Origin of the sequence: Acidiphilium sp. JA12-A1 (assembly GCF_000724705.2) — a bacterium.
GTDB classification, from domain to species: Bacteria; Pseudomonadota; Alphaproteobacteria; order Acetobacterales; family Acetobacteraceae; genus Acidiphilium; species Acidiphilium multivorum.
In genome coordinates this window covers 1-41,535 of record NZ_JFHO01000070.1, presented here as the reverse complement: position 1 = coordinate 41,535, position 41,535 = coordinate 1, and the positions used below count along the sequence as shown (strand labels likewise).

Below are 41,535 nucleotides of genomic sequence, written 5' to 3'. Positions count from 1 at the left end.
GCCCGTGCCTGACCGCGCCGCGACCCCCCGCCCGCCATCGCCCGATGCGCGGATGCCTGCCCCTGCCCGCTGCTTGGATGACATTGCCGCAACCCTGCGGTATGGCTCTGCGCACAACACGTTTCAGGGATCACGGGCCTTTTCATGACCTCCAGCAACGACATCCGCGCCACCTTCCTCGACTTCTTCGCCCGCAACGGCCACGAGGTGGTGCCCTCCGCACCCCTGGTGCCGCGCAACGACCCGACGCTGATGTTCGTCAATGCCGGCATGGTGCCGTTCAAGAACGTCTTCACCGGCCACGAGCACCGGCCCTATGTCCGCGCCGCCTCCTCGCAGAAATGCGTCCGCGCCGGCGGCAAGCACAACGATCTCGACAATGTCGGCTACACCGCCCGGCACCACACCTTCTTCGAGATGCTCGGCAACTTCTCCTTCGGCGACTATTTCAAGGACGTCGCGATCGAGAACGCCTGGACCCTGCTCACGAAGGATTTCGGCATCCCGAAAGACAAGCTGCTCGTCACCGTCTACCACGAGGACGACGAGGCCGCCTCGCTCTGGAAACGGATCGCCGGATTGCCGGATGAGAAAATCATCAGGATCGCGACGGACGACAATTTCTGGCGCATGGGCGATACCGGCCCCTGCGGCCCCTGCTCGGAAATCTTCTACGATCACGGCCCGTCCATTCCCGGCGGCCCGCCCGGCAGCCCGGACGAGGATGGCGACCGCTTCATCGAGATCTGGAACCTCGTCTTCATGCAGTTCCTCGAGGAGCCGGCCGGCGTGCGCAACCCGCTGCCCCGCCCCTCGATCGACACCGGCATGGGCCTGGAGCGCTTCGCCGCCATCCTCCAGGGCAAGCACGACAACTACGATACCGACACGCTGCGCGCCCTCATCCTCGCCTCGGCCGAGGTCTCCCACACCGATCCCGACGGCGCGCACAAGGTCAGCCACCGCGTCATCGCGGATCATCTCCGCGCCACCTCCTTCCTGATCGCCGATGGCGTGCTGCCCTCGAACGAGGGCCGCGGCTACGTGCTGCGCCGGATCATGCGCCGCGCCATGCGCCACGCCCACCGGCTCGGCATGCGCGAGCCCTTCATCTACCGCCTGGTCCCCGCCCTCACCCGGCAGATGGGCGTCGCCTTCCCCGAACTCCCCCGCGCCGAGGCCCTGATCGTCGAGACGCTGAAACTGGAAGAGCAGAAATTCGCGGTCATGCTCGAACGCGGCCTCTCGCTCCTTGAGGATGAGGTGCAGAAACTCGGCTCGGGCGAGAAACTCCCGGGCGCGGTCGCCTTCAAGCTCTACGACACCTACGGCTTCCCGCTCGACCTGACGGAAGACGCGCTGCGCGAGCAGCATCGCGGCCTCGACCATGAGGGCTTCACCGCGTCGATGGCGGAACAAAAGGCCCGCGCCCGCGCCGCCTGGGCCGGCTCCGGCGATGCCGCGACCGAAACCGTCTGGCTCGACCTGCGCGACCGTCTCGGCGGCACCGAGTTCCTCGGCTACTCGACCGAGGAGAGCGATGCCAGCATCCTCGCCGTGGTGGTGAACGGCGCGCCCGCCGGCCGCGCCGAGGCCGGGCAGGAGGTCGCCCTCATCCTCAACCAGACGCCCTTCTACGCCGAAAGCGGCGGCCAGGTCGGCGATACCGGCACGCTCACCGCCCCCGGCGTCACCATCCGCGTCACCGACACGCAGAAAAAGGCCGGCGATCTCTTCGTCCATTACGGCACGATCGAGGAAGGCGAGATCGCCCCCGGCAACTCCGTCCATGCCGAGGTCGATCACGCCCGCCGCGGCGCCATCCGCGCCCACCATTCGGCGACCCACCTGCTGCACGAGGCGCTGCGCCGCGCCCTCGGCCCGCATGTGACGCAGAAGGGCAGCCTGAACGCGCCGGACCGCCTGCGCTTCGACATCTCCCAGCCCCGCCCGGTGACGGGAGCGGAACTCCGCGCCGTCGAGCGCGAGGTCAACGCCCGCATCCGCGAGAACGCCGCGGTCGAAACAAGGCTCATGACGCCGGACGAGGCGGTCAAGCGCGGCGCGATGGCGCTGTTCGGCGAGAAATACGGCGATGAGGTGCGCGTCGTCTCGATGGGCGCCGGCGATGCCGGCAGGTCGGCCTATTCGATCGAGCTGTGCGGCGGCACCCATGTCGCCCGCACCGGCGATATCGGCGCCTTCCGCATCCTCGCCGAATCAGGCGTCGCCGCCGGCATCCGCCGGATCGAGGCGGTGACCGGCGAAGCCGCCCTCGCCGCCACCGAGGCCGAGACCGACCTGCTGGAAGAGGCCGCCGCCGCGCTCAAGGTCGCCCCCGCCGAACTCCCCGCCCGCATCGCCGCCCTGCTCGAGGAGAAAAAGCGTTTCGAGCGGCAGGTCGCCGAGCTGCAGCGCAAGCTCGCCACCGGCGGCGCCGCGTCCGAGATCGAGGAGGTGGCCGGCATCAAGTTTGCCGCCCGCAATCTCGGCGAGGTCTCGCCGCGCGACCTGAAATCGCTGGCGGATTCCATCCTGAAATCGATGGGCTCGGGCATCGCCGCCCTGGTCTCCACCGCCGAGGGCAAGGCGAGCATCGTCGTCGCCGTCTCGCCGGACCTGACCGACCGCTTCAACGCCGTCACCCTGGTCCGCGCCGCTTCGGAAGCGGTCGGCGGCAAGGGCGGCGGCGGAAGGCCGGACATGGCCCAGGCCGGCGGCCCGGATGGCGGCAAGGCCGACGAGGCGCTCGCCGCGATCCGCGCGTCCCTCGGCGGCTGACCGCCGAGGGGGGAGCAAAAATCAGCCGATCGACATCAGGCTGGCATTGCCTCCCGCCGCCGCGGTGTTGACGCTGATCGACTGCTCCTCGAGGAGGAATTCGAGCGGATAATCCCACTCGGAATGGTCCTCCGCCGGCAGGGCGTGAACCGGCACGATCGGCCCGTCCCGCTCCGCCAGCGCCATCTGCAGCGCGATCAGCGCGTCGCGATGGCCCTCGAACAGCACGGCGCGGAATTCCGCCCGCGCCACCGCATCGGCGGGCGCGATCGCCGGGCGAATCTCCGCCGGCATCCGGGCGATCTCCGCCTCGGCGCCGTCGCAGAGCACCAGCGGCGCATTGCCGGTGGCAAGGCAGGCGGCGACCTGGCGCCACATGCCCGAAAGGCTCGCGGCCCGGCAGAGCACAAGCCCCTTCGGCTTCAGCCGCAGGGTATTCTGCTCGCCCACCGGCCCCGGCAGCTCGGCGTCGCGGAACGCCGAAGCCGCCGCATAGCGCAGCGCCGGCGCGGTCTCGATCCCCTGCTCGCGCATCCAGCCGACCAGCTTCGCGAATGCCGGCGCCGGCTCGCCCTCGCCATGCGGCATCGGCCGCCGCGCCAGCAGCCGGCGCAGGTAGAACGGCCCGCCCGCCTTCGGCCCGGTGCCCGAAAGCCCATGCCCGCCGAAGGGCTGCACGCCGACCACGGCGCCGACGATGTTGCGGTTGACGTAGATGTTGCCGGCCTCGGCCTTGCCCACCGCCTGCGCGATCGTCTCGTCGATCCGGCTGTGCACGCCGAAAGTGAGCGCATAGCCCAGCGCATTCACCGCGGCGACCATCGCATTCCGCTCCTCGCGCCGGTAACGCACCACGTGCAGCACCGGCCCGAACACCTCGCGCTCCAGTGCCGAGGGATGGTCGATCTCGATCATCGTCGGCGCCACGAACCACCCGCCCTCGGTCTCTGGCGGCAGCGCCACCGAGAATACCTTATGCCCCCGCCCTTCCATCGTCTCGACATGGGCGCGGATATTGTCCCGCGCCTCCCGCGTGATCACCGGGCCCACATCGCTCGACAGCCGGTCGGTCGCCCCCACGGCGAGTTCCTCCATCGCCCCGCGCAGCATGGCGAGCAGCGGATCGGCAATGTCGTCCTGCACCAGCAGGATGCGCAGGGCCGAGCAGCGCTGCCCGGCGGAATCGAAGGCCGAGGTCACGATATCGCCCACCGCCTGTTCCAGCAGCGCCGAGGAATCGACCAGCATCGCGTTCTGCCCGCCGGTCTCGGCGATCAGCGGCACCGGCATCCCATCGGCATCGAGGCGCCGGGCGAGCGTGGCCTGGATCAGCCGGGCGACGGCGGTCGAACCGGTGAACACCACGCCGCCGACCCTGGCATCCTCCACCAGCGCGGCACCCGTCCGCCCGTCGCCCGGCAGCAGCTGCAACGCATCCGCCGGCACGCCGGCCTCGTGCATTATCCGCACGCCCTGGGCCGCGATCAGCGGGGTTTCCTCCGCCGGCTTGGCGAGCACCACATTGCCGGCGGCGAGTGCGGCGACCACCTGGCCGGTGAAGATGGCGAGCGGGAAATTCCACGGGCTGATCGCCGCCACCACGCCGAGCGGGCGATGCGTCTCGTTGTCGAACCCATCCTGCAACTGGCCCGCGTAATAGCGCATGAAATCGACCGCCTCGCGCACCTCGCCGATCGCCGCCGGGAGCGACTTGCCGGCCTCGCGCACGATCAGCCCGACCAGCGCGGTCATGCGGTGTTCGAGCAGGTCGGCGGCGCGAAGCAGGATCGCGGCGCGCTCGGCGGCAGGCGTCGCCTGCCAGATCGGCGCCATGGCGGCGGCGCGGGCGAGCGCGGCGCCGACCGCGCCCGCATCCGGCTCGATGACCGTGCCGACGCGGTCGGCGATATTCGCCGGGTTGACCACGGTCCGCCCCGGCGCGGCCGGATCGGCATCCGGCGGGGCGGCGCGCCAGTCCTGTTCGAGGCTTGCCAGCAGGGCCGAGCCGAGCGAGGCGAGGCGCTGCTCGCTGGTGAGATCAAATCCGGCGGAATTGCGCCGCGTGCCCAGAATCGCGCCCGGCAGCGCGATCTTCGGATGCGGCGCGCCGAGCGGCTCGATCTTTCTCGCGGCGGCGACCGGGTCCTCGATCAGCGCCTCGACCGGCACGCGGCGATCGGCGAGGCGGTTGACGAAGGAGGTGTTGGCGCCATTCTCCAGCAACCGGCGGACGAGATAGGCGAGCAGCGTCTCATGGGTGCCGACCGGCGCGTAGATCCGGCAGGGCCGGTCGAGCTTCTGCGGGCCGACGACTTCCTCGTAGAGCGGCTCGCCCATGCCGTGCAGGCACTGGAACTCGTAGTCCCCCACCTCGAAGGCGGGTCCGGCCAGGGCGTGGATGCTCGCCAGCGTCAGCGCGTTATGCGTCGCGAATTGCGGGAAGATCTCGGTGCGCGCCGCCAGCATCGCCCGCGCGCAGGCGAGATAGGACAGGTCGGTGTGGATCTTGCGGGTGAAGACCGGGAAACCTTCCAGCCCGTCGAGCTGGGCGCGCTTGATCTCGCTGTCCCAATACGCGCCCTTGACCAGCCGGACCATCAGCCGGTGGCGGCTGCGGCGGGCGAGGTCGATCAGGAACTCGATCACCGATCGCGCGCGCTTCTGGTAGGCCTGCACCACGAAGCCGATGCCGTTCCAGCCGGCGAGGCCCGGCTCGAAGCAGAGGCCTTCCAGCAGGTCGAGCGAGAGGTCGAGCCGGTCGGCTTCCTCGGCGTCGATATTGATGCCGATATCGTAGCGGCGGGCGAGCAGGGCCAGCGCCTTGAGCCGCGGCGCCAGCTCCTCCATCACCCGCGCGCGCTGGGCGCGGCAGTAGCGCGGATGCAGCGCCGAGAGCTTCACCGAAATGCCGGGGCCGCGATAGATCCCCTTGCCGCCCGCGGCGGCGCCGATCGCGTGGATCGCCTGTTCGTAGTCGCGGTAGTAGCGCGCGGCATCGGCGGCGGTGAGCGCGGCCTCGCCCAGCATGTCGTAGGAATAGGCGAAGCCCTTCGCCTCGCGCTTGCGGGCATTGGCCAACGCCTCGCCGATGGTCCGGCCCATGACGAACTGCTCGCCCATCAGCCGCATCGCGATGTTCACGCCGCGGCGGACCACCGGCTCGCCGCCGCGGGCGAGCAGCCGGGTCAGCGCCGAGGACAGGCCGGCCTCGCTCGCGGTGGCGTTCAGCCTGCCGGTGAGCAGCAGCCCCCAGGTGGCGGCGTTGATGAAGACCGACTTGTTGCCGCCGAGATGGCTCTGCCAGTCGCCGGCGCCGATCTTGTCGCGGATCAGCGCGTCGCGCGTGGCGGCGTCGGGGATGCGGAGCAGCGCCTCGGCGAGGCACATCAGCGCGATGCCCTCGTGGCTCGACAGCGCGTATTCCTGCAGCAGCGTCTCGACCAGGCCGGCATTGCGGCGGGCGCGCAGCGCGGTGACGAGGCTGGTCGCGGTCGCCCGCGCCTGTTTCGCGGCGGCGGCGGGCAGGGTCGCGCCCTCGATCAGCCCGGCGACGGCGTCGGTCTCCGGGATCCGGTAGGCGGCGGTGATCGCGGCGCGCAGCACGGTCTGCGGCTGCACGTCCTGGACGAATTCGAGGAAGGGCACGGCGGAAGGCGCGTCGTCCTCGGCGGTGGCGGCGGCGTCGAGCGCCTCGCCGCGTTCGAGCCGCTCCAGCCCGGCGAGAATGAGCTGCTTGGCGAGGTGATGCGTCGTCCGCCCCTCGCGTTCGGCCAGGGCGCGGAGCCGGGCGCGGACCTGATCGTCGAGCTTGACCCCCATCGTGCTGACAGCCATCGCCGTTCCTCCTGTTGCGGTTGCACCTGCGATGCGGAGCGGGTTACACCTTTTGTGAGAAAAGGTGCAACCCAATTCGTTGCTGCGGTGCACCCTATGACGGCGGCGGCCAATTCCGCTACAGACGGAGCACCATGACGTTGCAGCGCAGCCAGATCCGCATCGCGGTCAATTTCGCCCTCGACGGTCTGCTGGCCGCGCTGGCGGTGATCGGCGCCTGCTGGCTCGCCGATCCGGCGCATCCGATGCCCTCGCCGGCGGTCCTGCCGCTGGCCGGGTCGGCGGCGATCTGGCTGGTCGGCGTGCCGTTCGGCCTCGCCCGGCAGCACTGGCGCTTCACCGCCCTGCCCGACGCGATCGCGGTGGGGGCGAGTGCGGTGTTCGCCGCGCTGCTGCTCGTGCTGCTGCTCGTCGGCGTCGGCGCCAGGCTTCCCTCGGCGAGTTTTCCGCCGCTGCTGATGATCACGCTCGGCCTCGCGCTGCTGGCGCCGCGCGTGCTCTACCGGATGGCGCGCAGCCGCCGCGAGGTGCTGTCGGACGATGCCGAGACCGCGCTGCTGCTCGGCGATGGCGAGGGCGCGGAACTGTTCCTCGCCGCCCTGTCGCGCGAGAGCCACCAACGCTACCGGGTGATCGGCGTGCTGGCGGGCTCGGCGCGGGAGACCGGCCGGCGCATCCATAACGTGCCGATCCTCGGCGAGGTGAGCGGGCTGGCGGCGGCGCTCGACCGGCTGGCCGAGGTCGGGCAGATGCCGGCCGTGCTGGTGGTGGCGAGCCGCGAGCTCGTCGGCCCGGCGCTGCGCGAGATCATGGACGAGGCCGAGCGCCGCGGCATCCGCGCCGCCCGCGCGCCGCGGCCGACCACGCTCTCGCCCACCACGCCGGGCGAGCCGGAGACCGCGCTGCGGCCGATCGCCATCGAGGACCTGCTCAACCGCCCGCAGGTCGCGCTCGACCGCGAGGGCATGGCGCGGATGATCCAGGGACGCTGCGTGCTGGTGACCGGCGCCGGCGGGTCGATCGGCTCGGAACTGGCCCGCCAGGTCGCGGGCTTCGGACCGGCGCGGCTGATCCTGCTCGATTCGAGCGAGTTCGCGCTGTGGCGGATCGATCTCGAACTCTCGGAGCAGGTGCCGGGCCTCGCGCGCGCGGCAGTGATCGCCGATGTGCGCGACCGCGCGCGGATCGAGGCGCTCTGCGCCGAATGGCGGCCGGACCTCGTGTTCCACGCGGCGGCGCTGAAGCATGTGCCGATCGTCGAGGCCAATCCGCTGGAGGGCATCGCCACCAACGCGCTCGGCACCCGCAACGTGGCCGATGCCGCCCGCGCCGCCGGCGCCGGGCTGATGGTGCTGATCTCGACCGACAAGGCGGTGAACCCGTCCTCGGTGATGGGCGCGTCGAAGCGGCTGGCGGAGATGTATGCCCAGGGGCTCGACGTCGCGGCGCGGCGGCAGGCGGGGATGCGCATCGTCACCGTGCGGTTCGGCAACGTGCTGGGCTCGACCGGCTCGGTGGTGCCGCTGTTCCGCCGCCAGCTCGCCCGCGGCGGGCCGCTGACGGTAACGCATCCCGACATGCGGCGTTATTTCATGACGGTGCGCGAGGCGGTCTCGCTCGTGCTGCAGGCCGCCGTGGTCGGCCGCTCGGACGCGGCGCTGCCGGTCGCACAAGGCGGGATCTTCGTGCTCGACATGGGCGAGCCGGTGAAGATCGTCGATCTCGCGCGGCAGATGATCCGCCTCGCCGGGCTCAGGCCCGATCTCGACATCCCGATCCGCTTCACCGGGCTCAGGCCGGGAGAAAAGCTGTTCGAGGAGCTGTTCCACGGCGCCGAACGGCCGATCGAGACCGGGTTTCCCGGCCTGCTGATGGCCGCCCCGCGGGTGGCCGACGCCGCCCTGGTCGGCCGGGCCTTCGACGAGCTGGCCGCCCTGATCCAGCGCGGCGAGGCGGCGGCCGCGCTCGCGGCGCTGGCAAGGCTGGTGCCGGAGTTCGGCGCGCAACCCCTCGCCGCGGCGGGCCCGACCGGCTAGAGAACGCCGATGGACACCGATCTTCCCCCGATTCCGTTTCTCGATCTCAAGGCGCAGCAGGCGCGCCTCGGCCCCGGCCTGCGGGCGCGGATCGACGCCGTGCTGGCGCATGGCCAGTTCATCCTCGGCCCCGAAGTCACCGAGCTGGAGCAGCGGCTCGCCGCGTTCTGCGGGGCGGCGCATTGCGTCAGCGTGAGTTCGGGCACCGACGCGCTGCAGATCGCGATGATGGCGGAGGGGATCGGGCCGGGCGATGCCGTGTTCCTGCCGGCCTTCACCTATACCGCGACCGCAGAGGTGCCGCTGCTGCTCGGCGCGACGCCGGTTTTCGTCGATATCGATCCGGCGACGTTCCAGATCGACCCCGCGCATCTGGAGGCGCGGATCGGCGCGGTGCGCGCGGCCGGATTGCTGCGGCCGCGGGCGGTGGTCGGGGTCGATCTGTTCGGGCAGCCCGCGCCCTGGCCGGCGCTGCGCGACATCGCCGCCCGGCACGGGCTGTTCACGCTGGATGACTGCGCGCAGGCCTTCGGCGCCGCACTCGGCGGCGAGCGGCTCGGCCGCGCCGCGGATGCGACGGCGACGAGTTTCTTCCCCTCGAAGCCGCTCGGCGCCTATGGCGATGGCGGCGCGCTGTTCACCGAGAGCGACGAGCGCGCGGCGCTGTATCGCTCGCTGCGCACCCATGGCGAGGGGACGACGCGCTACGACGTGCAGCGGATCGGCATGAACGGGCGGCTGGACACGCTGCAGGCGGCGGTGCTGCTCGCCAAGCTCGACGTGTTCGAGGCGGAGCTGGCGCGGCGGGAGACGATCGCCCGGCGGTATGACGAGGCGCTGGCATCGGTGTTCGCCACCCCCGTCCGCGTGCCGGAGAGTTCGAGCGCCTGGGCGATCTATGCGGTGCTGCTGCGCGATGGCGCGGCGCGCGAGGCGATGCAGGCGCGGCTGCGGGCGCGCGGCGTGCCGAGCGCGGTGTATTACCCGAAGCCGCTGCATCACCAGCCGGCCTATCGCGCCTCGCATGACGGGGCGGCGCTGCCGGTTTCGGAGGATGTGGCGACGCGGATCATGGCGCTGCCGCTGCATCCCGATCTCGACGACGCGCAGGTGGCGCGGGTGATCGAGGCCTGCCTCGAAGGGGCGGCCGATGCCGCGGGGTGACCTGTTCCCCGAGGTCGGCCCGTATCAGACGGGGTATCTGCCGGTCGGCGACGGGCATGTGATCTACTGGGAGCAGGTGGGCAACCCGCGCGGGCGGCCGGTGCTGTTCCTGCATGGCGGGCCGGGCGCCGGCGCGGGCGCGGTGCACCGGCGCTTCTTCGACCCGGCATTCTGGCGCGTGGTGATCTTCGACCAGCGCGGCGCCGGGCGCTCGACGCCGCTGGGCAGCCTCGCGCGCAACACGACGCCGGCGCTGATCGAGGATATCGAGGCGCTGCGCGAGCATCTCGGCATCAGGCAGTTCCTGCTGTTCGGCGGTTCCTGGGGATCGACCCTCGCGCTGGCCTATGCCCAGGCGCATCCGGAGCGGGTGATGGGCATGGTGCTGCGCGGCATTTTCCTCGGCCGGCCGAGCGAGGTGGAATGGTTCCTCGAAGGGATCGCCCGCTTCTTCCCCGATGCGCACGCGGCGCTGGTGAACTTCCTGCCCGAGGCGGAGCGCGGCGATCTGCTGGGGAGCTATTTCCGCCGGCTCTGCGACCCCGATCCGGCCATTCACCTGCCGGCGGCGCAGGCCTGGTCGGTCTATGAGGGATCGTGCTCGACGCTGCTGCCGAGCTACGAGACGGTGAGCGCCTTCGCGCAGGACCGCACCTCGCTCGGGCTCGCGCGGATCGAGGCGTATTACTTCCTCAACAACCTGTTCCTGCCGCCGGACGGGCTGCTGGCCGGGATGGGGCGGCTGGCCGGCGTGCCGGGCGAGATCGTGCAGGGGCGCTATGACATGATCTGCCCGCCGAATTCCGCCTTCGACCTCGCCGACGCCTGGCCCGCCGCGCGGCTGACGGTGGTGCCGGACGCCGGGCACTCGGCGCTGGAGCCGGGCATTCGCGCGGCCCTGCTGGCCGGGCTGGAGCGGATCCGCAACCTGACCTGAATTTGCCTTGCCGGTGGTTTCGTATTTTAAGCGAACGTACCGGTTTCGTGATCACGTCGTGTCCGGTGCGACGGATCGGGCATGGCAGGAGGCTGCGCCCTGAATTCGCCCAAATCGGGCGGAACAACGCGGGACATGACGAGGAGAATGGCAATGGCGCGGGGACGGCGCGCGGTGTTGGGGGCGATGGCCGGGGCGCCTCTGGCGGCGCGGGCGGCGAGCCTGCCGGTGATGCCGGTGGCCATCACGATGGGGACCGGCCAGCCGGGCGGCGGGTTCTCGGTCTATGGCCAGGCCTGGGGACAGCTGGCGCAGAAGGCCGCGCGGATTTCCGTGTCCTACCGCGCATCCGGCGGCAGCGCCGCCAACATCCTGCTGGTGGAGCAGCACGCGGCACAGCTGGGCCTCGCGGTGCTGGCTGTCGCCGAACAGGCCTGGATGGGCCAGGGCGCCTGGACCAGCGGCGTGAAGCTCCAGGGATTCCGCGCCCTGTTTCCGGTCTTTGGCGCGAGCCTGCAGATTTTCGCGCCGGCGCGGAGCGGGTTGCGCCGGCTGCGCGACCTGGACGGCAAGCGGATCGGCGTCGGCCCGGCCGGCGGTGCCGGGGCGGTGCTGGCGGCGGCGGCGCTCACCGCCGCCGGGGTGCGGCCGCAGCTGGCGATCGACGGGCTTTATCACGAGCAGATCGAACTGCTGCAAAAGGGCCGGATCGACGCCTGCGCCTTTTTCGGCGTCACGCCGCTGCCGGCGGTCCGCGCCGCGGCGGCGAGCGGCGGCTACAACCTGATCGGCTTCGAGCGGGGCGAGATCGCGGCGGCGCGGCGGGCGCTGCCCGGCATCGGGCCGACGGTGATCGGCCGCGACGCGCTGCCGCATCTGTCCGCCGCGGTGGCGACGATCGGCTCCGAGGCGATCGCCATCGGTGCGGCGAACCTGCCGGAAGGGCTGGCCCATGCGGTGACGCGGGCGGCGCTGATCCATCGCGCCGCCCTGCTGCGCACCCTGCCCGGCAGCGGGCCGGCGCGGCTGGACGCGGGCTGGATCGACCGCAGTTCGCCGGTGCCCTTCCACCCTGGCGCGGCGGCGGCGCTGCGCGAGGCGGGGCTCGCCGTGCCGGACGCGCTGGTGCGCGGCTGACGCCGCCCGGCGCGGGGCCATTGTCTTGCCGCGCCATGGCGCAGGGCCTAGTGTCCCGACACTGAAGTCCGCCGGGTTTCAGACTCAAGTGGACACTCGTAAAATCAACATATTCGTGACCTGATCGGCGCTGAAATTCACTCCGGATCTCAGCGCGGGACACCAGGGCACGGTATGCGACCACGGACCGGAACCGTTCGATGCGAAGACTGATCATGACCGCGGTCGCCCTGAGCCGCCGCCACGCGCGGGCGGTGATCGCGGCCTATCTGGCCGCGATCGTGCTCGGGCTCGCCTATACGTCGTCCCATCTCGGGATCGACACCAATACCGATCACCTCTTCGCCGCCAGCCTGCCCTGGCGGCAGGAGCAGATGAAGTTCGACCGGGCGTTCCCGCAGTTCCAGAACCTCATCGTCGCGGTTGTGCGCGCCGATGTGCCGGAGACGGCGGACGCGACGGCGAAGGCGCTGGCCGCGAAGGTGGCGGAGGACAAGACCCATTTCCACGATGCCTCGCGCCCCGGAACCGGCAGTTTCTACGACCGCGACGGCCTGCTGCTGCTGCCCGAGACGCAGCTCGCCACATTGCTGAACTCGATCGTCACCGCCCAGCCCTTTCTCGGCCAGCTCTCGGCCGATCCCTCCGCCGCCGGGCTGTTCAAGGCGCTCGACCTGATGGCGGTGGGCGTCGGCGCGGGGCAGGCCAACCTCGCCCCCTACCGCGCCCAGCTCGACACCTTCCGCAAGGCGCTGGCAGCCGCGGCGGCCGGGCATCCCGCGCCGCTCTCGTGGCAGTCGCTGCTGATGCCGGGGGTGGCCGCGGAGCAGGGCAATGTGCGCTTCGTGCTGATCCATCCGGTTCTCGATCACGGCGCGCTGGAGCCGGGCGGGGTGGCGACGGCGGCGCTGCGGCGGATCATCGCCAGGCTGCCGGAGGTGAAGGACGGCTCGGCGCGGATCAGCTACACGGGGCAGATCCCGCTTTCGGACGAGCAGTTCGCCAGCCTGACCCAGGGGATGGTGGCCGGGCTGCTCATCAGCACCGCGCTGATCACGCTCTGGCTGCTGCTGGCGGTGCGGTCGTGGCGGATGATCGTGCCGATCCTCGCCACGCTGCTCGCGGGACTTGCGCTGACGATCAGCTTCGCCGCCCTCGCCATCGGCACGCTGAACCTGATCTCGGTGGCCTTCGCGATCCTGTTCGTCGGCCTCGCGGTCGATTTCGCGATCCAGTTCTGCGTGCGGCTGCGCGACGTGCGCCGCCGGGTGGACGACCCCGCGCTGGCGCTGATCGGCGCCGCCGACGAGGCGGGGGTGCAGATCGCGCTCGCCGCCGGGGCGACGGCCTGCGGCTTTCTCGCCTTCGTGCCGACCAGCTTCGTGGGCGTCGCCGAACTGGGGCTGATCGCCGGGATCGGCATGGTGATCGCCTTCATCTGCACGATCACCTTCCTGCCCGCCCTGCTCGCCTACACGCGGCCGCGCGGCGAGGCGGAGCGGATCGGCTTTCCGCTCGGCGACTGGGGCGACAGCGCGCTGCAGCGGCACGGCCGCCCGGCGCTCGGCATTTTCGCCGCGGTGGCGATCGCCGGCATTCTCGCCGCCGCCACGCTGCAGTTCGACGCCAACCCGCTCGACACCCAGAACCCGAATACGGAGGCGATGCGGACGCTGCATTCGCTGCTCGACAAATCGGTCACGAATCCTTTCTACATCAATGTCCTGGCGAAGAATGTCGAGGATGCGCGGCAGCTTTCGGCGCGGCTTGGCAAGCTCCCCGAGGTCTCGCAGGTGATTTCCGGCGCGACCTTCGTGCCGCAGCACCAGGCGGCCAAGCTCGGCATGATCCGGCAGACGCAGGGCATCCTGGCGCCGAGCCTCGCGGCCGGCACGCCGCCCGCGGTGACGCCGCAGCGCCTGCGCGCGGCGGCGGCGAAGGCAGCGGCGGAGATCGCCGCGGTCGCGGGCAAGCTGCCGAAGGACTCCCCGCTGCTCGGCATCGGCGCCGCGCTGGAGCAGCTGAAATCCGCTCCCGACGCGCGGGTGATGGCGATGAACGCCGCCCTCACCCGTTATCTGCCGGATGCGCTGACGCGGCTGAACCAGGCGCTCTCGGCGCAGGAGATCACGGCGGCGAACCTGCCGCAGTCGGTGAAGCGGGACTGGTTCCTGCCGGGCGGCGAGGTGCGGGTGCAGGTGATTCCGACCGCGGCGGCGCAGAGCTCGGCGGGGTTGTGGCGCTTCGTGCGGGCGGTGGAGACGGTGGTGCCGGTCGCGGCCGGGCCGGCGGCGACCACGGTGGCGACGGCGCAGACCATCCTCGGCGCCTTCCGCGAGGCCGCCGCCCTGGCCGCCGCCGCGATCGGGCTGATCCTGATGCTGTTTCTCCGCTCGGCGCGGGATTCGGCGCTGGTGGTGCTCACCCTGGCGCTGTCGGCCGTTCTCACCGCGCTGTTCGCCCATCTCGCCGGGCTGCAGCTGAACTATGCGAACATCATCGCGCTGCCGCTGCTGCTCGGCGTCGGCGTCTCGTTCAACGTGTATTTCGTGATGAACTGGCGCGACGGGATGAAGCACCTGCTGGGCTCGGCCACGGCGCGGGCCGTGCTGTTCTCGGCGTTGACCACCGGTACCGCCTTCGGCTCGCTCGCCGCCTCGCAGGACCGCGGCACGGCGAGCCTCGGCGCGCTGCTGCTGCTCAGCCTGCTGGCCGTGCTGATCGCCACCTTCGTGTTCCTGCCGGCCCTGCTCTACGTGCTGCCGCGGCGGGAATGAACCTCGAGAAGCGCAGCCTGTCGCTCTCCGGGCACCGGACCAGCGTGGCGCTGGAGCCTGAATTCTGGACGGCGCTGGAGGCGGCGGCGGCGCGGCGCGGCGTGGCGCTGGGCACGCTGGTCGGCGAGGTCGACGCCGCGCGCGACCCGGATCGCCCGCTCGCCTCGGCGCTGCGGGTGTTCGCCCTGACCGGCGCAGGGTAGCGCGGCACCGGTCCTGACCCTATAGTAACCGGCAAAATTGCCAGACTGGAAACGAGACACCATGCCCCAATACCGTTCCCGCACCTCCACCCACGGCCGCAACATGGCGGGCGCCCGCGCGCTGTGGCGCGCGACCGGCATGGGCGATGCGGATTTCGGCAAGCCGATCATTGCCATCGCCAATTCCTTCACCCAGTTCGTGCCGGGCCATGTGCACCTGAAGGATCTCGGCCAGCTCGTCGCCCGCGAGATCGAGGCGGCCGGCGGGGTGGCGAAGGAGTTCAACACCATCGCCGTCGATGACGGCATCGCCATGGGTCATGGCGGCATGCTGTATTCGCTGCCCTCGCGCGAGCTGATCGCCGATGCGGTGGAATACATGGTCAACGCCCATTGCGCCGACGCGCTGGTCTGCATTTCCAACTGCGACAAGATCACGCCGGGCATGCTGATGGCGGCGATGCGGCTGAACATCCCGACCATCTTCGTCTCGGGCGGGCCGATGGAGGCGGGCAAATACATCGCCGATGGCGAGACCAGGGCCGCCGACCTGATCACCGCCATGGTCGTCGCCGCCGACCCGACCAAGACCGACGAGCAGGCCGCGGTGATGGAACGCTCCGCCTGCCCCACCTGCGGCTCGTGCTCGGGCATGTTCACCGCCAATTCGATGAACTGCCTGACCGAGGCGCTCGGCCTCGCCCTGCCGGGCAACGGCTCGCTGCTCGCCACCCATGCCGACCGCAAGCGGCTGTTCGTCGAGGCGGGATGGCAGATCGTCGATCTCGCCCGGCGCTATTACGAGCAGGACGACGAGGGCGTGCTGCCGCGCCGGATCGGCGGGTTCAAGGCGTTCGAGAACGCGATGTCGCTCGATATCGCGATGGGCGGGTCGACCAACACGGTGCTGCACCTGCTGGCCGCGGCACGCGAGGCGGAACTCGACTTCACCATGGCGGACATCGACCGGCTGTCGCGCCGGGTGCCCAATCTCTGCAAGGTCTCGCCCTCGGTCAGCAATGTCCACATGGAGGACGTGCACCGCGCCGGCGGCATCATGGGCATTCTCGGCGCCCTCGACCGCGCCGGGCTGATCCATCGCGACTGCGCCACGGTGCACGAGAAGACGATCGGCGAGGCGATCGACCGCTGGGACGTGATGCGCGGCGGCGAGACGGCGAAGACGCTCTACAGCGCCGCCCCCGGCGGGGTGCGGACGACGGAGGCGTTCAGCCAGAGCCGGCGCTACGAAAGCCTCGATCTCGACCGCGAGAACGGCGTCATCCGCGACGCCGAGCACGCGTTCAGCAAGGATGGCGGGCTCGCCGTGCTGTATGGCAACATCGCGCTCGACGGCGCGATCGTGAAGACGGCTGGCGTCGATGCGTCGATCCTCGTCTTCGAGGGGCCGGCGCGGATCTTCGAAAGCCAGGAGGACGCGGTCGCCGGCATTCTCGGCGACAGGGTGAAGGCGGGCGACGTGGTGCTGATCCGCTACGAGGGGCCGAAAGGCGGGCCGGGGATGCAGGAAATGCTGTATCCGACCTCGTACCTGAAATCGAAGGGCCTTGGGAAATCCTGCGCGCTGATCACCGACGGGCGGTTCTCCGGCGGCACGGCGGGGCTGTCGATCGGGCATATCTCGCCGGAAGCGGCGCAGGGCGGGGCGATCGGGCTGGTCGAGGAGGGCGACATCATCGCCATCGACATCCCGAACCGCAAGCTCGACGTGAAGCTCGACGAGGCGACGCTGGAAGCGCGGCGCGCGGCGATGGAGGCGAAGGGCAAGGCGGCGTGGAAACCGGCCGCGCGCGAGCGCGTGGTCTCCGCCGCGCTGCAGGCCTATGCGGCGCTGACCACGAGTGCGGCCAACGGCGCGGTGCGCGACGTGACGCAGGTGCAGCGCGGGCGCTGAGGATCGTATGGATCAGGCGGCGGCTTCGGCTGCCGCCTGGGTGCGCCGGCGCGGGAGCAGCAGCAGGCAGGCCATGCCGGTGACCATCACCGCGGCGGCCATCCACAGCGCGCCGTCGTAGCTGCCGGTGAGCGCGGCGATATAGCCCGAGACGGCGGGCGCGATGATCTGCGCGGCGCCGAAGCTGATCGTCATCCGCGCCATCGCCTTCGAGGGGTTGCGCGGGTAGAGCCGGCCGATGATCGTCAGCGTCATGCTGGTGATGCCGTTGAACGAACATCCGTAGAGGGCGGCACCGACCAGCGAGAGGGCGACGCCGCGCGTGGTCGCGCCGATTGCGATGCTGAGCGTGAGCAGGGCGAAGGCGGCGAGCAGCGCCCTGATGTCGCCGGTGCGGCGCGCGACGCGGTCCCAGAGCGGAGCGGTCGGGATCGCGCCGAGGCCGACCACGACCCAGACCAGGTTCCCCATGCCGCGCAGCGCCGGCAGATGCGCCACGAGGGCGACGATGAAGGTGGCGCTGACGACATAGCCGACGCCGGCGCAGAAATAGGCGGCGACGAACAGCGCCATCCAGCGGGCGACCGGCGGCGTGTCCGCCAGGGCGGCGGGGCCGGCGGCATCGGCTTGCGGGGGCATCGGCATCCAGATCCAGGCGGGGATCAGGAAGACGATGCCGAACAGGCCGGAGGCGATCCACTCGCCCGCCCAGTTGAGCCGGAAGGCCATCGCCATCGGCAGCAGGCCGGAGACGACGATGCCGAGGCCGAGGCCGCCGAAGGGCACGCCGAGTTCGAGCCGCCTGCCGTGATGGCGCAGCCAGGCGAGCATCAGCCCGGTGCCGAGCAGCAGCGCGCCCACCGCCGTCATTCCGGCGAGGAAGCGCAGCACCGCCCAGGCGACGAGGCTGGTGGTCAGGCCCATCGCCGCCGTGGTGATAACGGCGATGACCAGCAGGGCGCGGTAGAACAGGAAACGGGTGCGCAGGTCGCCGATCGCGGCGATCAGCAGCGTGCCCGTCATGTAGCCGGCGTAGTTGATGGTGGCGAGCCAGCCGCCGCCGGTGACGGAGAGATGCGCCTGCTCCTGCATCACCGGCAGCAGCGGCGTGTAGAGGAAGCGGGCGAGGCCGACGGTGAGGACCATGCTGGCGATGCCCGCCGCCATGACCTTCGCGGCCTCGCGGTCGGTCGCGGTCGTGGCGGTGGGAGGGGCGGCGATCGATGACATGGCAGGCCTCATGACTGACCTGCCATGCTTAGATGAACGGCGCGCAGCCGCCAATCGCCACAGCGTCAGCCCGTGTGGCTGACGCTAATCGACACAACGTCAGCCGGCGTGGCTGACGCCGGCGAGGTGTTCCATCCGTTCCGTATCCGCACCGAGTTCGGCGGCGGAGCCGTCATAGACGACCTCGCCGTCGGAGAGCACATAGGCGCGGTCGGCGAGCTGGAGGGCGAGATGCGCGTTCTGCTCGACCAGCAGGATCGACATCCCCTCGCCTTTCATCCGCCCGATCGTGCGCATGACTTCCTGCACGATGACCGGCGCGAGCCCCTGGGAGGGTTCGTCGAGGATCAGGAACTTGGGGTTGAGCAGCAGCGCGCGGGCGATGGCGAGCATTTCCTGCTCGCCGCCCGAAAGCCGGCCGCCCTTGCTCGTCTTGCGTTCCTCAAGGCGCGGGAAGAGCTTGTAGATCGTCTCGATCGTCCACGGCCCCTTGGTCTCGGGGGGAACGAGCAGGTTCTCGTGCACCGTCATGTGCCCGAAGATCTTGCGGCCCTCGGGAACATAGCCGACGCCGGCATTGGCGATGCGATGGGAAGCCGCCCTGGTCACATCCTTGCCGAAGAGCTTGATGTTGCCATCGCGGGGCGGGGTGAGGCCCATGACGCTGCGCATGGTGGTGGTCTTGCCGGCGCCGTTGCGGCCGAGCAGGGCGATCAGCTCGCCCTGGTTCACCTTCAGCGAGACGCCGTGCAGGATATGGCTCTTGCCGTAATAGGTCTGCAGGCCCTCGGCTTCGAGAACGGCACTCATGCGGCGGTCTCCTCGATGGCGGTTCCGAGATAGGCGCTCTGGACGCGCGGGTTGGCGGAGATTTCCGCCGCGGTGCCCTCGGCGAGGAAGGTGCCGTTGTCGAGCACGGTGATGCGGTCGGCGATGCCGAACACGATCGCCATGTCGTGCTCGACGAACAGCATGGTGATGCCCTGGTCCTTGTTGAGCCGGCGGATCAGGTCGGTCATGTGGTGGGTTTCCTCATCCCCCATGCCGGCGGTCGGCTCGTCGAGCAGGAGCAGGCGCGGATGGCGCGACAGGGCGATGCCGATTTCCACCACGCGCTGGTCGCCATGCGACATCTCGCCGACGATGCGGTCCGCCTTGTCGGCGATGCGGGTGACATGGAGCAGCTCGTCCACCTTTTCATCGACCTTCGCGCGCGTCGCCCGCGAGATCCAGGGGCGGAGCTGCAGGCCCATCGCCGTTTCCACCGCGACGCGGACATTCTCGTAGACCGAGAGCGAGAGGAAGACCTGGGTGATCTGGAAGGTGCGGATGATGCCGCGGCGGACCAGCTCGTTCGGGCTGACCGCGGTGATCGGCTGGCCGTCGAAGATGATCTGCCCCTCGGTGGGCGGGAAGAAGCCGCTGATCAGGTTGAACAGCGTGGTCTTGCCCGCGCCGTTCGGGCCGATGACGGCGCGCAGCTCGCCCGGCTCGACCGCGAGCGAGATGTCCTTCAGCGCCTGCAGCGCGCCGAAGCGGCGGCCGACATGTTCGAGTTTCAGAAGGCTCACGACCGCGCCCTCCCCTTGATGAAGCCGAGCAGGCCCTGCGGGAAGAACAGCACCGACAGGACGAAGATCAGGCCGATATAGGTCATCCAGTTCTGGGTCACGCTGGAGAGGTAGTCCTGCGCGACGATGTAGATCACGGCGCCGAGGAACGGTCCCCAGAAGCTGCGCATCCCGCCGAGCACGCAGATGACGACGAAGGAGCCGGAGAGCTGCCATTGCAGGTCGTCCGGCGAGGCGAAGGCGGTCAGCATCGCGTTCAGGCTGCCGGCGAGTGCGGTGATGAAGGCCGAGATCGCGAAGGCGACCCAGACCTGCTTGTCCACCGCGACGCCGAGGAAGCGCAGCCGGGTGGTGTTCTCGCGCGTGGCGACGAAGGCATGGCCCATCGGCGAGCGGAGGATCTGCCAGACGACGAGCATGACCACCGCGAAAAGCGCCAGCACGACATAATAGAAGCGCGCCGGGCCGAGATTGATGGTTTCGCCGCCGAGATGCAGCGGCACGCGGGAGAAGCCGGTCAGCCCGTCCTCGCCGCCGGTGACGGTGTTCCAGCGCACGGCGAGGAAGTAGAACATCTGGCCGAAGGCGATGGTGATCATCGAGAAGTAGATGCCCTTGCGCTTCATCACCATCGGGCCGACCAGGATGCCGCCGATGCCGCCGAGCAGCGTGCCGGCGATGAGGGCGAGCGGCATCGAGGGAATGACATGGATGATGAACAGGCCGGTGCCGTAGGCGCCGAGGCCGAAATAGGCCGCATGGCCGAAGGACAGGCCGCCGGTGTAGCCGAGCAGCAGGTTCAGCCCGGTCGCGGCCATCGCGTAGATCAGCACGCGCGAGGCGAGATCGGTGAAGCCGCCGACGGCCGGCAGCCAGATCGGCACGAACAGCAGGGCGAGCCAGATGATCGCCGCGGAGATCTCGCGTCCGCCGATCGAGGGCGCGGGCCGCGTGGCCGGCTTGGTGTCGAGTGCAGTGCTCATTCGAACAGACCTTCCTGGCCGAGCAGGCCGCGGGGGCGGATGACCAGGACCACCGCCATGATGACGTAGATGACGACTTCCTGCGCGACCGGATAGAAGGCCGCGGTGAGGCCGGAGGCCATGCCGATGATGAGCCCGCCGAGCACGCTGCCCATCAGGCTGCCGACGCCACCGACGATGATGGCGACGAAGGCGGGCATGATCAGCGAATCACCGATCGTCGGCGACAGGCCGAGCTGGCCGGCGGCGAGGATGCCGGCCACGCCGGCAAGGAAGATGCCGATGCCGAAATTCGCCGCGCGCAGGAAGAAGATGTTCACCCCGAGAGAGGAGATGGTTTCGAGATCGGCATTGCCGGCGCGGATGCGGATGCCGATGCGGCTGAACCGCAGCACCGCGAACAGCGCGCCGGTGACCAGCACGGTGATCAGGATGACCACGATGCGGAAGCCGGTGAGAAAGAACATCGAGGAGCTGAGCGGTGAGTTGAGGTAGTTCGGCAGGGCGAAGGGCTGCCCGATCGAGCCCCAGATGGTGCGGATCATGTCCTGCATGATCATCGCGAGGCCGAAGGTCAGCAGCAGCGAGAACAGCGGATCGCGCCCGTAGAGCGGGCGGATCAGCACCCGTTCGGTCACGACGCCGACCACCACCGCCAGCAGCGGCGCGACGATCAGCCCGCCCCAGAAGCCGATATAGGGTTCGAGGGTGAAGGCGAGATAGCCGCCGAGCGCCATGAAGGTGCCATGGGCGAAATTGATGACGCCGTTCAGGCCGAGGATCAGCGACAGTCCCAGCGCCATGAGCGCATAGAAGATGCCGACCACCAACCCGTTGAAGGCGCTGTAGACAAGCAGAGTTTCCACGGATCTTACTTCATATCTGGCGCCCGCGGGCGCGGCTGGAGACGAGGTCGCGCGGCGGATGCGGCGAACGGGCCCACGGCTTTCGCCGTGGGCCGGTCCAGTCCGCCACGCGGGCGGGGCTTCAGCTCGGGTACGTCATCTTGCAGCCGGCGGCCTCCGGCGACAGGGCGATCTTCTCGCTCGGCACCACTTCGGCCACCTTGAACAGGTTCGGGTAGCTCGCGTCCTTGGGGACGTAGCCGGGGAACATGTTCGCCATCATCTGATGGTCCCCGGCGCGGTAGTAAACCTTGCCCGGCTGCAGTGCCACATCCGGCGGCAGTTCCATGCCCTCGAGGGCCTTCACCACCTTCAGCGAGTCGAGCGACTTGGCATTGTTCGCGGCCATCGCGATGGCGTGGGCGGTGGCATAGCCGAACCAGGTTCGCGCCGTCGGCACCTTGCCGCCGGTGCGCTTCTTCACCGCCGTCACGAAATCGGCGACATGCGGAACGCCGGGCTGGTTCCAGTACCACTCGAAGGTCCACCAGCCGAGGAGAGCGGCCTTCGGCAGCGCCTGGAGCACTTCCATTTCCTGCAGCGCGCCGGCGATCGCCATCTGCTTGTCGAGGCCGAACTGCACGGCCTGCTTCAGCAGGTTCACGAGGTCGTCGCCCGCCTGCAGGCAGATCAGCACGTCCGGCTTCGCGGCGCGGGCGCGGATCAGGTAGGAGGAGAAGTCGGTGGTGCCCAGCGGCGCGAGCGCGTGGCCCGCGGCCTGGCCGCCCGCCTTCTTCAGCTGGATCATGTAGTCCTTGTAGAGGGCGTGACCGAAGGCATAGTCGGGCACGATGAAGAACCACTTCTTGCCGAACTTCTTGAAGAGCGTCTCGAAGTCGCCGGCGGTGAGCATCCAGGTGGTCGAGCAGGTGCGGAACGTGGTCCAGTGGCACTTGCTGCCGGTCACGTCATCCGCGTGGCCGCCGGTGTCGACGAACAGCATCTCGTGCTGAAGGGCGAACTGGCTGAGCGATTCGGACGCGGCCGAATTCACCGTGCCCATCAGGAAGTTCACCTTGTCCTCGGCGACGAGCTTCTGCGCCTTGCTGACGGCAGGCCCGGGCAGGCTGTTGTCGTCCTCGACGAGAAGCTGGACGGGCCGGCCGAGAATGCCGCCCTTCTTGTTGATCTCGTCGACCGCCATGGTGGCGCCGATGATCTCGTTGTGACCCGCAGGCGCGTAGACGCCGGTGCGCGGGTCGATCATGCCGATCTTGACCGGCGTTTCGCTGGCGCCCCAGCTGACTTGCGGGAGGACAAGGCTGGACACGCCGGCGGCGGCGCCAGCCTTCAGCAGCCCGCGACGCTTGAACGATGCAGAGTTCTCGAAATCCATTTGGATCATTTCCCCTTCCGTACTTGTGGCCGCTTCACACGACGCATTCGGCCCAGCGATCAGGCGCGGTCCGCATTCTACTAACACGAGGGTCTTACGATGTGCTGACCCCGGTTATATCGTGGCAACCGCACGTCACATTCCGGTTTTATCCTGCATACCTGATCTGTCAACAGCCCGGAGGTCGTAAAACGTCGAATTGACAGGCTATTTTACAACAAATGTCCAGTAGTGCGGCTGGCGCCCTGCCTTGATGGCCTTGGCTTCATATCGGGTCGGCGGCCAGTCCGGGGGGCGAATTCCGGATTTACTTAACAAAAAAAATGCCTCTGCGTTAGAAAATACTTCCTCAACCCATTGTTGATAGGTCGGGTCGTCGCTGGCGATCCGCCACAGCCCGCCCGGCCGGAGCACGCGGGCGACCTCGGCGAGGATCGCCGGATGGACGAACCGCCGCTTCGCGTGGCGCGCCTTCGGCCAGGGATCGGGGAACATCAGGAACAGGCGCGAGACCGATCCCGCCGGCAGGGTGCGCAGCAGGGCGCGGGCGTCGTCGTCGTGCACGCGCAGGTTGGGCGGGATTGTCGGCTCGACACCCTCGGGGGCGAGGCGCGAGAGCAGCGAGGCGATGCAGTTGACGAACACCTCGCAGGCGACAAGGCCGATTTCGGGATTGGCCGCGGCGATCGCCTCGGCATGCTCGAACCCGCCGGCGCCGACCTCGAGCCAGAGTTCCTTCGGCGCGATCGCGAAAGTCCGCTCCGGCCAGCGCAGACGCGGCAGCAACGTCTCGATCAGCTCCTCTTGGCGGGCCCGCAGCGCGTGGCCGCGGGCGCGGCCATAGAGCCGGTCGGGCGGCGGCTTCAGCGCCTTGCCGCCCGCCATCTCCTCAACCGTCTCCTCAGCGGCCAAACGCGGCCTTCAGCGCCGGCGCGAGGTCGGTCTTCTCCCAGGTGAAGGTGCCCAGCCGGTCGTCCGGCTCGCGGCCGAAATGGCCGTAGGCGGAGGTCGGCACGTAGATCGGCCGGTTGAGGTGCAGATGCTCGCGGATGCCGCGCGGGGTGAGGTTCACCAGTTCGCGCAGCACGGTTTCGAGCCTGGCGTGATCGACGTCCCGCTCGGTGCCGTGCATGTCGACATAGACCGAAAGCGGGTGCGACACGCCGATCGCGTAGCTGACCTGGATGGTGCAGCGGGTGGCGAGGCCGGCGGCGACCACGTTCTTCGCGAGGTAGCGGCACATGTAGGCGGCGGAACGGTCGACCTTGGTCGGGTCCTTGCCGGAGAAGGCGCCGCCGCCATGCGGGGCCGCGCCGCCATAGGTGTCGACGATGATCTTGCGTCCGGTCAGCCCGCAATCGCCGTCCGGCCCGCCGATGACGAACTTGCCCGTCGGGTTCACGTAAAACTGATCGTCCGGGCACATCCAGCCATCGGGCAGCAGCTCGGTGACGAGCGGGCGGAGCATCGCCTTGATCTCGTCCTGGCTCATCCCGTCCTCGTGCTGGGTCGAGACCACGATCGAGGTGGTGCCGACCGGCTTGCCATCGGCATAGCGCAGGGTGACCTGGCTCTTGGCGTCCGGCAGCAGGCCGGCGGCGCGGGCATCGCCGATCTTGCGCAGCTCGGTCATGCGGCGGAGGATCAGGTGGGCGTAATAGATCGGCGCCGGCATCAGCGCGTCGGTCTCGGAGCAGGCATAGCCGAACATGATGCCCTGGTCGCCCGCGCCCTCGTCCTTGTTGCCGGCGGCGTCGACGCCGGCGGCGATGTCGGCCGACTGCTCGTGCAGCAGCACGTCGATCTTGGCGTCGCGCCAGGAGAAGCCTTCCTGCTCGTAGCCGATGTCATGCACGGCGAGGCGGGCGAGATGGGCGAGATATTCGCGGGTGATGGTCGAGGGGCCGCGGGTTTCGCCGGCGAGCACGATGCGGTTGGTCGTCACCAGCGTTTCGCAGGCGACGCGCGCATAGGGATCCGCCGCCAGGAAGGCGTCGAGCACCGTGTCCGAAATCCGGTCGGCAACCTTGTCGGGGTGGCCCTCGGAGACCGATTCCGAGGTGAACAGGTAGTCACCTTTGTCGCGCATGGATTTCTCCTCTTGTCGCGAAGACGTCGTGCCCGGGCCGGGCGGCGGCGCCGGCCGAATGCCGGAGCGTGCCGGGGCATGGCGCAATCGCGCCCGGGGGTCAAGACAAGGGGCGGCGCGGCTACAGGCCGAGCAGGTCGCGCATGCCGTAGCGCCCGGGCGCGTGGCCGGCCAGCCACAGCGCGGCGCGGACCGCGCCTTCGGCGAAAATCCGCCGGTCGAGCGCGTGGTGGGTGAGCGTGATCTGCTCGACGGCGCTGGTGAAGATCGCGCTGTGGCTGCCGACGATCTGCCCGCCGCGCAGGGCGGCAAAGCCGATGGCGCCGGTCTCGCGCTTGCCGGTATGGCCATCGCGCCCGGAGTCCTTCACCGCCGCAAGGTCGACGCCCCTGCCCCGCGCCACCGCAGCACCGATCGCCAGCGCGGTGCCCGAGGGCGCGTCGATCTTCTGGCGGTGGTGCATCTCGAGGATTTCGGCATCGTGGGTCTCGGCGGCGAGGGCGGCGCCGAGGCGCTCGGCCAGCGCGATCACCAGGTTCACGCCCGGCGCGAAATTCGCCGCCTGAAAAACCGGAATCCGCGCGGCCGCATCGGCGATGTCGGCCTCGGCGGCCGGATCGAATCCGGTGGTGCCGAGCACCCAGGGCGTGCCGGCTGCGGCGAGGATGCCGGCATGGCGGCTGACCGTGGCGGCCACGGTGAAGTCGATCACCACATCGCTCTCGCGCGCGAGCGCGGCGAGGTCACCGTCGCGGCCGATGCCGCCGGCCAGCGTGGCGCCGGCCAGCGGCACGGCCTCGGCCAGCAGCTTGCCCATCCGGCCGGTGATGCCGGCAATGCCGATCCGCAGGTCTGCTCCGTTCATGGCGTCTGCCTATCGGGCCAATGGCGGGATTTTGCAAATCGGCGGCACGGGTCGGGCCGGTCAGGGACGATCGAGGGTCTTGGCCATGTCCACCAGCGTCCAGCCGGCGCGGTGCGGGTGCGGGCGGCGGCCGGTCTCGCGAAACCCGTGCGCCAGGTAGATGGCGATGTTCCGCGTCATGCGGGCGTTGGTATAGAGCCGGAGTTCGCGCCGCCCCGCGCCGCGCGCGCGGGTCTCGGCAAAGCGTAGCAGCGCGCCGGCAAGGCCCCTGCCCTGCGACGGCGGATCGACCGCGACGCTGAACACCAGCGCATGGTCATCGTGCAGTTCGAGGCTGACGAGGCCGACCGGATCATGCGCGATCTCGGCGAGGAAGGTTTCGCCGCGGGCGATCCTGGCGGCGTGATCGTCGGTCATCGGCACGGGCGGCGCGCCGAATTCGGCGACATACGGCCCGTAGGCCGCCGCGGTGATCCGCGCCACGGCGGCAAGGTCGGCCTCGCCGGCGGCGCGGATGGAGCACGCCGCCTCCATGCTCACATCCCGCCCGGATAGGCCGGGCCGCCGGCGCCCTCGGGCACCACCCAGTTGATGTTCTGCGTCGGGTCCTTGATGTCGCAGGTCTTGCAGTGCACGCAGTTCTGCGCGTTGATCTGCAGCTTCGGATCGCCCGCCTCGGCGCCGACGATCTCGTAGACGCCGGCCGGGCAGTAGCGCGTCTCCGGGCTGCGGTATTCGGCCCAGTTCACCGAAATCGCCTTCGCCGGGTCGAGCAGCGTGAGATGCGCCGGCTGGTTTTCCTCGTGATTGGTGTTGGAGATGAAGACCGAACTCAGCCGGTCGAAGGTGAGCGCGCCATCGGGCTTCGGATAGGCGATGGGGGTTGCGTCGCGGGCGGGCTTCAGCGCGGTGTTGTCGGCGTGGTTGCGCAGCGTCCAGGGCGACTTGCCGCGGGTGACGTAGGTTTCGAAGGCGGCGTTGATCAGCCCGCCCCACATGCCGAATTTCGCGAAGCCGGGGCGGATGTTGCGCACCGCCTGAAGCTCGGGCCAGAGCCAGGAGGCGCGCACCTTCTCGGGGAAGGCGTCGAGTGTCGCGGGGCGGCTGCCGGACAGCGCCTCGGCGATCGCCTCGGCGGCGAGCATGCCGGATTTCATCGCGGTGTGGGTGCCCTTGATCTTGGGCACGTTGAGGAACCCCGCCTCGCAGCCGACCAGCACGCCGCCGGGAAAGGCGAGCCGGGGGATCGACTGGAAGCCGCCCTCGTTCAGCGCCCGAGCGCCGTAGGAGATGCGCTTCGCGCCCTCGAAATAGGGGCGGATCGCCTTGTGGGTCTTGAAGCGCTGCATCTCCTCGAAGGGGGAGAGATAGGGGTTCTCGTAGTCGAGTCCGATGACGAACCCGTAGGCCATCAGGTTGCCGCCCAGATGGTAGAGGAACGAGCCGCCATAGGTTTTGGTATCGAGCGGCCAGCCGATCGTGTGCATGACCATGCCGGGATTGTGGCGCTCCGCCGGCACCTCCCAGAGTTCCTTGATGCCGATGCCGTAGGTCTGCGGATCGACCCCGTCGCGCAGGCCGAAGCGGGACATCAGCTGCTTGCCGAGCGAGCCGCGGCAGCCCTCGGCGAACACCGTATATGTTGCGCGCAGTTCCATCCCGCGCTGGTATTGCGCGGTGGGCTGGCCGTCCTTGCCAATTCCCATGTCGCCGGTGGCGATGCCGGCGACGCGGCCCTCCTCGACCAGCAGCTCCGCCGCGGCGAAGCCGGGATAGATCTCGACGCCGAGCTCCTCCGCCTTCGCGCCCAGGAAGCGGACCACATTGCCGAGGCTGACGACGAAATTGCCGTGATTGTTCATCTGCGGCGGCGTCGGCATGCGGTGGCTGCCGGTTTCGGTGAGGAACAGGAAACGGTCCTCGCCCGCCTTCGCCGAGAACTCGATCGCGCCGATATCGGCGTCGGGCAGCAGTTCGGTCATCGCGCGCGGTTCCAGCACGCAGCCGGAGAGAATATGCGCGCCGACCTCCCCGCCTTTTTCGACGACGCAGACCGAAAGCTCGGCGTTGATCTGTTTCAGCCTGATCGCCGCCGACAGGCCGGCCGGGCCGGCGCCGACCACGACGACGTCGAATTCCATGGATTCCCGGGGCGGCACTGTGTCTGACATGCGATTCCTCCTGCGCTTCGATTAACGTATAGGGAAGCTCGCGGCATTGCGCAAAACCCGGCCCCGGGCGCAAATCGGGCCATGAACGCTCAAGGCGGAGAGATGACGGGAGACAGCCACGCCGCCCTGCTCGCCGCCCTGGCGCTGCAGGCCGAATGGGGCGCGGACGAGGCGCTGCTGGAAACGCCGCCCGACCGCGCGGCGGCATCGCCGCAACACCGCCCGGCCTCGCCCGCTCCGGCCGCTCCGGCCGGGCCGGGCACCGTCGTGCGGCTTCCCACCGCCCCGTCCGCGCCCGGTGCCGCCTCGCTCGCCGAATTGCGCGCCGCCCTCGAGGCTTTCGACCAGTGCGCGCTCAAGCGGACGGCGACGCAGCTCGTCTTCGCGGACGGCGCCGAGGATGCGCGGATCATGATCATCGGCGAGGCGCCGGGCGGCGAGGAAGACCGCATCGGCCGGCCCTTCGTCGGCCCCGCCGGCCAGTTGCTCGACAAGATGCTCGGCAGCATCGGCCTCGACCGCGGCACCGTGCGCATCGTCAACGTCGTGCCCTGGCGGCCGCCGGGAAACCGCACGCCGTCGGATACCGAAATCGCGCAATGCCTGCCGTTTCTGCACCGCCACATCGCCCTGGTGCGGCCGGAACGGCTGGTGCTGCTCGGCGCCGTCGCGGTGCGCGCGCTGATCGGCGGCAAGGACGGCATCACCCGGCTGCGCGGCAAGTGGCGGGAGGTGACGATCGAGGGGCTCGACCAGACGCTGCGCGCCCTGCCGACCTACCATCCCGCCTACCTGCTGCGGCAGCCCGCCGCGAAGCGCCTCGCCTGGGCGGACCTTCTGGAATTGCGGCGCGAATGTGTCGAATCCCGCATCCTGCGCGATGCTGACATGCGAAATTCACAAGACATCACGAAAAGTTGAAAATTATTCGGCCGCAAGTCCTGCGGTTTTCCTTGTTTTGTATATTTTTTTAGAATTTTGCCCTCTTGGAGAGCTTGCCCAGCCGGGAATTTGGCGTGTAGCCGAACGGTCATGCGAGGGGCCGTTAAAAAGCTCTCCCGCCTAAGCGTCGCCCGGGCGTGCATCGTCACGGCGGCGTTGTCCGTCGGTATGCCCGCGATCGCACATGCGGCGCCGGCCGGACTCAGGGGGCCTTCGACCGACAAGCAGGGCGCTGCATCGCGCCCGGAATCCGTAGCGTATGCGATCCCGCGCTCGACGCCGGCGAACGGCGCCGAGGTGGTGCTCGCCCGCCCGCTCGCGCCGAGCGACGTGACGCTGTATCGCCGGATCTTCGCCGATCAGGCCGCGGGGCGCGTGGCCGAGGCGGCGGCGCTGATCCACCGGCTCGACAACGACATGCTGATGGGCCAGGTGCAGGCGCAGCTCTATCTCGGCCCCTATCACCATTCGACGCCGCATGAACTCGAGGCCTGGCTCAAGGCCTATGGCGGCCAGCCCGGCACGAACCGCATCCGCGCGCTGCTGGCCAAGCGGCTGCCGCGCGGGGGCCACATGCCGCCCGCAACGGTCGACTACCTGCCGGAGCCCGAAATCGTCCCCACCGGCGCGGCGACGCCGCCGGCCGGAGGAGTCCGGGTGCCGATGCGCCTTGCCGGATATGTGCAGCGCCTGAGCGGCAGCGGCGAGAGCGGCCGCGCCATCGGCCTGATCCGGAACGACAATCATATCTCCTTCGCCCAAGGCGCGGCGCTGCGCGCGATCGTCGCCCGTCAGGTCTTCGACCGCGGCGATTACGAACAGGCCCTTTCGATCGCCGCCGCCGCGGCCAAGGAAGGCGGCAACCGGGTGTGGGACCCGGATTTCGTCGCCGGCCTCGCCGCCTGGCGGCTGGGCCGGATGTCCGAGGCGCTGCCCTTCTTCGAGCACGCCGCCGAATCGCCCGATTGCGGGCCCGACCGGCACGCCGCCGGCGCCTTCTGGGCCGCGCGCGCGGCACTCCGCCTTGGGCAGGCGGACGCCTATCTCGCCTGGCTCGGCAAGGCGGCGAACAATTCGGGCACGTTCTACGGCATGCTCGCCGGACGGCTGCTCGGCCGGGATCTCGGCGGCAGCAGCCTTGCCGCCAGCCTGTCCGAAGCCGATGTCGAGGCGGTCGCGGCGCAGCCGGAAGGCGCCCTCGCCTTCGCGCTGCTGCAGGTCGGCCGCGACAGCGATGCGGCGCTCGCCCTGCGCAGCCTGTGGCCGCAGATCAAGTCCGATCCCAATCTCGGCCGCGCGGCACTTCGCGTCGCCGCCCGCGCCGGGCTGATCGATGTCGCGGTGGCGCTCACCCGCGTCCTGCCGGGCAACGAAATTGCCGGGGTGAAGCTGCCCCTGCCCGCCCTGCACCCGGCCGGCGGATTCAGCGTCGATCCCGCGCTGGTCTATGCGCTCGCCCGCACCGAATCCGGCTTCAACCCGCGCGCCGTTTCCGTGGTCGGCGCGCGCGGGCTGATGCAGCTGATGCCGGCGACCGCGCTCGCGATGGCGCACCGCTACGGCATCGCCGACCGGCTGGACGATCCGGCGGCCAACCTCGCGCTCGGCCAGTCCTATCTGCGCTACCTGGCGGCCCAGCCCGACGTGAAGCGCAACCTGCTCGACATTCTGGCCAGCTACAATGCCGGCCCGGTCGCCGCGTCGAAATGGGTCGACACGATCAAGGACGGCGGCGATCCGCTGATCTTCATCGAATCGATCCCGAACGCGGCCACCCGCCGCTTCGTCCAGCAGGTGCTGGCCGACAGCTGGATCTATGCCGAGCAGATCGGCGACGTGCCGGCGAGCCTCACCGCCTTGGCCGAAGGACACGCGCCGCAGCTGCAGGATTACGGCACCGCGGTCGCCGACCGCTGAACCGCGCCGGCGGGCGGCGCCCGTAAGGTTTCGTTAAGCTCATCTCTTTAAGCTGCGGGCATGGATCAGAATGTGCTCGCGTCCTCCGCCTCGCCCGAACAGCTTTTCGCCGGAGGGCTCGCGGCCCATGGGAGCGGCAATTACGCCGAAGCGGCGGCATGCTTCACCGGCGTGCTCGAGGTCCTGCCCGGCTTTCCCGCGGCGCTCGCCAACCGGGCGCTGGCGCTCTGGTCGCTCGGCGCGCTCGATGCCGCGGAACGCGACGCCTCTGCCGCCTGCGCCGCCATGCCGAACCTGGCGGAGGGATGGATGGTCGCCGGCGCGGTGCGGATCGACCGCGGCGATGCGGCGGGCGCGGTCACAGCCTATGCCGAGGCGGTAAGGCTGCGGCCGGGCTTCGCGCCGGCGCAGGCCGGACTGGCCGCGGCCCATCTGGCGGCCGGCGCCAACGCCGAGGCGGCGCGCTGCGCGGCCCTGGCCCTGGCGCTGGATCCGGGCTGCGACCACGCACGGTTCACCCTTGGCTCAGCACTCTCGGCGCTCGGCAAGCCGGGCCCCGCCATCGACCTCTTCAATCTGGTGCTCGCCGCGCAGCCCGGCCATGCGGGGGCCTTGCTCAACCGCGGCAACGCGCTGATCGGGCTCGACCGGATCGATGAGGGCGAGGCCGACCTGCGCGCGGCACTCGAGATCAATCCCGACCTGCGGGAGGCGCTGGCCAGCCTGGCCGTGCTGCGCACCATCCGTGGCGATACGGCGGAAGCCATCGCATTGTGCGACCGGGCCATCGCGCTCGATCCCGATTTCGCCGTGGCGCAATGGAACCGCGGCGTCGCCGCCCTGCTGTCCGGCGATTTCGCGACCGGGTTCGAGGCGTATGAATGGCGCAAGCGTCATCCGATCTATGGCCCGCATTTCGACCGTCTGCCGGCACCCGTCTGGCGCGGCGAATCGCTGGCCGGCCGCCACCTGCTCGTCCGCGCGGAACAGGGTCTGGGCGATACGATCATGTTCGCGCGCTTCCTGCCCGCGCTGGCCGCGCAGGCGCGCCGCGTCACCCTCGCCTGCCATGCGCCGCTGTTCCCGCTGTTCGCGCATCTCGGCATCGGCCTTTGCCGGCTCGATGATCCGGCGCCCGCCGATGTCGACTGCGCGATCGACCAGATGAGCCTGCCTCATGTACTTCGCCTCACGCCGTCCGCGATCCCGGCGTCCGGCGGCTATCTCGCGGCGCCGGAGGCCGAGATCGCGCGCTTCGCCGATCTCGCGCCGCGCCGTGGCGAACGGGTCTTCGGACTGGTCTGGGCCGGCAACCCCGGCCACAACAACGACCGGCGCCGCTCGTTGCCGCCCGGCGCCCTGACCCGCCTGTTCGATCTCCCCGGAGTGCGCTTCGTCGCGCTGCAGCTTGGCGCGCGATGCGCGGACTACGAGATCGACAGCCTGGCATCCCGGATCACCGACTTCGGCGCCACCGCCGGCATCCTTCACCATCTCGACGGCCTCGTGACCGTCGACACGTCGATCGCCCATCTGGCCGGCGCGATGGGCAAGCCGTGTCACGTTCTGCTTTCGGCTTCGTGCGACTGGCGCTGGCTGCTCGGCCGGACCGATACGCCATGGTACGACTCGATCACCCTTCATCGCCAGGAGCATCTCGGCGACTGGTCCGGGCCGGTTCGTTCGGTATTCGCCGCGTTGAGCCGCATGGGAGAGGCGCCGCTCGCCACCGGCTGACAACCTCCGCGGCAGCCGGCGACCGCGCCCGAGCCAGTCTCCTCCCCTTTCGGGTCAGCCCCCGGCCTCGTCCCGCGCCGCCGCCACGAGCGCGGCGGGATCGACCGGCGCGCTGCCGCGCTGCGCCGACAGATAGGCCGCCTCGACCAGCGCGAGGGTGCGGAGATTGTCCGCCCCCGAGGTTTCCGGTTCGCGCCCGCCGCGCAGGCACGCGATGAAATGCTCCTGGATGTCGAACACGCTGTGCTGAATGCCGTGCCAGGGCGCCGGTCCCCAGCGCGCCTCGTCGGGGGCGACGGTCTCGCGCCGCGTCGCGCCATCGGCGTGCACGACGAGTTCGTAATCGGCGCCGAGCCGGAGCGTGCCGCGCGCCCCGTCGATCTCGATCAGGCTCTGCGGAAACAGCTCGCGTACCTGCGCGCTGGCGTAGCTGCAATCGACGACCGTCGTCACCCCCGCCGCGTGGCCGAGCATCATCGTCGCCACGTCCTCGCCGGAGATGCGGGGATTCACCCGCTGGGTCCGCGCCGCCAGGGTCGTCACCTCGCCAAACAGAAACCGCGCGACATCGAGCAGGTGTATGCCGAGATCCTGGATGATGAAGCGCGATCCCTCGGCCAGATAGGGCTGTCCGGCATAGACGTCGTAGGCCGAGCGGAAGGCGATGCGCGCCCAGAACGGCTGGCCGATCTCGCCTTCATCGAGCACGCGGCGCACCGCGCGGATCGGCGCCTGCCAGCGGAAATTCTCGTGCACCATCAATGGCACGCCCGCCCGCCGGCAGGTCTCGACCAGTTCCGCCCCCTCGGCGAGCGTTTCGGTGAACGGCTTCTGGCAGATCACCGGCACACCGGCGCGCGCCGCCAGGGTCACCAGCGGCACGTGGGAGGCCACGGTGGTCGCGATGTCGACGAAGTCGGGCCGCTCGCGGGCGAGCATCTCCGCCGCGTCGTCATAGGTGCGGGCGATGCCGAAGCGCGCCGCGGTTGCCGCAAGCCGCGCCGCATCCCGGTCGCACAGGGCGACGATGCCGGCATCGCCGGCCTCCGCCCAGGCCCGAAGCTGGTTCTGCGCGAAGAAGCCGCAGCCGATCAGCGCCCCGTTGAGCATTCGCCGCCCCGTTCCGTCGGTGTTCAGATCGATTTTTGCCGGCGGCCCCGCGAAGGGCCGCCGGGTGGTTGCCGAGCCGCCAGCTCAGGATTTCGATTTCATCGCCCAGTTGGTGTAGTCGCCGACATTCGCCTTGGTGATCAGCGTGCAGTTCAGCTCCTGCTTCTCCGGCTTGCCGGTCTTGCCGGTGCGGATGTATTTGTCCGCCTCGATCACCGCCTCGCGCGAGAAGGTCGCGATCGGCTGCAGCACGTCGGCCTTGATCTGGCCCTTGCGGATCGAATTGATCACGTCCGGGCTGCCATCGAAGCCGGTGACGATCACGTTCGGCTTGTGGGCCGCGAGCAGCGCCGCTTCAGCACCCATCGCCATCGTGTCGTTGTCGGCGATCAGGCCCTTGATGTGCGGATGCGCCTCGAGCAGCGTCTGCGTCACCTGGAAGCCCTTCGACTGCGACCAGTCGGCGGTCTGCACGGCGACCATCTTCATGCCGGAGAAATGCTTGAGCACGCTGGCGACACCCTGCGAGCGGACCTTGGCGTTGGTGTCCGACGGCAGGCCGGTCAGCTCGACATAGGTGCCCTTGTAGCCCATCAGCTTCGCGAACTCCGTCCCCTCCAGCTGCGCGCCCTGGAAGTTGTTGGAGACGATCTGCGCCTTGGCGATGCCCTTGGCGTTGATCTCGCGGTCGATCAGGAAGACCGGAACGCCCGCCTTGGTCGCGAGCTTCACCGCCGAGATCGACGAATCCGCGCCCGCATTGTCGAGAATGATCGCGGCGACGTGGCGCGCGATCGCGGTCTTGATCAGGTTGAGCTGGGTATAGGCATTGCCGTTATGGCTCGCGACCATCGTGCCGTAGCCGAGCTTCGTCGCTTCCTCGGCGGCGAATTTTTCCTCCGCCACGAAGAACGGATTGCTGAGCGAGGGGACGAAGATGGCGATCGTCTTGCCGTTGCTGCCCTTCTGCGAATGGATCGCCGGCTGGGTCGCGGCATGGGCCGGCAGCGCCGCCGATGCGGCAAGCACGGCGCCGAGGCAGGCCGGGCCGAGCAGTGTCTTCAGTTTCATGGTCAGTTCCTCCGCTTGCTGTTGAACTCGTTGATTGTTCGCAACCTCCTGAACGCTGTTCAGGGCGTTACCTCCTTGCCGCGGCGCCGGCCCCAGGGCATGCGCACGCCGCGGAATTGCACCTGATCGATCGCCACCGCCAGCACGATCACGAAACCCGTAATGATCATCTGCCAGAAATCCGACACGCCGAGCAGGATCAGCCCGTCGACCAGCACGGCGATCACCAGCGCGCCGATCACGCTGCCGCCGATCGTTCCCTTGCCGCCCATCAGCGACGTGCCGCCGAGCACCGCCGCGGCGATGGCGTTCAGCTCGTAGCCGGTGCCGGCCGCCGCCCCCGCGGAGTCGAGCTGCGCGGCGATGACGATGCCCGCCAGCGCCGCCAGCACGCCGGAAATCACATAGACCCGCGCGCGCACCGCGAGCACCCGCACGCCGGAGAGCGCGGCCGCGCGCTCGTTGCCGCCGATCGCGTAGACATGGCGGCCGAACTTCGTGCGCTCGGCGATGCCCGTGGCCACCACGCTCGCGATCACCAGCAGCCAGATCGGCACCGGGATGTGCAGCAGCAGCCCGTTGCCGAGCCAGGGAAAGCCCCGGTTGCCGAGCGCCTTGTGCCCGTCGAGGAAGGGAAAGGTCGAACCGTTGTTGCTGAGCAGGGCGATGCCGCGCGCGATGTAGAGCATGCCGAGTGTCGCGATGAAGGGGGCGACCTTCATCCTGGTGATGACGAAGCCGTTGATCGCGCCGATCAGCGCGCCGGCGGCCAGCGCGATGGCGACCGCCGCCCAGGCATGCGGGTAGATCACCACGCCCAGGAACGGCACCGGCAGCCCGACATCGATCAGCGCGCCGACGATCATGCCGCAAAGCCCGGCGATGGAGCCCACCGAAAGGTCGATCCCGCCGGAGACGATGACGAATGTCATGCCGATCGCGAGCAGGCCGTTGATCGAGGACTGCACCAGCACGGTGATGATGTTTGACCAGGTGAGAAACGCCGGCGAGAGAAAGGCGAACAGCGCCATGATCACGATCAGCGCGACGAAGGCGCGGAAGCGCAGCAGCAGGGCCGCGAGCGCCGGGGCCGAGGCGGGTGCAGAGGTTTCGACTGTCTCGCTCATTCTCTCGACCTGTTCCGATTGTCCGCTCATGCGGCCTCCCGCGCGCGGGCGGCGGCGCGCATGAGGTCCTGTTCGTCATAGGCGCCGCGCGCGAATTCCGCCGTGATGCGCCCTTCGGACATCACGATCGTCCGGTCCGCGAGGGCGACGATCTCCTTCACCTCGGACGAGACGAAGAGAATGCCGATGCCCTCGGCGGCGAGACGGTTCATGATGGTGAAGATCTCCGCCTTCGCCTTCACGTCGATGCCACGGCCGGGCTCGTCCATCAGCAGCAGCTGCGGGCGGATGAGCAGCGCCTTGCCGACGATCGCCTTCTGCTGGTTGCCGCCGGAGAGCGTGGTGATCATCTGCGTGGGCGAGAACGCCTTGATCGCGAGGTTGCGGATCGTCGCGGCAATGTCGGACGCGCCGAAATTCCGTTGCAGCCAGCCGAAGTTTTCGTACTGCCCGAGATTGGCGAGGGTGATGTTCTCGCCCAGCGTCATCGTCTGCACGATGCCCGCGGCCTGCCGGTCCTCCGGGATCAGCATCATGCCGCGGGCGATCCGCTGGTCGAGGCCGAGGCGCGGATCGAGCGTCTCGCCGGCGAGCGCGACCTCGCCGGTCGATTCCGGGTGCAGCCCCATCAGGCATTCGAGCAGTTCCGTCCGCCCCGCGCCCATCAGCCCGAACAGGCCGACGATCTCGCCGCGCCTCACCTCGAGCGACACGCCCTCGACCGACACGCCGTTCTCCGTGCGCGGGCAGCGCAGCCCGGCCACCGCGAGGATCGGCGCCCCGGTCGCGACATTGCCGTGATGCGGCACGTCGAGCGTGGTGTCGCCGAGCATCCGATGCAGGATCCAGCCCATGTCGACGCCCTGCATCGGCGCATGCGCGGCGACCCGGCCGTCGCGAAGCACCGTGATGTAGTCGCCGATCTCGAGAAGCTCCTCCATCCGGTGCGAGATGTAGATGATCGCGACGCCCTGCGCCTTGAGGTCGCGGATCAGCTTGAACAGCGTGCGCACCTCGCCGGCGGAGAGCGCCGAGGTCGGCTCGTCCATGATCAGCACCCGCACCTCGTGGCGCAGCGCCTTGGCGATGGCGACGATCTGCTGCAGGCTCACGCTCAGGTCGCCGACCAGGCGGTTCGGGTCGATGTCGTGATCGAGGCGGCGCAGGATCTGCCGCGCCACCTCGATCTGCCGCTTGCGGTCGACCAGCGCGCCCTTGCCGGCCTCATGGCCGAGGAAGATGTTCTCCGCCACCGAAAGATTCGGGCAGAGATCGAGTTCCTGGTAGATGATGCCGATGCCTTTCGCCGTCGCTTCCGAGGGCGTGGCAAAGCTGACCGGCTCGCCGTCGAGCAGCAGGCGGCCGCCGGTCGGCCGCTCGGCGCCGGCGATGATCTTCATCAGCGTCGACTTTCCGGCGCCGTTCTCGCCGACCAGGATGTTCACGGCACCGGCATGGGCCGCGAAATCGACGCGATCCAGCGCCAGCGTGCCGGGAAACGCCTTGGTCACGCTCTCGGCCTGGAAGACCGGCGCGCTCATCCGCCCGCCTTTCCGGCCTCGATGATCACCGGCGTCACCGTGATGTCGGACGGATCGCCGTCGTCATAGGTCCAGGCGCCGTAGACGGTCACGCTCCGCCCCTTCAGCTTCGCGAGGTCGAGCGGCGCGACGACCGTCTTCACCACGCGGCTGTTGAGCGCGTCGGCGACGTCGCCGTACTGGATCTGGTTGAGGAACTCGCCGAAGCTGATGAACTTCAGCGCGTCGCGCAGCGTGGTGCCGAGAATCACCGGCCCGGTCGCGACCTTCACGGCCACCGGGCTCGCTCCCGCCACGGTCACCCGCATCGTCCCGATCGGCGACGAGGTATCCACCTTGCCCACCGTGCCGGTGAAGCGCACCAGAATGTTGTAGGTGCTGGCGACCTTGTGGCCGTACCGCGCCAGGGCCGCGCCCTTGTCCTTCGCCAGCGCGGCGAGCACGGTGGCGAGGCTGGCGCTTTCGCGCCGCGCGTCCGGCACCACGCGCGTTCCCCAGATCCGCGCGACATAGGCGTCCGGCTTGAAGGCCAGTCCGGCGGAGGGATGGCTGTCGCCGGCGGCGGACCCGCCGATCGGCCGGACGGTGGCGACCAGCCCGCCGGCCCAGAGGGCGGCGAAGACCACGCAGAAGCCGAGGAAACCCACGAGCCTTGGATACCGCAGGCCGGCGGCAATCGACCTGCTCATGGGCCCGTCGCGGCGTCGCGGGGCGGAATTCGGTCTGATGTCACGAAACGTTCCTCCGTCCGCTGCCGTTATGAATGGCATTTACGGTGCCGGGAAGATGTCACATAGTCATCATACCATCAAGAGGGGCCCGGCTGCATTCCGTCCGCGGACCTGCCTGCGCCTTCGGGACGACGGGGATATGGACGGATGATGAACGGGGCCCATCTCGAAGGGCATCGTCACTCGGCGCGCGGCGCCCGGAAGCAGGTGGAATGGCTGGATCATGAAAAGGCTCGAACCAAGGCCGGTGGAACGGCGGAAACTGTCGCACGAGGTGCTCGACCGGCTGATCGCCGCGATCGAGGCGCGGCAGTTCCCGCCCGGCTCGCAACTGCCGGCGGAGCGCGAACTGATGCAGATGCTCGGCGTCGGCCGCCCCGCGATCCGCGAGGCGATGCAGAGCCTGCAGCAGATGGGGCTGATCCGGATTTCCCACGGCGAGCGGGCGCGGGTGATCCAGCCCTCGGCGGAGACGATCATCGAACAGATTTCCGGCGCGATGCTGCAACTCCTCGCCAACAGCCCGCGTGGTCTCGATGAGTTGAAGGAGGCGCGCCTGCTGTTCGAGGTCGGGCTCGCGCGGGTGGCGACGATGCGCGCCACCCGCGAAGGCCTCGCGGCGCTGCGCGAGGCGCTCGCCGCCTGCCACGATTCGCGCGGCGACGCGCCGCGCTTCATCGCCGCCGACATGGAATTCCACCGCCGCATCGCCGAGATGACCGGCAACTCCCTGATCACCGCGGTCTGCCAGGGCCTCGCCTCGTGGATGATGCGCTTCAAGCGCGACCTGGTCTCGGCCCGCGGCGCGGAACGCCTGACGCTCGCCGAGCACGACAGGATCTACCGCGCCATCGCCGCCGGCGACGCCGATGCCGCGGCCGTCGCGATGACCGAGCATCTCAGCCGGGCGAACGCCCTCTATTCGGCCCTGATGAACGAGGCCGCCACCCCCGAGACCGAGCAGCCTTCCCTCGCCTGATCCCCTTGCGCGACCCCGCTGACTGAACTACTCATCATACCAGTTGCGCCCGGCAAGCGGCGCGAAGGGAAGGATGTCCAGTGAGTGGCGCGGAACGCATCGAAGCCGATTACCTGATCGAGACCGCGTTCGACCCCGGCCACGCCGCCGCGGCGATGGCCGGCGAGCAGTCGAGCGGCACCTTCGTGCCGGTGCCCGGCGAAACCCCCGAACTCAAGGCGCGCGCCGCGGCACGGGTCGAGCGGCTCGATGTCCTGGAAACGGTCGGCTCGCCCTCCCTGCCCGGCGCCGGAACCCCGCGCGGCGCGGCGCCGCCGGTCTTCCGCCGCGCCGCCGTCACCCTTTCCTGGCCGGTGGACAATCTCGGCCCGTCGCTGCCCAATCTCGTCGCGACCGTGGCCGGCAATCTCTTCGAACTGCGCCAGTTCTCCGGCCTGCGCCTGCTCGACCTGCGGCTGCCCGCGAGCTTCGCCGCCGCCAATCCCGGCGTGCGCTTCGGCATCCCCGGCACGCGGCGGCTTGCCGGCGTCGAGGGGCGGCCGCTGATCGGCACCATCGTCAAGCCCAGCGTCGGCTTCGATGCCGGGCAGACCGCCGCCCTGGTCGCCACCCTCTGCGAGGCCGGCATCGACTTCATCAAGGACGACGAGTTGCAGGCCGACGGCCCCGCCTGCCCGTTCGAGGCCCGCGCCCGCGCGGTGATGCGCGTCGTCAACGATCATGCCGAGCGCACCGGAAAGAAGGTGATGTTCGCCTTCAACCTGACCGGCGAGGTCGACGAGATGCGTCGCCGGCACGACCTCGTGCGCGAGCTCGGCGGCACCTGCGTGATGGCGAGCCTCAACTCCGTGGGCGTCAGCGGCTTCCTCGCGCTGTCGCGCCACGCCGCGCTGCCGGTCCACGCGCATCGCAACGGCTGGGGCGCGCTGTCGCGGCACCCGCTGCTGGGCTGGTCCTATGTCGCCTGGCAGAAGATCTGGCGCCTCGCCGGCGCCGACCACATGCATGTGAACGGCCTGCGCAACAAGTTCTCCGAGGATGACGACAGCGTCATCGCCTCCGCGCGCGCCTGCCTCACCCCGATGTCCGATGCGGCGCCGAATGTCGTCATGCCGGTCTTCTCCTCCGGCCAGTCCGTCCGCCAGGCGGGCGACACCTATGCGGCGCTCGGCTCGGCCGACCTGATCTACGCCGCCGGTGGCGGCATCATGGGCCATCCCGGCGGGCCGGCCGAAGGCGTGGCGGCCCTGCGCGCGGCGTGGGACGCGGCGATGGCCGGCATTCCCGCCGCCGAGCACGCGAAGACGCACCCGGCGCTGGCCCGGGCGCTGGAGGGCGCGTCCTGACCCCGCGCGGCGACAGGCTGATCGGCTTCTACGGCGACGATTATACCGGTTCGTCGGCGGTGATGGAGGTGCTCGGCTTCGCCGGTGTGCCCACCGTGCTATTCCTCGAACCGCCCGACGAGGCCGCCCTCGCCCGCTTCGCCGATTGCCGCGCCGTCGGCATCGCGGGGATCGCCCGCTCGCAGACGCCGGCCTGGATGGACGCGAACCTTCCCGGCATCTTCGACACCCTCGCCCGCATCGGCGCGCCGGTCACCCATTACAAGGTCTGCTCGACCTTCGACTCCGCGCCGCAAATCGGCTCGATCGGCCGGGCGATCGAACTCGGCGTCCCGCGCCTCGGCGGCGCCTGGCACCCGCTGCTCGTCGCCGCCCCCGCGCTCGGCCGCTACCAGGCCTTCGGCAATCTCTTCGCCGTCGCCGGCGGCGCGGTCCACCGGCTCGACCGGCACCCGACCATGTCCCGCCATCCCGTCACCCCGATGGACGAGGCCGATCTCCGCCGTCACCTCGCCCGCCAGATCGCGGCGCCGATGGGGCTGGTCGACCTCGTCGCCCTGCAAGCCGGCCGCGGCGACGCGGCGCTGGCCGCCTGCCTCGACGCCGGCGAGCGGATCGTCTCGCTCGATGCCATCGACGAGGCCACGATCGCGGAAGCCGGCCGGCTGATCTGGGACCATCGGGGCGAGCGCCTCTTCGCGATCGGCTCGCAGGGCGTCGAATACGCCCTCGTCGCGCACTGGCGGCGGATCGGCCTGCTGGAGCCGGAGGCCGAACCCGCATCCGCCCCGCCGGTCAAGCGCATCGCCGTCGTCTCCGCCTCGTGCGCGCCGGTCACCGCCGCCCAGATCGCGCAGGCGCGGCGCGACGGCTTCGCCGCCTTCGCGATCGACGCCGCCGCCGCCGCCGACCCCGCCCTCTGGGCGCGGGAACTCGACCGCGCCGAGCGCGACGGCCTCGCCGCCCTGCGCGAGGGGCGCAGCGTCGTGCTGCACACCGCCGAAGGGCCGGATGATCCGGCCATCATCCGCACCCGTGCGGCCATCGCCGCGGCGGGCGAACCCGCCGAGACAATCCATGCCCGGATCGGCGCCGGCCTC

At 69.8% G+C, this 41,535-nt stretch carries 31 protein-coding genes; 14 read left to right on the top strand and 17 right to left on the bottom strand.

The genetic code is table 11. From position 1 onward, the window contains the following. Positions 1 to 144: 144 nt before the first annotated feature. Positions 145 to 2,781: an alanine--tRNA ligase gene (gene alaS, locus RT91_RS13700; protein WP_035187736.1), complete on the top strand. Its 2,637-nt coding sequence runs from the start codon at positions 145 to 147 to the stop codon at positions 2,779 to 2,781. Positions 2,782 to 2,802: 21 nt separating this feature from the next. On the opposite strand, the gene putA is transcribed toward alaS, so the two are convergent. Next, on the bottom strand, positions 2,803 to 6,615 hold the full coding sequence (putA, locus tag RT91_RS13695) for a trifunctional transcriptional regulator/proline dehydrogenase/L-glutamate gamma-semialdehyde dehydrogenase (protein ID WP_035187735.1): 3,813 nt from the start codon (positions 6,613 to 6,615) through the stop codon (positions 2,803 to 2,805). A 134-nt stretch (positions 6,616 to 6,749) separates the two neighbouring features. On the opposite strand from putA, the gene RT91_RS13690 reads away from it, so the two are divergent. The 7 genes from RT91_RS13690 (at position 6,750) to ilvD (ending at position 16,784) form a co-directional block, all read left to right on the top strand. After that, entirely contained in the window at positions 6,750 to 8,651 is a 1,902-nt protein-coding gene (locus RT91_RS13690) for a nucleoside-diphosphate sugar epimerase/dehydratase (RefSeq protein WP_013639656.1), read from the top strand. A 9-nt stretch (positions 8,652 to 8,660) separates the two neighbouring features. Next, entirely contained in the window at positions 8,661 to 9,815 is a 1,155-nt protein-coding gene (locus tag RT91_RS13685) for a DegT/DnrJ/EryC1/StrS aminotransferase family protein (protein ID WP_035187734.1), read from the top strand. Continuing rightward, complete coding sequence (gene pip, locus RT91_RS13680) at positions 9,802 to 10,752, top strand: prolyl aminopeptidase (protein WP_007423576.1); 951 nt, start codon at positions 9,802 to 9,804, stop codon at positions 10,750 to 10,752. Before RT91_RS13685 ends, pip begins: the two co-directional genes overlap by 14 nt. Before the next feature lie 153 nt (positions 10,753 to 10,905). After that, positions 10,906 to 11,889, top strand: a complete 984-nt coding sequence (locus RT91_RS13675) for a TAXI family TRAP transporter solute-binding subunit (protein WP_013639654.1) — start codon at positions 10,906 to 10,908, stop codon at positions 11,887 to 11,889. 200 nt (positions 11,890 to 12,089) lie between these two features. Continuing rightward, entirely contained in the window at positions 12,090 to 14,666 is a 2,577-nt protein-coding gene (locus RT91_RS13670; protein ID WP_035187733.1) for an MMPL family transporter, read from the top strand. Beyond that, positions 14,663 to 14,869, top strand: a complete 207-nt coding sequence (locus tag RT91_RS13665) for a ribbon-helix-helix domain-containing protein (RefSeq protein WP_011941950.1) — start codon at positions 14,663 to 14,665, stop codon at positions 14,867 to 14,869. The genes RT91_RS13670 and RT91_RS13665 overlap by 4 nt, the downstream gene beginning before the upstream one ends. Positions 14,870 to 14,930: 61 nt before the next feature. Then, positions 14,931 to 16,784: a dihydroxy-acid dehydratase gene (gene ilvD, locus RT91_RS13660; RefSeq protein ID WP_035187732.1), complete on the top strand. Its 1,854-nt coding sequence runs from the start codon at positions 14,931 to 14,933 to the stop codon at positions 16,782 to 16,784. 12 nt (positions 16,785 to 16,796) lie between these two features. Here the strand turns inward: ilvD and RT91_RS13655 are convergent, their stop codons facing one another. From RT91_RS13655 to RT91_RS13605, 11 genes are all read right to left on the bottom strand, one after another. Continuing rightward, positions 16,797 to 18,014, bottom strand: a complete 1,218-nt coding sequence (locus RT91_RS13655) for a YbfB/YjiJ family MFS transporter (protein WP_035187731.1) — start codon at positions 18,012 to 18,014, stop codon at positions 16,797 to 16,799. A 99-nt stretch (positions 18,015 to 18,113) separates the two neighbouring features. After that, a complete protein-coding gene (locus tag RT91_RS13650; RefSeq protein ID WP_007422797.1) occupies positions 18,114 to 18,824 on the bottom strand; it encodes an ABC transporter ATP-binding protein in 711 nt (236 codons plus the stop codon). After that, positions 18,821 to 19,585, bottom strand: coding sequence for an ABC transporter ATP-binding protein (locus tag RT91_RS13645; protein ID WP_035187730.1), 765 nt, complete (start codon positions 19,583 to 19,585; stop codon positions 18,821 to 18,823). The genes RT91_RS13650 and RT91_RS13645 overlap by 4 nt, the downstream gene beginning before the upstream one ends. Further along, positions 19,582 to 20,568, bottom strand: coding sequence for a branched-chain amino acid ABC transporter permease (locus tag RT91_RS13640; RefSeq protein WP_007422799.1), 987 nt, complete (start codon positions 20,566 to 20,568; stop codon positions 19,582 to 19,584). The genes RT91_RS13645 and RT91_RS13640 overlap by 4 nt, the downstream gene beginning before the upstream one ends. Beyond that, entirely contained in the window at positions 20,565 to 21,434 is an 870-nt protein-coding gene (locus tag RT91_RS13635; RefSeq protein WP_007422800.1) for a branched-chain amino acid ABC transporter permease, read from the bottom strand. Before RT91_RS13635 ends, RT91_RS13640 begins: the two co-directional genes overlap by 4 nt. 121 nt (positions 21,435 to 21,555) lie before the next feature. Continuing rightward, a complete protein-coding gene (locus RT91_RS13630; protein ID WP_007422801.1) occupies positions 21,556 to 22,818 on the bottom strand; it encodes an ABC transporter substrate-binding protein in 1,263 nt (420 codons plus the stop codon). A 198-nt stretch (positions 22,819 to 23,016) separates the two neighbouring features. After that, entirely contained in the window at positions 23,017 to 23,694 is a 678-nt protein-coding gene (locus RT91_RS13625; protein WP_035187729.1) for a tRNA (guanosine(46)-N(7))-methyltransferase TrmB, read from the bottom strand. 16 nt (positions 23,695 to 23,710) lie between these two features. Next, positions 23,711 to 24,898, bottom strand: a complete 1,188-nt coding sequence (gene metK, locus RT91_RS13620; protein ID WP_007422803.1) for a methionine adenosyltransferase — start codon at positions 24,896 to 24,898, stop codon at positions 23,711 to 23,713. 121 nt (positions 24,899 to 25,019) lie between these two features. Then, positions 25,020 to 25,763: a 4-hydroxy-tetrahydrodipicolinate reductase gene (gene dapB / locus RT91_RS13615; protein WP_035187728.1), complete on the bottom strand. Its 744-nt coding sequence runs from the start codon at positions 25,761 to 25,763 to the stop codon at positions 25,020 to 25,022. Positions 25,764 to 25,823: 60 nt separating this feature from the next. After that, positions 25,824 to 26,297, bottom strand: a complete 474-nt coding sequence (locus RT91_RS13610) for a GNAT family N-acetyltransferase (RefSeq protein ID WP_007422806.1) — start codon at positions 26,295 to 26,297, stop codon at positions 25,824 to 25,826. Between the two features lie 2 nt (positions 26,298 to 26,299). After that, complete coding sequence (locus RT91_RS13605; RefSeq protein ID WP_013639649.1) at positions 26,300 to 27,934, bottom strand: electron transfer flavoprotein-ubiquinone oxidoreductase; 1,635 nt, start codon at positions 27,932 to 27,934, stop codon at positions 26,300 to 26,302. An 81-nt stretch (positions 27,935 to 28,015) separates the two neighbouring features. On the opposite strand from RT91_RS13605, the gene RT91_RS13600 reads away from it, so the two are divergent. The 3 genes from RT91_RS13600 to RT91_RS13590 all read left to right on the top strand — a co-directional run bounded on the left by RT91_RS13600 (position 28,016) and on the right by RT91_RS13590 (position 32,530). Next, a complete protein-coding gene (locus RT91_RS13600; RefSeq protein WP_035187727.1) occupies positions 28,016 to 28,855 on the top strand; it encodes a uracil-DNA glycosylase family protein in 840 nt (279 codons plus the stop codon). Between the two features lie 189 nt (positions 28,856 to 29,044). After that, positions 29,045 to 30,793: a lytic transglycosylase domain-containing protein gene (locus RT91_RS22890; RefSeq protein ID WP_007423168.1), complete on the top strand. Its 1,749-nt coding sequence runs from the start codon at positions 29,045 to 29,047 to the stop codon at positions 30,791 to 30,793. A 60-nt stretch (positions 30,794 to 30,853) separates the two neighbouring features. Beyond that, entirely contained in the window at positions 30,854 to 32,530 is a 1,677-nt protein-coding gene (locus tag RT91_RS13590; protein WP_035187726.1) for a tetratricopeptide repeat protein, read from the top strand. A 54-nt stretch (positions 32,531 to 32,584) separates the two neighbouring features. On the opposite strand, the gene RT91_RS13585 is transcribed toward RT91_RS13590, so the two are convergent. The 5 genes from RT91_RS13585 to RT91_RS13565 all read right to left on the bottom strand — a co-directional run bounded on the left by RT91_RS13585 (position 32,585) and on the right by RT91_RS13565 (position 38,068). Beyond that, positions 32,585 to 33,640, bottom strand: a complete 1,056-nt coding sequence (locus tag RT91_RS13585; protein WP_035187725.1) for a Gfo/Idh/MocA family protein — start codon at positions 33,638 to 33,640, stop codon at positions 32,585 to 32,587. An 84-nt stretch (positions 33,641 to 33,724) separates the two neighbouring features. Next, positions 33,725 to 34,711, bottom strand: a complete 987-nt coding sequence (locus RT91_RS13580) for a D-ribose ABC transporter substrate-binding protein (RefSeq protein ID WP_007423172.1) — start codon at positions 34,709 to 34,711, stop codon at positions 33,725 to 33,727. Between the two features lie 59 nt (positions 34,712 to 34,770). Then, positions 34,771 to 35,868 carry an ABC transporter permease gene (locus RT91_RS13575; protein WP_007423171.1) on the bottom strand — a complete coding sequence of 366 codons (1,098 nt, stop codon included), beginning with the start codon at positions 35,866 to 35,868 and terminating at the stop codon, positions 34,771 to 34,773. Then, entirely contained in the window at positions 35,865 to 37,379 is a 1,515-nt protein-coding gene (locus RT91_RS13570) for a sugar ABC transporter ATP-binding protein (protein WP_035187724.1), read from the bottom strand. The genes RT91_RS13575 and RT91_RS13570 overlap by 4 nt, the downstream gene beginning before the upstream one ends. Continuing rightward, positions 37,376 to 38,068, bottom strand: a complete 693-nt coding sequence (locus RT91_RS13565; protein WP_035187723.1) for a DUF2291 domain-containing protein — start codon at positions 38,066 to 38,068, stop codon at positions 37,376 to 37,378. The genes RT91_RS13570 and RT91_RS13565 overlap by 4 nt, the downstream gene beginning before the upstream one ends. A gap of 265 nt (positions 38,069 to 38,333) precedes the next feature. Between RT91_RS13565 and nanR the strand changes: the two genes are divergently transcribed. The 3 genes from nanR to RT91_RS13550 form a co-directional block, all read left to right on the top strand. Further along, complete coding sequence (gene nanR / locus RT91_RS13560; RefSeq protein WP_007423175.1) at positions 38,334 to 39,089, top strand: transcriptional regulator NanR; 756 nt, start codon at positions 38,334 to 38,336, stop codon at positions 39,087 to 39,089. Positions 39,090 to 39,169: 80 nt separating this feature from the next. After that, the gene (locus RT91_RS13555) at positions 39,170 to 40,435 is read left to right on the top strand and encodes a ribulose-bisphosphate carboxylase large subunit family protein (protein WP_035187722.1); all 1,266 of its coding nucleotides are present in this window, start codon (positions 39,170 to 39,172) and stop codon (positions 40,433 to 40,435) included. Next, positions 40,348 to 41,535 (top strand): four-carbon acid sugar kinase family protein (locus RT91_RS13550; protein WP_240314301.1); only part of this gene is annotated, 1,188 nt, incomplete at its 3' end. The genes RT91_RS13555 and RT91_RS13550, both read left to right, overlap by 88 nt.

What these genes read in the sequence shown, in the direction of transcription:
- alaS (WP_035187736.1), top strand. Translation starts at nt 145, where the DNA reads ATGACCTCCAGCAACGACATCCGCGCCACCTTCCTCGACTTCTTCGCC.
- putA (WP_035187735.1), bottom strand. Translation starts at nt 6,615, where the DNA reads ATGGCTGTCAGCACGATGGGGGTCAAGCTCGACGATCAGGTCCGCGCC.
- RT91_RS13690 (WP_013639656.1), top strand. Translation starts at nt 6,750, where the DNA reads ATGACGTTGCAGCGCAGCCAGATCCGCATCGCGGTCAATTTCGCCCTC.
- RT91_RS13685 (WP_035187734.1), top strand. Translation starts at nt 8,661, where the DNA reads ATGGACACCGATCTTCCCCCGATTCCGTTTCTCGATCTCAAGGCGCAG.
- pip (WP_007423576.1), top strand. Translation starts at nt 9,802, where the DNA reads ATGCCGCGGGGTGACCTGTTCCCCGAGGTCGGCCCGTATCAGACGGGG.
- RT91_RS13675 (WP_013639654.1), top strand. Translation starts at nt 10,906, where the DNA reads ATGGCGCGGGGACGGCGCGCGGTGTTGGGGGCGATGGCCGGGGCGCCT.
- RT91_RS13670 (WP_035187733.1), top strand. Translation starts at nt 12,090, where the DNA reads ATGCGAAGACTGATCATGACCGCGGTCGCCCTGAGCCGCCGCCACGCG.
- RT91_RS13665 (WP_011941950.1), top strand. Translation starts at nt 14,663, where the DNA reads ATGAACCTCGAGAAGCGCAGCCTGTCGCTCTCCGGGCACCGGACCAGC.
- ilvD (WP_035187732.1), top strand. Translation starts at nt 14,931, where the DNA reads ATGCCCCAATACCGTTCCCGCACCTCCACCCACGGCCGCAACATGGCG.
- RT91_RS13655 (WP_035187731.1), bottom strand. Translation starts at nt 18,014, where the DNA reads ATGTCATCGATCGCCGCCCCTCCCACCGCCACGACCGCGACCGACCGC.
- RT91_RS13650 (WP_007422797.1), bottom strand. Translation starts at nt 18,824, where the DNA reads ATGAGTGCCGTTCTCGAAGCCGAGGGCCTGCAGACCTATTACGGCAAG.
- RT91_RS13640 (WP_007422799.1), bottom strand. Translation starts at nt 20,568, where the DNA reads ATGAGCACTGCACTCGACACCAAGCCGGCCACGCGGCCCGCGCCCTCG.
- RT91_RS13630 (WP_007422801.1), bottom strand. Translation starts at nt 22,818, where the DNA reads ATGATCCAAATGGATTTCGAGAACTCTGCATCGTTCAAGCGTCGCGGG.
- RT91_RS13625 (WP_035187729.1), bottom strand. Translation starts at nt 23,694, where the DNA reads ATGGCGGGCGGCAAGGCGCTGAAGCCGCCGCCCGACCGGCTCTATGGC.
- metK (WP_007422803.1), bottom strand. Translation starts at nt 24,898, where the DNA reads ATGCGCGACAAAGGTGACTACCTGTTCACCTCGGAATCGGTCTCCGAG.
- dapB (WP_035187728.1), bottom strand. Translation starts at nt 25,763, where the DNA reads ATGAACGGAGCAGACCTGCGGATCGGCATTGCCGGCATCACCGGCCGG.
- RT91_RS13610 (WP_007422806.1), bottom strand. Translation starts at nt 26,297, where the DNA reads ATGGAGGCGGCGTGCTCCATCCGCGCCGCCGGCGAGGCCGACCTTGCC.
- RT91_RS13605 (WP_013639649.1), bottom strand. Translation starts at nt 27,934, where the DNA reads ATGTCAGACACAGTGCCGCCCCGGGAATCCATGGAATTCGACGTCGTC.
- RT91_RS13600 (WP_035187727.1), top strand. Translation starts at nt 28,016, where the DNA reads ATGAACGCTCAAGGCGGAGAGATGACGGGAGACAGCCACGCCGCCCTG.
- RT91_RS22890 (WP_007423168.1), top strand. Translation starts at nt 29,045, where the DNA reads ATGCCCGCGATCGCACATGCGGCGCCGGCCGGACTCAGGGGGCCTTCG.
- RT91_RS13590 (WP_035187726.1), top strand. Translation starts at nt 30,854, where the DNA reads ATGGATCAGAATGTGCTCGCGTCCTCCGCCTCGCCCGAACAGCTTTTC.
- RT91_RS13585 (WP_035187725.1), bottom strand. Translation starts at nt 33,640, where the DNA reads ATGCTCAACGGGGCGCTGATCGGCTGCGGCTTCTTCGCGCAGAACCAG.
- RT91_RS13580 (WP_007423172.1), bottom strand. Translation starts at nt 34,711, where the DNA reads ATGAAACTGAAGACACTGCTCGGCCCGGCCTGCCTCGGCGCCGTGCTT.
- RT91_RS13575 (WP_007423171.1), bottom strand. Translation starts at nt 35,868, where the DNA reads ATGAGCGGACAATCGGAACAGGTCGAGAGAATGAGCGAGACAGTCGAA.
- RT91_RS13570 (WP_035187724.1), bottom strand. Translation starts at nt 37,379, where the DNA reads ATGAGCGCGCCGGTCTTCCAGGCCGAGAGCGTGACCAAGGCGTTTCCC.
- RT91_RS13565 (WP_035187723.1), bottom strand. Translation starts at nt 38,068, where the DNA reads ATGAGCAGGTCGATTGCCGCCGGCCTGCGGTATCCAAGGCTCGTGGGT.
- nanR (WP_007423175.1), top strand. Translation starts at nt 38,334, where the DNA reads ATGAAAAGGCTCGAACCAAGGCCGGTGGAACGGCGGAAACTGTCGCAC.